We start from the raw sequence: 55974 nt of genomic DNA on the forward strand, positions 1-55974 counted from the left end.
GGCGGAGCCGACGGATCCGCTTGATGGTGGACGACGAGCGCGGGCCGGGCGACCGGCCCGCGCTTTCGCGCTGCGTGGCCATCTCCCACGCCGAGTTCGCCGTCGCCAACTGGGCACGGGCACCGCTGTTCACGCGCGCCGCCGATCTCGGCGGCGACTTCTCCGACTTGTTCGGCCCCGACGCCGTGGACGAGCTCGTGGCCGATCGGGCGCTGCGCACCCCGTTCGCGCGGATGGCGAAGGAGGGCGACGTGCTGCCGCCGTCGCGCTACACCTCCGGCGGCGGCTTCGGCGCCGAGATCGGAGACCAGGTCTCCGGCGACCGCGTCCTGGCCGAGCTGGCGGCGGGTGCCACGCTCGTGCTCCAGGGTCTCCATCGGACGTGGGAGCCGATCGCCCGGTTCGCGCGGGCGCTCTCCGCCGAACTGGGTCATCCCTGCCAGGTGAACGCCTACATCACCCCCGCCTCCTCCCGCGGATTCGATCCGCACTACGACGTGCACGACGTGTTCGTCCTGCAGATCGCCGGGGAGAAGCACTGGCGCATCCACGCACCGGTGCACCCCGACCCGTTGCGGGGGCAGCCGTGGACGGACCATCGCACCGCCGTCGCGGCCCGGGCGCAGGAGCCGCCCGCGATCGACGAGACGTTCCGGCCCGGGGACGCCCTCTACCTGCCGCGGGGCTGGATCCATTCGGCGACCGCGCTCGGCGCCCTGTCGATCCACCTGACGGTGGGAGTCGCCGCGTACACCCGCACCGACATCGTCGAGGAGGCGGTGTCGCGCACGGCCGACATCCCCGAGCTGCGCGCCTCGCTCCCTCTCGGCTTCGATCCCGCCGACGAACCGGCGCTCACTCGCGAGGTCGAGGCGGCGCTGGACGCGCTGCGCACCGCCCTCGACGACCCCGCCCGCCGGGCCGGCGTCGCCGCCGCGGTGGGAGAGCGCCTGCGTGCCCGGCGGCGGCGGGACTCGCCGCCCGCACCCGTGCGCCCGCTGACCACGGTCGACGCCGTCGCCGCATTGGACGGACGCACGGTCATCGGTGCCCGCCCGGGTCTTCGGCCGGCGATCACGACCGAGGTCGAGACGGTCACGGTGCGCCTGCCGGATCGCACGATCGCGTTCCCGATCGCCGCGCGGGAGGCGGTGGCACGGCTCCTCGACCCGGGCAGCGAGCACGACGGTCCTCTCGCGGTGGCGCAGTTGCCCGGGCTCGATCCCGAGTCGGCCGTCGTCGTCGCCCGTCGGCTGCTGCGCGAAGGTGTCGTCGTGGTCGCCGAGCGGTGACCGTCGCACCGGACTGGCTGCCCTGCAGCGACCGCGCCCGGGAGCGCGGGGATCCGCTGACCGGAACCGCCGGGTTCGGCGAACGCTGGCTGCTGGTCGAGATCGAGAGCGGGTGGGGGCGCCACGCCTTCGTCGAGTCCGCCCTCGACCCGGCGATCGGTGCCGCCCTCGTGGCGCGCACGGAGGCGGCGGGAGTGCGCCCGCTGGCCATCCGCCGGACGGGGCTGCGCGCGGAGGAGCGCCGCGGCCAACGATCGTGGCGATGGGCCGTGGTGGACGCCCGGCCCGGCCGCGAGGAGATCCGCTGGGGCGCAGTGGACGACCCGCGCGACCTGCTCGGGATCCCCCTGGACGGGAGCGCGGGCACCGCGGACCCCCGCCCGGTCTACGCCGTCTGCAGTCACGCGCGGCACGACCAGTGCTGCGCGGTGCGCGGACGCCCGGTCGTCGCCGCTCTGGCCGCGGAGCATCCCGAGGAGACGTGGGAGTGCTCCCACCTGGGAGGCGACCGCTTCGCCGCGACGATGATCGTCTTCCCGCACGGCCTGCTCTACGGCGCGGTCCCGGCCGGCGAGGCGCTCACGGTGGTCGCCCGGCACGCGGCGGGCCGGATCGATCCGCGTTACTTGCGCGGGCGCACCTCTCTCAGCACGGTCGCCCAGGCCGCCGAGGCGTTCGCCCGCGACCGTTCGGGCGATGACGCGATCGGCGCCTACCGCGTGCGCGCCGAGCACCCGCATCCGCACGGCTGGACGGTCGAACTCGAGCACGCCGAGGGTCCCGTCCGGGTGGAGGTCGGAGAACGGCTGTCCGCACCGCTGCTGAGCACGTGCGCGGCGACGATCGCGCACCCGGTGCGGGAGTTCGTGCCGGTCTCGGTCGAGCCCGGCCGAGCCCGGGTCGAGCCCGGCTGAGCCCGGTTGAGCCTCCGGACGCGGGGCGGAGCCCGGCCCGGGTCGCGGCTACGCGGTCTGGGCCGCTGCGACGCCCCACTGCTGGATCTTGACCATATTGCCCGCCGGGTCGCGGAACGCGCAGTCGCGCGAGCCGTAGAACTGGTCGATCGGCTCCTGGAGGACCTCGGCCCCGAACGCACGGACGCGCTCGAAGAGCCCGTCCACGTCGTCGGTGCTGAAGACGACGCCGGGGAGGGTGCCCTTGGCCACGAGCGCGGCCAGCGCGTCGCCGTCGGCCTGGGGGCGGCCGGCGTACGGATCCGAGATCACGATCTGCGAGCCGGGCTCCCCGGCGACGCCCATCGTGATCCAGTGGTGGCCGTCGTAGGCGACGTCGTTGAGGACGTCGAGGCCGAGCGCGTCGCGATAGAACACGAGGGACTCGGCGGGGTCGGTGGCGATGATGTCGACGAAGTGCACGGAGATGGTCATGACCTCACTCTAGGAACGGGGAGCGGGTCCGTGCTTCTCCAAAACTGCTCGACTCAGCCGCGCTGGTGGTCCCGCACCGGGCGGACCCGCTGCTTGGCGATGCAGTCGGGCATCGCGGCGACCGAGAGGTGCTCCCGCGAGCGGTAGCTGGTGGGCGTCTCCCCCACGAGCTCGCTGAACTTCGCGCTGAACGAGCCGAGCGACGTACAGCCGACGGTCATGCAGGCGTCGGTGACGCTCATCCCGGTCCGCAGCAGCGCCATCGCCCGCTCGATCCGCCGGGTCATCAGGTAGCTGTAAGGGGTCTCGCCGTATGCGGCGCGGAACTGGCGGGAGAAGTGCGAGGCCGACATGTAGGCGTGTGCGGCCAGCGTCGGCACGTCCAGCGGCTTCGCGTAGTCGCGGTCGATAAGGTCGCGTGCCCGGCGGAGGGCCGCGAGCGTCTGCAGCTCCTCGGGACTCACACCGCCACCGTAGCCTGGTCCGCCGCCGTCGACCAGGCGGGTTCGGACTCGACCAGCCGGATGAACCCGCTGAGCTCGGTCACACCGGTCGGGGTGGTCGGCAGGAATTCGGACAGCTCCGGCGAGTGCACGAGGAAGGCGGCCCACTTGGCGCGGGAGATCGCCACGTTGAGGCGGTTCTTCATCAGCAGGAACGCCATCCCGCGCGGGGCGTCGGCCGCGCTCGACGCGGCGAGGCTCACGATCGCCACGGCCGCCTCCTGGCCCTGGAACTTGTCGACGGTGCCCACACGGACGGCGGGATGGCCCGCCGCGTCGAGCGCCGCCCGCACCTCGGCGAGCTGAGCGTTGTACGGCGTGACGACGATCACGTCGTCCGGCCCGAGCGGGTGGTCGTCGACACCGGAAGCGGGGTCGCTCCACGACCGCCCGAGCACGTCGCGCACCAGCTCGACGACGACGGCGGCCTCCTCGGGCGACGCGGTCGCGTTGCCGGCGTGCTCGACGGGAACGGGGTGGACGCCGGCGGCGACCCCGGCGAGCAGCCGCCGGGCCGCGTCGGGGTGCGCGTGCAGCCGTCCCTCGTACGAGAGCACGGAGACCGGTCCGGCCACGGCCGGGTGCATGCGGCGGCTCTCGGCGAGGAAGTAGCCGAACTCCGCCGGGAGTACGTCGTGACCGTCGCTCACCCAGCCGAGGGCCGAGCCGTCGACCGGCTCCGGATGCCGCCCCTGACTGACCTGCGGCAGCTGCTGCGGGTCTCCCAGCAGCAGCAGGTTGCGCGCGGCGACCCCGACGGCGATGGTCGAGGCGAGCGAGAACTGGCCGGCCTCGTCGACCACCAGCAGGTCGAGACTGTCCCGCGGCACCCGGCCGGGGTTGGCGAAGTCCCACGCCGTGCCGCCCAGGACGTACCCGCCGGCGGCGTTCCGCTCCGCGAACTCCAGCTGACCGTCCGTGGGGAGGACGGTGAAGGCACGGGCGGCCTCCGGGTCGGCCGTCGAGCTCGCGGTCTTGCCGACCCGGGCGGCGTCGAGACCGGCGGCCACGACGCGGTCGAGCAGGTTCTCGACGACGGCGTGCGACTGGGCGACGACGCCGATGCGCCAGCCGTGGTCGGCCACCAGACGGGCGATCACGTGCGCGCCCAGGTACGACTTCCCCGTGCCGGGAGGGCCCTGCACGGCCAGGTAGGAGCGATCGAGGTCCAGGAGGCTGGCCACGACGGCGGCGATGCGGCCGCTCCCGTCGGCCGGCCCCTCCTCCGCCAGCGCGCCGGACGACGTCCGCGGCGGGGTGCGCCGCACCAAGTCGACGGTGGCGTCGACCGGCCAGGTCCCGGCCTGGAGCGCACCGAGCAGGCCCGTCCCCCACTCCCGGATGGCCTCGCCGAGCCGGCGGGCGTCCGGCGGCGCGGCCGGGGTGAGCGCGGTGGGCCGGTCGCGGTACGGCAGCACATCGCGCGGCAGGGTCTCTCGCACGATGACGGAGCCGTCGTCCGTCGCGCCGATCACGGCGACGGTGCGGGCCGTGCGCGAGCCCGGCTGGGCACGCGGCTGCCGGAACGGACCGGGGAACTCGTACAGCAGGTACGGCCCGCCGCGCTCGCTGACCCGGACGGAGCTGCCGGCGCCCCACTGACCGCTCAGGAGGAGCTCCCGGCGCTCGACCCGCTGGCCGTCGTCCTGGTGCCAGTCCCGCACGACGCGCACCGAGTCCACCGCGAGCACGTCCCGTGTCTCGGCCCACTCCTCGATCGGCTGGATGAGCCGCGCGTAATGCGATTGCCAGAAGCTCTTCTGCTCCCGGCGGTGGAAGTCGATCGCCGCGGCCGCCAGCGCGACGGCGGCGCGATCCGGGGTGCGGTGGGGGTCGAGCGGATCGCCCGCGTAGCCGAGCAGGGCCGCGCGCAGCGGCGACTCCTCGGGCGGGACCTCCAGGTCGTCGACCGGGGAGGTGCCGACCGGGATGCCGTTCTCGGCCGCCCGCGCCAGCAGCCAGTCCCGCAGCCGCAGGGTGCTCACGCAGTCGTAGCGGTTGTAGTCGCCCAGCGCATCGAGAAGCGGCTGCGCCTCGGCGTCGCGGCCGAGCGCGAGCAGATCGCGCGCGTTGGCGTACTCCGAGATCGAATCGGCGCCGTTGGTGACCTCGCTCTGCCGCAGCTCGGTGCCCATGTAGAGCGGTTCGAGCTTCTTGATCGAGTACGACCGCGAGCCGACGCGGACCGCTTTGCGCACGAGCGGGTACAGGTCGACGAGCACGCCGTCGCGCAGCAGGCCGTCGACCTCCTCCTCCCCCACGCCGTGCCGCGCGGCGAGCGCCAGCAGGTGGGTCTGCTCGTAGGCGGCGTAGTGGTAGATGTGCATGCGCGGGTACTGCGCCCGCCGCTCCCGGACGAACGCCAGGAAGGACTCCAGCGCCACCCGCTCGGCGGCGAAGTCGTGGCCCCAGAACGCCGTGAACTCGGCGTGGACGTCGACCATCCCGAACAGGTAGTCCAGGCCCCAGCGCTCCCCCGAACCCTCGGTGTAGAGCGGGTCGCCCTCGAAGTCGAAGAACAGGTCGCCCGCGTCGGGGTGCGGCAGGGCGGCGAGCACGGGCGCGTTGAAGACACGCACCGGAGGGGCCTCGCCCGCCGTCGCTCGCAGTTGGAGCCGGGCCTGCTCGCGCAGCCCGTCGAGCGTGCCGTCCGGGATGCCGTCGACCGGCCCGGTGGAGGCCGCGAGCGCGTCGATGGTGCCGAGGCCCGCGGCGATCAGGTGCTCGCGCTGCGTCACCCGCATGCCGGCGACGAGCAGGACATCGCGCGCGGCCTGCACCTCGGCGTCGCACGTGTCGCACCGGCCGCACACGGTGAAGCGCGGGTCGCCCCAGGCCACCGGGCCGGCATCGGCGACGTGGGCGTCGATGATGCCGAGGAGCCGAGCGCGCCGCTTGCGGTAGACGGGCTCGATGTCGGACAGCCGGTGCTCGCTCACGGAGCCGTCGCCCAGCAGCAGCTCCACGGTCTCGTCGGTGTCGACGCCGAGCCGGCGCAACTGGTCGGCGTAGGCGGCCAGCTGCAGCAGCGCCGTCACCCGGGCGCTGCGCGCCAGCTTGGAGTCCTGCACACGGTAGCGACCGTCGGGCCGGCGCACCACGAAGTCGGCGAAGCCGACGAAGGCTCCGTCGAAGAACGTGGCCTGGAAGACGACCTCCGCGGCGCTCTGGAAGGCCGCCGAGGTCTGGGCGACCGCCTGGGCGAGGGCGTCCGCCGTCAACGACTCCGGTCGCCCGATCTCCGCCACGGCCTCACCGAACCGCTCCCGATAGCGCTCCAGGATGTGGTGCTCGTGCTCGTCTCCGAGGCGCGACGAGCGCACGTACATCGGGTCCTCGATCTCGGGCGCCTTCTCGAGCCTCCCGAGCTTCACGTCGAGCGAGCGCAGGAAGGCGAACTCGCACTTCGACGCCTCGGTCAGGTCGCTGGCGCTGGTGACGATCACTCCGTCGAGCACGAACACGCGCAGCCCCTTCCGTCGGGTGTCCCCCCAACCTAGCCGAGACCCCCGACACGACCCGGGCCGCCGTCGGGCGCCGGCGGTCAGCCCTTCGCCGCCGCCTTCATCGCTCGCTTGTGCTCCCGCACCCGGGCGAGGGAGTCCGCGTCGACGATGTCGGCGACCGAGCGGTAGCCCTCCGCACCGTAGTCGCCCGCCGCCTCACGCCAGCCCGGCGCCTGCAGGTCCTTCTGCTTGCCGAGCAGGGCAAGGAAGATCTTGGCCTTCTGCTCGCCGAACCCGGGCAGCGCCTTCAACCGGCGCAGCACCTCGGCCCCGGAAGGATCGTCCCGCGTCCAGATCGCGGCGGTGTCGCCGCCCCAGTCGCCGACGATCGCCGCGGCGAGCGCCTGCACCCGACCGGCCATCGAGCCCGGGAAGCGGTGGACGGCCGGCGTCTGCTTCATCGCCTCGAGCAGCGTGTCGGGGTCGAGCGCGGCGAGCTGGGCGGGGTCGAGCGCGCCGAGCCGGTCGCGCAGCTTCGCCGGGCCGGCGAACGCGGTCTCCATCGGGACCTGCTGGTCGACCAGCATCCCGACGAGGAGGGCGAACGGGGAGCTGTCGAGCAGGGCGTCCGCGGACTCGTCGGCGGTGATGTGCAGGCTCATGCCCTCCAGTCTTCCACCAGGCTCGGGTTGGACGGAGCGACAATCCGGATCGTTTGCTCTCGGTGTGCATGCAAAGTGCATGTCTTGTATGCTGGTTGCATGACGACGATCCAGGTCCGCAACGTCTCCGAGGAGACCAGCCGTGCGCTCAAGGCGAAGGCGGCGCTCGAGGGCCGCTCGCTGAGCGACTACCTCCTGCGCGAACTCGACCGCCTGGCGACGCGTCCGAGCCGCACTGAACTACTGGAACGGATCGCGAGCCGCGGCGTCGCCACGCTGTCACCGGCCGCGCACGTCCTCGCCGAACAGCGCCCGGGTCGATGACGCTCGTCGTCGATGCGTCTGCGGTCGCCGAGATCCTGTTCGGTACCGAAGCAGGACACAGGGCGGCCGCGCTGATCGGCGGCCACGACCTGCTGGCGCCGCAGCACCTCACGGCGGAGGTCGCCTCCGTCATCCGCGGGTGGTCGCTCAGTCGGCAGATCACGGAGGAGCAGGCGCTGCGCGCGTTCCGTGAGTTCGACGCACTCGGTGTCGAGCAGGTGCCGATGATGCCCACGCTGCCCGCCGTTCATGCCCTGCGGCACAACGTCAGCGCGTATGACGCCATGTACGTCGTGCTCGCCCGCGCGGCCCAGAGCTCGCTGCTGACCCTCGATGCTCGTCTCGCAGCAGCCGTTCCGGACTGCGCGCTGCTGCCGTGATCTTCAGGCGGTCAGCTGGCCGGCCACTGCCGATGCGTTCATCGTCCCACGGAGGGCCGGACGCCGCACGGGCCTCAGACGAGGAGCAGGACGCCCGCGACGACGGAGGCCACGGCGAGCAGCAGCGCCACCCCGAGGAGCACCGCGTGGACCACCAGGAACGGTGTCGCGCGCCCCGCCGCGTCGCGCGCGCGGGCGTCCTTCCGGACCCGGGTGAAGAAGCGCGGCCACGCGAAGACGTTGAACAGCGCGTTGAGGAACAGGACGAGGGCGGCGAAGACGGTCATCGTCCCTCCAGCGTACGGGACGGCGAGAACCGCTCGGACACGAGGTCGAGGAGGGCCGTCGCCGCGGCGGACGGCCGTGGCCGGGCGACCATCCCGAGCCGCCACTCGATCCGTTCGCGCAGCGGGACGACGACCGCGCCATCCGCCGGGATGACGGTCAGCGCGGGCAGTGCGGCGACGCCGAGGCGCGCCGCGACGAACCGCGGGATCTCTCCGAGGTCGGAGAGCTCGGTCGGGATGTGGCGGACGATCCCCCGAGCCGCGAGCTCCCGGTCGAGCGTGACGCGGTTGCCGAACCCGGCGCGCGCGTCCACCCACTGCTCGTCCGCCAGTTCGGTCAGCGAGACCTCCGCGCGTCCGGCGAGGGGATGCGACTCCGGCAGCAGCGCGACGAACGGGGAGACGGCGAGCTCGCGCTCGAGCAGCCCCGGCAGCCGGTCGGGGAGTCCGACGAACGCGACGTCGAGCCGCCCCTGGCGCACGTCCTCCACGAGTCCCGTCGAGCCGCTCGGCGACGGGCCGAGGCGGAGGTCGACGAGGGCGTGCCGCCGGTGGAACGCACCCATGATCGACGGCAGATCGATCGGGGTGAGGTTGGTGAAGATGCCGACCCGCACGACGCCGCGCAGCTCGCCGTCCCCGCGCGCCGCGTCGCGCATCCGGTCGAACGCCTCGACCGCGCCGCGCGCCTCCCGCAGCACCGCCTCCCCAGCGGGCGTCAGCCGCACGCCGTGCGGGTCGCGGTCGAACAACGGGGTGCCCAGTTCGCGTTCGAGGGCCCGGATGCCGGCGGACACGGTCGACTGAGCGGCGAACACGCGGTCGGCGGCGCGGGTGAAGTTCAGCTCCTCGGCGACGGCCACGAAGTAGGCGAGCTGACGGGTGTCCATGCGGCAATCGTATCCTTCGATGGCCAGGATCGATGTTATCCGTTGGACTCGATCGCCGATCGGGAGCATCCTCGGAGCATGACCACGATCCGCGAACCCGAGACCTCGCCTCTCCCCGCCGTTCCCACCCGCCGCTGGCAGCTGCGCCACGGCACGGGCTTCTGGGTCGTCGCCGCGGCGTTCCTCGCGGTGATGGCCTTCTCCACCGTTCCGACACCGCTCTATGCGCTCTACCAGGCGCGGGACGGCTTCCCCACCTGGGTCGTCACCGTCGTCTTCGCCGCGTACGCGGTCGGGGTGATCGCGAGCCTCTTCCTGATCGGACACCTCAGCGACTGGGCGGGCCGGCGACGGATGGTGCTGATCGCCGTGCTCATCGAGATCGTGGCGGCCGCGCTGTTCCTGGTCTGGAACGACGTCTCCGGACTGATCGTCGCCCGCGTCCTGTCCGGGATCGGGGTCGGGGCCCTGACGGCGAGCGCGACCGCCCATCTCAGCGAGCTGCGCGCCGTCGCCCGCCCGGCCGAAGGGCCGCGCCTGGCCGGGACGGTCTCCACCGTCGTCAACACCGGCGGCCTCGCGCTCGGACCGTTGATCGGCGGCGCGTTCGCGCAGTTCCTCCCGCAGCCCCTCCTCCTCCCCTACGTCGTGTTCCTGGTCCTGCTCGCCGTGGCCGCCCTCGCCGTGGCGCTGGTCCCGGAGACCGTCGAACGTGCGGAGGAGCGTCCCGCCTACCGCCCGCAGCGTGTCTCCCTCCCCGCCTCCGCTCGCGGCGCGTTCTCCGCCGCCGCGGTCGCCGCCTTCGCGGGCTTCGCCGTCTTCGGCCTGTTCACGTCGCTCGCCCCGAGCGTCGTCTCCGGGGTCCTGCATCAGTCGTCGCACCTGCTCGCCGGTGCCGTGCCGTTCTCGGTGTTCGCCGCATCGGCGCTGTCGCAGATCGTCTTCGCGCGGCTCCGGATGCGCACCCAGCTCGCTCTCGCCCTCGTCCTCATGCTCACCGGCCTGGTCGGGCTGGCGGTCGGCGTGCTCGTCGCGTCGCTGGCGGTCTTCCTGATCAGCGGCATCCTCGCCGGCGCGGGCGTCGGACTGCTGTTCCGTGCCGCGATCGGAGCGACCGCCGCGCTGGCCGCGCCGGAGCGGCGGGGCGAGGTGCTGGCGGCGATCTTCCTGATCGCCTACGTCGGGCTCGCACTGCCGGTGCTCCTCGTCGGCGTCGCGCTGATCGTCTGGCCGCTCGTGCCGGTGCTCGTCGTCTTCGTCGGAGTCGTCGGGGTGCTCGCCCTGTTCGGCGGCCTCCGGATGCTGCGCACGGCCTGACCCCTCCGGGTGCGCGTCAGCCGCGGCGGTCGATGATCCGGATCGCCGTGGCCGACGCGTATCCGCGCGCGACCAGGTCGACCTCGAAGCCGGCCAGCCGCTCCAGGTGCCGGGAGATCCGCAGCGGACCCACATCGAACGGCTCGCACCCGATCGCCGCGACCAGCCCCGCCACGACGTCCTTGGCCGGCTCGTCGTCGGACGCGAGGAGCACCTGGACCGGTTCGACGGCGTCCTCCGCGAGCAGTTCCGCGTAGACCGTGTTGAACGCCTTCACGACACGCGCCGCGGGCGCCGCCTCCGCGATCCGCTCGGCGAGCGACGGTCCCGCTCCGTAACGGCTCTCGAAGTGAGGCGGATCGATCGGGTTGCCGATGTCGATCAGCACCCGCCCCGCCAGCTCGGCGGCGAGCGAACCGACGAGGTCGAGCGCCACGGCGTCCTGCACCGCGACGATCACTGCGTCGGCCGTCGCCGCTCCACGGTGATCGGTCCCGTCGACGGCCCCGATGGCGCGCGCGAGCTCCCGGGCGCGCAGCGGGTCGCGCGAGCCGATCATCACATCGTGACCCGCACCGGTCAGCCGCCTGCCCAGCGCCGCCGTCATCGCGCCGGTGCCCAGTATCCCGATCCTCATCGCGTCTCCCTCACCTGGTGACAGCGGCGGCACGGGACGTCCGCGGCTGCGCGCGCAACCGCGGACGTCCCTGAGCGCAGCGGTCGCTCAGCAGTACTCGTAGCGGTACGCGCTGTTCCCCTTGGCCACCACGTCGCGGTCGCGCAGGATCACCGAGATGTCCTTGCCCTGCGCGGCGCACGCCTGTGTGTACGCGGAGCGCGGGTTGTCGGTGTACTCGATCTCGATCACGTTGTTGCCGTAGACCGAGGTGTAGGCGTCGCACTCGGTGTTGTACTGGCACTCCTCCGCGATCGCGAAGTCGAAGCCGACCGTGTTCTTGCCTGCCGAGCCGAGCTCGGTGGTGTTCTTCTGTGCGATCGCGAGACCCTTCTGGTGCGCGTGGGCCGCCAGCAGCGTCGCGAGGTCGACGTTGTTCTGCTTCGTCAGCAGCTGCTTCCCGCCGCTCTTCGACCGGGTCCACGAGTCCAGGTTGTCGGGCTCCACCGCCTGGAACCCCTTGGACGCGCACTCGTCGATCCAGCCGTTCACGATGGCGGCGATCCGCGTGCGCTTCGCGGCGGTGGAGGTGTCGAGCAGGTACTCGTTCCACTCCGGGTCGCCGACCTTGACCCCCTTCGCGTTGCGCAGGATCAGGTCGCTGTTCGCGCCCGCCCACGTGGTGGAGTCGTCGGGCTGGGTCTGGTACGCGTTCACATAGCAGATGTTGTACTTCCCGGTCACCGGCGAGGCCGTATGGTCTCGATCGACGATTCCGACGGAGGCGGCGGGGGTGTACGGCCCGCCGATCTGGTAGTCGAACTGGGCGTTCACCGGCGGCGGCGCCGGTGTCGCCGCCTGGGCGACGGTCGTCCCCGCCACGATCGCCACGGCGATCGCCCCCACGGAGAGCACGGTGGTCAGGACAGTGCGAGATGAGGCACGCATCGGTGCTCCGATCTGTGGAGGCCCCGCCTCGAGCTTCATCTCTGGCGTCACGCCCGGCGGTCGGTCCCCGATCGCCGGTAGGGCGCTCCACGGCCCGTTCAGACTACGAGAGCGTTCCGCGACGACGCAAGCGTCACGCCTGGGTCAGTCAGCCGCACTGGTCATTCGGCCGCGCTGGTCATTCGGCCGCGCTGAGCTGCACGCGCAACGAGTCGACGCGGGTCGCGATCACGTCGTCCGCCGCCCAGCGCTGCGCGAGCCGGGAGAGGATGGCGTCGAGCTCCTCCCGCGTGAGTCCGCCCGCGAGTGCCAGGCGCACCACGAGCTCCTCGCCGGCGAAGCGGTGGCTCGGGTCGCCGGCGGCCAGTGTCACCGCGTGCACGCCGAGTTCGGTGGCGATGGAGGCGTCGAAGGCGGCCGACACCGCCGGGTCGCGGTCGCTGGGCAGCCATTGCTCGCCGCGGGCGACGGCCCAGACGGCCGGCCGGCGCAGCACGAACTCCGTCTCGCTGGTCGGATCGAGCACCACGATCTCGGTCTCCTCCGCCGCCGCGGCCAGCGCGACACGACGTCCGTCCGCGGGGACGGGTCGCGCCGCGGGATTCCAGATCTGCATGGCGGTCACCGACGAGAACACCGGCAGGACGCTGCGGCCGTCCGGGCCCGAGACCGTCACGATGGACAGCTCCTGCGACTTGTCGACGGTGAGCCCCGTCTCGGTCGTCCCTTCGTCGCCGAGCTCAGCCACGAGCGGGATGAGGAGCCGGGAGGAGCGGAGCGCATCCACCACCGCCTCCGCGCCCACCTCGCCCGCCCGGAAGGCCGCGAGGGCGCCGAGCAGTTCGGGCGGAGCCGTGCCGTCGTCGTCGCCGAACGGGTTGTCGTCGAACTGACGCCCCTCCCACGGCTGGCCGGCGGAGTCGCCGAGCGAGGCCGCGAAGCTCCGCAGCCGATCGGCGCCCTTCTCCGTCGGCTGTGCGGCGGGACCGCCGGCTGCGTCCGCGCGGGCGCCGCCGTGTGCGCCCGGGTCCAGCGGGTCAGTATCCCGCGACATCCAGGGCCTCGGGCAGCGTGAAAGCCCCGGAGTAGAGCGCCTTGCCGACGATCGCACCCTCGAGCCCCAGCGGAACGAGTTCCCGCAGGGCAGCGATGTCGTCGAGGCTGGCGACGCCGCCGGAGGCGACGACGGGACGCTCGGTGCGGTCCATCACCTCTCGGAGCAGGTCGAGGTTCGGTCCGCGCAGGGTGCCGTCCTTGGTGACATCGGTGACGACGTAGCGGGCGCAGCCGGCCTCCTCGAGGCGGTCGAGCACCTGCCAGAGGTCGCCGCCCTCCTGGGTCCACCCGCGAGCGGCGAGCGTGGTGCCCCGCACGTCGAGTCCGACGGCGATCGCCTCGCCGTACTGACCGATCACGTGGGCCGCCCACTCCGGGTTCTCCAGCGCGGCCGTGCCGAGGTTGACGCGGGTCGCGCCGATCTCGAGGGCCTGCTCCAGCGACTCGTCGTCGCGGATGCCGCCGGAGAGCTCGATGTTGACGCCGCGCACCTGGCGGATCACCTTCTTGAGCAGGGAGCGGTTCGAGCCGCGCCCGAACGCCGCGTCGAGGTCGACGAGGTGGATCCAGTCCGCCCCCGCGTCCGCCCACTCGGCGGCCGCATCGACCGGGTCGCCGTAGCTGGTCTCGCTGCCCGCCTCGCCCTGGGTCAGACGCACGGCCTTGCCGTCGGCGACATCGACCGCCGGGAGCAGGACGAGCTTGGGCGTGTTGTTGAATTCGCTCACTGTGTTTCCTCGTTCGGGTCCGCGCGGGCGGACGGGTGATGCGCTGAGGCGGTCGGCTAGAGGGTGCCGATCCAGTTGCGCAGCAGCTGGATGCCGGCACGGCCGGACTTCTCGGGGTGGAACTGGGTCGCGCTGAGCGGGCCGTTCTCCACGGCGGCGACGAAGCGCGGGCCGTGCTCGGCCCAGGTGACGTGCGGCTTCGGGAACGGTCCCGTCACCTCCAGCGTCCAGTCCTGGGCGGCGTACGAGTGGACGAAGTAGAAGCGCTCGTCGCGCAGGCCGGCGAACAGCGTGGAGGCCTCCGGCGCGTCCACCGTGTTCCAGCCCATGTGCGGCACGACATCCGCCTTCAGCAGATCGACGGTGCCCGGCCACTCGCCGAGTCCCTCCGTCTCCACGCCGTGCTCGACGCCGCGCTCGAACAGCACCTGCATGCCCACGCAGATGCCGAGCACCGGCCGCCCGCCGGCGAGCCGCCGGTCGATGACCTCGTCACCGTGGGAGGCACGGAGGGCGTCGATGACCGCGGTGAAGGCCCCGACGCCGGGCACCAGCAGGCCGTCGGCCTCCAGGGCGCGTCGCCGGTTGCCGGTCAGCTCGACGTTCGCCCCTGCGGCCTCCAGCGCCTTGACGGCGGAGTGCACGTTGCCCGAGCCGTAGTCGAACACGACGACATCGGGAGTGCCCGAAGCGGTCACAGGGCGCCCTTGGTCGAGGGGATGCCGGACACCAGCGGGTCGAGCGCCTTCGCCTGGCGGAACGCGCGCGCGAAGGCCTTGAACTCCGCTTCGGCGATGTGGTGCGGGTCGCGTCCGCCGATCACGGTCACGTGGGTGGTCATGGCCGCGTTGAACGAGATCGCCTCGAAGACGTGGCGCACCATCGAGCCGGTGAAGTGGCCGCCGATCAGGTGGAACTCGAAGCCGGCGGGCTCCCCGGAGTGCACGAGGTAGGGCCGGCCGGAGAGATCGACGACGGCCTGGACCAGCGCCTCGTCCAGCGGCACCAGGGCGTCGCCGTACCGCGAGATACCGCTCTTGTCGCCGAGCGCCTGACGGATCGCCTGGCCGAGGACGATGCCGACGTCCTCCACCGTGTGGTGCACGTCGATCTCGGTGTCGCCGTTCGCGCGCACGCGCAGGTCGGTCAGCGAGTGCTTGGCGAACGCCGTGAGCAGGTGGTCGTAGAACGGCACGCTCGTGGCGATCTCGGCCACGCCCGTCCCGTCGAGGTCGAGGCTCAGCTCGATGCTCGACTCGCTGGTCTCCCGCTGCAGGCTGGCGGTGCGATTCGTCATGACTGCGAGTTTACTGGGACGGCGGAGCCCGCCGCGGCCGGACGCCCGAGTGCGGCGAGGGCCTCCAGGAAGGCGGTCGTCTCCGCTTCCGTGCCGGCCGTGACGCGCAGGTGGTTCGGGATGCCGACGTCGCGGATCAGGATCCCCCGCTCGAGCAGCGCCTCGAAGACCGCGTGCGGGTCGGCGACGCCGCCGAAGAGCACGAAGTTGCTGCCACTGCGGTGCGGTGCGTAGCCCAGCCGGGCGAGTTCGCCGACGAGGCGATCGCGCTGCACGCGGATCTCCCCGACCATGGCGAGCATCTCGTCCGCGTGGGCGAGCGCACCGAGGGCGGCCGCCTGCGTGAGCGCCGAGAGGTGGTAGGGCAGCCGGACGAGGCGCAGCGCGTCGACGACCGCCGGGTCCGCCGCGAGGTAGCCGACGCGGGCGCCGGCGAAGGCGAACGCCTTGCTCATCGTGCGCGAGACGAGCAGGCGCGGTCGTCCCTCGAGCAGGGTGAGCGCCGACGGCTCGCCGTCGGGCATGAACTCGGCGTACGCCTCGTCCACCACGACGATCCCGCGGGACGCGTCGTAGGCGGCCTCGATCGTGGCGAGGTCGAGGGGCGTTCCCGTCGGGTTGTTCGGGGAGCAGAGGATGACGATGTCCGGGTCGGCGCGACGGATCTCGGCCGCCGCGGTCTCGGGGGTGAGCTCGTAGTCGGCGTCGCGCGCGCCGGCGATCCACTCGGTGCCGGTGCCGGAGGCGAGCAGCGGGTACATCGAGTAGGTGGGTGCGAAGCCGAGCAGGCTGCGCCCGGGGCCGCCGAAGGCCTGCAGGATGTGCTGCAGGACCTCGTTGGATCCGTTCGCGGCCCAGATCCGGCTCGCATCCAGCCCGTGGCCGAGGTAGCGCGCGAACGCCTCGCGCAGCTCCGTGAACTCGCGATCGGGGTAGCGGTTGACGCCCGTGATGGCCACCGCCACCCGGGCCACGATGTCGGCCGCGACGCCCTCCGGCACCGGATGCGTGTTCTCGTTCACGTTCAGAGCGACGGGAACCGACTTCTGCGGGGCGCCGTACGGCGTCCGTCCACGCAGGTCGTCACGGATCGGGAGATCGGAGAGGGAGGTCACCCGTCCATGCTAGCGATGCGGGCGGGCGGGAACCCGTCGATGACGAACCGCTGCCCGACGCGCTGCGACGCCCGTGTGGGAACGCCCGCGCGAGGAACGATCAGTGCCTGTACTTCGTCGGGATGGCGAGCTGCTGGCCCGGGGAGACGACGCCCGAGGCGTCGAGGCCGTTCAGCTGGACCAGATCGGCGATCACGTCGCGCGGGTCGGCGCTCGGGGCGATGCGCTCGGCCACCGACCAGAGCGAGTCGCCGGACTCGACCGTGACGTGCTGGAACGCCACGCGCGTCTGCTCGCTCGTCGCGACGGCTCCGCCGCCTTTGAGGGTGAACGCGAGCGCTCCGATCACCAGAGGCAGGGCCACGAGGGCGGTCAGGACCGCCCGTCCGCGCCGCGTCAGACGCAGCCGCATGCGTGCACCCGCGGGAAGAGCGGGAATCGTGCTGCTCACCATCGCCGTCGTGCTCATGGCCGTGACCTCCTTATGCATCGCGGATGCGAAGCTGTGTTCCGAATGTATCTTCGAATGTTCGAAATCGCAAGACCCGATGCGCGCAAGAAATCCGTGAACGGATTTCGAGACACACTCGAACACATGTTTGTTTACGGGCGCATCGTGGATACAGTTTCGATTGTCTGGAGTTCACCTTTCCAGGCACCACCGACATTCGAGACGAGCGGATGCGGTCGAGGTCACGAAGGGACGAGCGTGTCGAACGAGAACCAGGCCCCGCGCGGGGGCACGCGCCGCCGCAAGAACCTCAGCGAGAAGCAGATCGCCATCCTGGATGCCATCCAGCGCTCCGTCAGCCAGCGGGGCTATCCGCCGAGCATGCGCGAGATCGGCGACGCGGTCGGCCTCTCCTCCCTCTCCTCCGTGACGCACCAGCTCAACCAGCTCGAGCTGAGCGGCTACCTGCGGCGCGACCCGAACCGTCCGCGGGCGCTCGAGATCCTCATCGACCTGCCGTCGACGTCATCGGAGTCCGTCGACTTCGAGAACCAGACCCCCGTCGGCGACGCCGCGATGGTCCCCCTCGTCGGCCGGATCGCCGCGGGCGTGCCCATCACGGCCGAGCAGCAGGTGGAGGAGGTCTTCCCGCTCCCCCGGCAGCTGGTCGGCAACGGCGAGCTCTTCATGCTGAAGGTGGTCGGCGAGTCGATGATCGACGCCGCCATCACGGACGGCGACTGGGTCGTCGTGCGGCAGCAGAACACCGCCGAGAACAGCGACATCGTCGCTGCGATGCTCGACGAGGAGGCGACCGTCAAGGTCTTCCGTCAGCGCGACGGCCACACCTGGCTGCTGCCGCGCAACTCGAACTTCGAGCCGATCCTCGGCGACTACGCGCAGATCCTCGGCAAGGTCGTGGCGGTCCTCCGCGCGGTCTGACCGCTCCCCTCACCGGGGCCGCCGCGCATTCGTGCCGAATGTCGCGAATCCGCGCGTCAAACCCCACATTCGTGACGAAAGTGCCGCGCGGCGCTCAGGCCCAGCCAAGCTCCTGGAGCTTCGCGTCGTCGAGGCCGTAGTAGTGGCCGATCTCGTGCACGAGCGTCACCCGCACCCGGGCGCGCAGCTCCTCGATGCTGGAGCAGCTCGCCTCGAGGTTGTTGCGGAACAGGGTGATGCGGTCCGGCAGCTCGCCGAAGCCGTAGACACCGCGCGTGGTCAGCGGCCGCCCGCTGTACAGTCCGAACAACCGGGGCCGGTCGCCCGACGGCTGGTCCTGGATGAGGAACGCCACGTTGTCCAGCCGGCCGACGAACGCATCGGGCAGCGCGTCGAACACCGTGCCCACCAGCTCCTCGAACTCGGCGTCCGTCATCTGCACCATGCGCCCATCCTGACGCACGGAGTCGGGGTCGCGCCCCGCCGTCCGCCCAGGGCGGAACCGGCGGGATGCGACCCCGGTGTCCGTGCTACGCGTCGACCGAGGCGCGCTCGCGCACCGCGCGCGTCGCCTCCAGGATGTTGCGCAGCGAGGCGACCGTCTCGTCGTAGCCGCGGGTCTTGAGACCGCAGTCCGGGTTCACCCAGAGCTGACGGCCCGGGATGGCCGAGAGGGCCGTCTCCAGCAGTTCGGTGACCTCCGCGACGGAGGGAACCCGCGGCGAGTGGATGTCGTAGACGCCCGGCCCGATGCCGTGCTCGAAGCCGGAGCTCTGGATGTCGTGCACGACCTCCATCCGGCTGCGCGCGGCCTCGATGCTGGTCACGTCGGCGTCGAGGTTGCGGATGGCGTCGATCACCACGCCGAACTCCGAGTAGCAGAGGTGGGTGTGGATCTGCGTCTCGTCGCGGACCCCCGCCGTCGCCAGCCGGAACGACCCCACCGACCAGTCGAGGTACTCCTCCTGCGCCGCGCGCTTCAGCGGCAGCAGCTCGCGGAGGGCCGGCTCGTCCACCTGCACGATGCGGATGCCCGCCTCCTCGAGGTCCGCGATCTCGTCGCGCAGGGCGAGCGCCACCTGACGGGCCGTCTCGCCGAGCGGCTGGTCGTCGCGCACGAACGACCAGGCGAGGATCGTCACCGGACCGGTGAGCATGCCCTTGACCGGCTTCGCGGTCAGGCTCTGCGTGTAGGTCGACCAGTCGACCGTGATCGGCTGCGGACGCGAGACGTCGCCCCACAGGATGGAGGGACGCGTGCAGCGGGAGCCGTACGACTGCACCCAGCCGTTCTGCGTCACGGCGAACCCGTCGAGGTTCTCGGCGAAGTACTGGACCATGTCGTTGCGCTCGGGCTCGCCGTGCACGATGACGTCGATGCCGATCTCCTCCTGCAGCTCCACGACGCGCGCGATCTCGGCCTGCATACGGGCGAGGTACTCCGCCTCGGTGATCAGACCCTTCACGAGCTGGGCGCGGGAGCGGCGGATGTCCCCGGTCTGCGGGAACGAGCCGATGGTGGTGGTGGGCAGGAACGGCAGGCCGAGCGCGGCCTCCTGCGCCGTCAGCCGCTCCTCGTAGTCGCCACGGCGGAAGTCCGCTGCGGTCAGCGCGGCCTCCCGGGCACGGACGGCGTCGACGCGCACGCCGGGCGCGGAGGCACGGTCGGCCAGCGCGGCCGTCGCCGCCGTGAGCTCGTCCTGGATCGCCTCGTGCCCGTCCACCAGCCCACGCGCCAGCACGGCGACCTGGGCGACCTTCTGGTCGGCGAAGGCGAGCCAGCCGGCCAGGCGCGCGTCGAGCTCGGGCTCGTCCTCGACGTCGTGCGGCACGTGCAGCAGCGAGGTGGAGGTGGAGACCGCGACGTCCGGGCTGAGCGACAGCAGTTCCGTCAGCGTGCCGAAGGCCGCCTCCAGGTCCCCGCGCCAGATGTTGTGTCCGTCGACCACGCCACCGACGAGGGTCTTGGTCGCGAGCGAGCCGGCGGTCGGCGCGTCCAGCCCGGCCGGGAGCTCGCCCCGCACCAGGTCGAGCGAGATCGCCTCCACGGGCGACGCCGCGAGCACCGGGAGCGCGTCGTCGAGACTGCCGTAGGGCGCTGCGACGAAGAGCGCCGGGCGATCGGCGGCGGACCCCAGCTCGGCGTAGGCGAGCCGCGCGGCCTCCAGGACTTCCGGGCGCGCGTCCTCGATGCTCTCGCTGACGAGGGCGGGCTCGTCCAGCTGCACCCAGGGGGCGCCCGCGGCGTCGAGCCGGGCGAGCAGCTCGCGGTAGACGGGGAGCAGATCCGCCAGACGGGAGAGCGGGCGGAAGCCCTCGGGGGCTTCGTCCGAGGCCTTGCTGAGCAGGAGGAAGGTCACCGGACCCACGATCACCGGTCGGGTGACGAAGCCCGCCGCGCGCGCCTCCTCGAACGCGGCGACGATCCGGTCGGAGGCCAGGCGGAAGTCGGTCTCCGGGCCGATCTCGGGCACCAGGTAGTGGTAGTTGGAGTCGAACCACTTGGTCATCTCCAGCGGGGCGTTGTCGCCCTCGCCGCGGGCGATCGTGAAGTAGCCGGCCAGGTCGACCGTGCCGTCCGCGGCCACGAGCCCGGCGAAGCGGGTGGGGACGGCGCCGACCGTGACCGCGGCGTCGAGCACCTGGTCGTAGAAACTGAAGCTCTCCGGGATCGCGGCGTCGGCACGGCCGAGCCCGAGCGCGGCGAGACGCTCGCGGGTGGCGGCGCGCAGCCCGGCCGCGGTCGATTCGAGCTCGTCGGCGGTGATCGCACCGGCCCAGAACGATTCGACGGCCTTCTTGAGCTCGCGGCGCCGGCCGATGCGCGGGTAGCCGAGGATGGTGCCGGCCGGGAAGGCGGCGCGGGGGGTGGAGGTCATGCGGGTTCCCTTTCGCTGAGGTCAGACGTGGAGTGGTCGGCGGGCAGCGCGCCGATCCGGTCGAGGACGGACAGCACCGCCTCGCTCTGATTGAAGGTGTAGAGGTGGAGGCCGGGGGCGCCTCCGTCGAGGAGGCGCCGGCCGAGGCCCGCCGCCCACTCGATGCCGATCTCGCGCCGGCCCTCGTCGGTCGGCTCGACCTCGAGCTGGATGGCCAGGTCGCTGGGGAGGTCCTCGCCGCTCAGTTCGAGCATCCGGCGCAGGCGTGCCGGCGAGGTGACCGGCATGATGCCCGGCAGGATCGGGAACGCGACCCCGGCCTCCCGCGCCTTCTGCGCGAACGACAGATAGTCCTCCGCGTGGAAGAACAGCTGCGTGATGCCGAGGTTGGCCCCCGCCGCCTGCTTGGCCAGCAGCGCGTCGATGTCCTGCGAGACCGAGTGCGACGCGGGGTGCCCGTTCGGGAACGCCGCGACGGCGATCTGCACGTGCTCGCGGCGGGCGAGCACGGTCCGGGCCTGCAGCCCGGGCACCGGCAGCTCGCCGTAGGGCACCCGCTCGGCCTGCACGCGGTGGATGAGCTGCACCAGCTCGGCCGAGCTGCGGATGTCGCCGAGGCCGTCGTCGCCGGCGGCCGCGTTCTCGGGCGGATCCCCGCGCACGGCGAGGAAGCGGCGCACGCCGGCGTCCAGGAACTCCCGGATCAGCCGGTTGGCCTCCTCGTGGGACGAGCCGACGCAGGTCAGGTGGGCCATCGGGCTCACGTCGGTGTGCTCCAAGATGTGCCGCAGCACGTCGAGCGACGAGGCGCGCGACGAACCGTTGGCGCCGTAGGTGACGGAGATGAAGTCCGGCCGCGCGGCGGCGAGCCGGTCGATGGTGGCGGGCAGCGCGAGGGCGGCCCGCTCGGAGCGCGGCGGGTAGAGCTCGAAGGAGTACCGCGCGGTGGTACAGCTCATGGCATCCTCAGGTGGTCGATCAGCGGCACGGGACACCCGGCCCCACCGAAGACGGCGGAGCAGGGTTTCGCGGGCGGGTGCCGGGCTCGGCTGTCGCACCACCGAGCGGTCGCCCGCTGCGGTTGAGTGCCGAATCTACAGGCGAGAAAGGCCGGACGGAATCGCCTGTGTCATCATTCGACACACGCGCTCCGTCCGGCCTCCCGTTCGCCGGTGCGGTCTCAGACCGCGAAGGGTTCGAACACCGCCGTGTACTCCGGCATGATCTTCGCGCGCACGCGCGTGCCCTCCTCCACGTAGTCCGTGGACAGCACACGCCCGCGCTCGTGCAGAGCCGAGATCAGGTCGCCCCGGTCGTACGGCACCACGAGCTCCACCTCGACCGAGAGGTCGGGCAGCAGCCGTGCGATCGCGGCGAGCACCTCGTCGATGCCCTCGCCGGTGCGGGCGGAGGCGAAGATCGCCCCCGGCTCCAGCCCGCGCAGCACGAGACGCTCGTCCGGTCCGATCAGGTCGGACTTGTTGAACACCACGATCTCCGGGATGTCCCGCGCACCGACCTCGCCGATCACGTCGCGCACCGTCGCCAGCTGGGACGCCGGATCGGGGTGCGAGCCGTCCACGACGTGGAGGATCACGTCGGAGTCGGCCACCTCCTCCAGCGTCGACCGGAACGCCTCCACCAGCTGGTGCGGCAGGTTGCGCACGAAGCCGACGGTGTCGGCCAGCGTGTAGAGCCGGCCGTCGGCGGTCACGGAGCGGCGCACGGTCGCGTCCAACGTCGCGAACAGGGCGTTCTCGACGAGCACGCCCGCCTTGGTCACCCGGTTCAGGAGGCTGGACTTGCCGGCGTTCGTGTAGCCGGCGATGGCGACCGACGGCACCGAGTTGCGGTTGCGGTTGGCGCGCTTGGCCTCACGGGCGGGCTTGAACCCGGCGATCTGCTTGCGCAGCTTCGCCATCCGCGTGTGGATGCGCCGGCGGTCCAGCTCGATCTTCGTCTCACCGGGTCCGCGCGAGCCCATGCCCGCACCGGCACCGCCGACCTGACCACCGGCCTGTCGCGACATCGACTCGCCCCAGCCACGCAGACGCGGCAGCAGGTACTCGAGCTGCGCGAGCTCGACCTGCGCCTTGCCCTCACGGCTCTTGGCGTGCTGGCTGAAGATGTCGAGGATCACCGCGGTGCGGTCGATCACCTTCACCTTCACCACGTCTTCCAGCGCACGGCGCTGGCTGGACGCGAGCTCGGTGTCGGCCACGACCGTGTCCGCTCCGAGCGCCGCCACGATGCCCGCCAGCTCCTCCGCCTTGCCCCGGCCGAGATAGGTGCTCGGGTCCGGGTGCGGACGGCGCTGCAGCAGGCCGTCGAGCACCACCGCGCCGGCGGTCTCGGCCAACGCAGCGAGCTCGCGCAGCGAGTTCTCCGCGTCCTGCTGGCTGCCCTGGGAGTAGATGCCGATCAGCACCACGTTCTCCAGCCGCAGCTGCCGGTACTCGACCTCGGTCACGTCCTCGAGCTCGGTCGAGAGGCCGCTCACGCGACGCAGCGCCGCGCGCTCCTCCCGGTCGAACTGCTCACCGTCGTGCGCGCCGTCGGCGAGCCCCGTCGACTGCAGCGCCTGGGCGCCGCTGCCGAAGAGGGTCACGCTCGCGCGGTTGTTCTCGGTCGCCAGCACGCGCGCGACGACATCGTCGGCGTCGTGTTCTTCGATATTCGTTCGTTCAGTCATCGTTCGTCCCCGTTCCGGGTCCATCCCAGTTTGTCAGTTCGGCTGCGTCCTGTACGGTCCTCTTATGGCGAGCGGAGACCACTACTTTTCCACGGCTCCCGAGAGCGAGATGAACCTGCGGCCGATCACCGTACGACTGGCCGGCCAGACGTACGAGCTGACGACCGCGAACGGCATCTTCAGCCCCGAGCGCATCGATACGGGAACGAGAGTCCTGCTCGACCATGTCCCCGCTGCGCCGCCCGGAGGTCAGTTCCTCGACCTGGGCTGCGGCTGGGGGCCCGTGGCTCTCACACTTGCTCTCGAATCCCCTCATGCGACGGTCTGGGCCGTCGACGTCAACACCCGAGCCCTGGATGTGGTGCGCATGAACGCGCAGAAGCTCGGTCTCAGCAATGTTAACCCCGTGACGCCCGATGATGTTCCCGATGACATCAGGTTCACCACGATCTGGTCGAATCCGCCCATCCGGATCGGCAAGGACGAGCTGCACAACATCCTCACCCGCTGGCTTCCGCGCTTGGAGCCGGGCTCGGACGCGTGGCTCGTCGTGCAGCGCAATCTCGGCAGCGACTCCCTGCACCGCTGGATCGAGGCGACCATGCCCGAGTTGAAGACGACGCGCGCCGCGATCTCCAAGGGGTACCGCGTCCTGCGCTCGCACCGCCCGGCCCGCACCGCGGACTGAGCGGCCGCCCGCTCCCACGCGACATTCGTGCCGAATGTCGTGAAAGAGCGCGCCTCACGCGACATTCGTGCCGAATGCGACGCTCAGGCGAGCTCGAGAGTGCCGGTGTAGACGAGCTCGGCAGGCCCGGAGAGCGCGACGTGCTCGCCGTCCTCGGTGGCGAACATGCGCACACCCACCGTCCCGCCCGGCACATCGACCCGCCACTGGTTCGGCGCGCCGTCGCCGGCCCAGTAGCGCACCGCGAGGGCTGCGGCCGCGGCACCCGTGCCGCAGGAGAGCGTCTCGCCGCTGCCGCGCTCGTGGACGCGCATCCGGATGCGGCCGACGCCGTCCTTGACGAGCGGCTCGCGCGGCACGACGAACTCGACGTTCGCGCCGTGCTCCGGCGCCGGCTCGAGGTGCGGGATGTAGGTGAGGTCGGCGGCCTCCAGCTCGCTCTCGTCGGCGACCGCGACGACCACGTGCGGGTTGCCCATGTCGATCCCGAGTCCGGGGCGGGCGACCGGCAGCTCCTTGGCGCGCACCAGCGGTTCGCCGCCGTCGAGCGCCCAGCGGCCGAGATCCACCTGGAACCCGGTCAGGTTGCGCTGCACGTCGCGCACGCCGGAGCGGGTGCCGATCGCGAGCGTGTCGCCGTCGGCGAGCTCCACCAGCCCGGACTCGATCAGGAAGCGGGTGTAGACGCGGATGCCGTTGCCGCACATCTCGGCGGCCGAGCCGTCGGCGTTGTAGTAGTCCATGAACCACTCGGCGGCCTCGTCCTCGGCCAGCGCCTCGGCGCCCTCCGGCAGGTGCTTCGACTTCACCGCACGGATGACGCCGTCCGCGCCCACGCCGAAGTGACGGTCGCAGATCTCGGCGATCTGCGCGGCCGTCAGCGGCAGGCGGCCATCGGGGTCGGAGTAGAGCACGAAGTCGTTGCCGGTGCCCTGACCTTTGGTGAAGTGGAGTGTCGCCATGCTCACAGCCTAGCGAGCGCGGAGTCCACCAGCTCCGGGTCGTCGAACGCGAGCCAGTCCAGACCGGGGTACCGCTTGAACCAGCTCACCTGACGGCGGGCGTACCGCCGGGTCAGCTGCTGCGTCTGCGCGATCGCCTCTGCGCGGGTCAGCTCCCCGCGCAGCTCGGCCAGGGCCTGCGCGTAGCCGATCGCGCGACCGGCCGTCACCCCGTGCTCGATACCGAGCGGGATCAGCCGGCGCACCTCGTCGAGCAGCCCGGCCTGCCACATCCGCTCGACCCGTGCATCGAGACGCAGGACGAGCTCGTCGCGCGGCGCGGCCAGGCCGAGGATCGTCACGGGCCGCCACGGCTCCGGGGCGTCGGGCAGGGTTCCGCTGACGGGCGCACCCGTCAGCTCCGCGACTTCGAGCGCCCGGACGATCCGGCGCCCGTTGCTGGAGCCGATCCGCGCCGCCGCCTCCGGGTCCGCCTCGGCCAGACGGCGGAACAGCATCCCCGGGCCGCGCTCGGCGAGCTCGGCCTCCAAACGGGCGCGCAGCACCGGGTCGGTTCCCGGGAACCGGAAGTCGAAGATCACGCTGGAGACGTACAGGCCGGAGCCGCCGACCAGGATCGGGACGGCGCCGCGCGATTGGATGTCCGCCACGGCCCCACGCGCCTCGGGCTGGTAGCGCGCGACGGTCGCCTCCTCCGTGACGTCCAGCACGTCGAACAAATGGTGCGGCACGCCGCGCCACTCGTTCGGCGCGATCTTCGCCGTGCCGATGTCCATGCCGCGATAGAGCTGCATCGCGTCGGCGTTGACCACCTCGGCGGCCTGGCCGCGGGCACGCAGCCGGTCGGCGAGGGCCAGCGACAGGTCCGTCTTGCCCGTGCCGGTCGGCCCGACGATCGCGACGATGCCGGGGAGCGCGGTGCTCAGCGCTGACCGTCCGTCGGGTCGTAGATCGGCATCGTCCCGACGCCCGGCGAGGTGAGGGGCTCGCGCGTGCGCAGGGTGGGCAGGCCCAGCGAGACCCGGCCGGGTCCCCCGGCCGCAGCCGCGCCGTGCGCCGGAACCGCGCACGATTCCGCCTCGGCACGGTCCCACGCGTCGCCCGCGCGGGTGGGACGGACGCGCAGGCCCTCCCCCGCGACCGCGTCCGCGATCAGGTAGTGCGGGGCGGCCTGGGTCACGCGCACCGTGACGATGTCGCCGGGTCGCGGGGCCGCGGCCCCCTGCGGGAGTTCGAAGTGCACGAGACGGCTGTCCCGCGCGCGGCCGCTCAGCCGCTGCGTGTCGGCGTCCTTGCGGCCCTCGCCGTTGGCGACGAGCAGCTCGACCTCGCGGCCGACCAGCTTCTCGTTCTCCTCCAGCGAGATCCGCTCCTGCAGCGCGATCAGGCGGTCGTAGCGCTCCTGCACGACCTCCTTCGGAACCTGGTCCTCCATCGTCGCCGCGGGGGTGCCGGGACGGATCGAGTACTGGAACGTGAAGGCCGACGCGAAGCGGGCGGCTTCGACCACGCGCATCGTCTCGAGGAAGTCCTCCTCGGTCTCGCCCGGGAAGCCCACGATGATGTCGGTGCTGATCGCCGCATCCGGGAGCTTGGCGCGCACCCGGTCGAGGATGCCCAGGAACTTGGACGAGCGGTACGACCGGCGCATGCTGCGCAGGATGCGGTCCGAGCCGGACTGGAGCGGCATGTGCAGCTGCGGCATGACGTTCGGCGTCTCGGCCATCGCGTCGATCACGTCGTCGGTGAACGCGGCCGGGTGCGGGCTGGTGAAGCGGATCCGTTCCAGACCCTCGATCTGCCCCGCCGCGCGCAGCAGCTTGCTGAACGCCTGCCGGTCGCCGAACTCGACACCGTAGGAGTTGACGTTCTGGCCGAGCAGGGTGACCTCGATCGCGCCGTCGTCGACCAGCGCTTGGATCTCGGCGAGGATGTCGCCCGGTCGGCGGTCCATCTCCTTGCCGCGCAGGGAGGGCACGATGCAGAACGTGCAGGTGTTGTTGCACCCGACGGAGATCGACACCCACCCCGAGTAGGACGAGTCGCGCTTGGTGGGGAGCGTCGAGGGGAAGGTCTCGAGCGACTCGAGGATCTCGATCTCGGCCGCGTCGTTGTGGCGCGCGCGTTCGAGGAGGCTCGGCAACGCGCCCATGTTGTGGGTGCCGAAGACGACATCCACCCAGGGCGCCTTCTCGAGGATGACGTTCTTGTCCTTCTGGGCGAGGCAGCCGCCGACGGCGATCTGCATGCCCTCGTGCCGCCGCTTGACGCCGGCCAGGTGTCCGAGGTTGCCGTAGAGCTTGTTGTCCGCGTTCTCGCGCACCGCACAGGTGTTGATGACGACGATGTCGGCTTCCTCGCCGTCGGCGGGGACGTAGCCGGCCGCCTCCAGCGAGCCGCTGAGCCGCTCCGAGTCGTGGACGTTCATCTGGCAGCCGAACGTCCGGACCTCGTACGTGCGCGCCCGGCCGTCGGCGCGGACGGCGGCGACGGACGGATCGATGACGCTGCGCTGCTCGACGGCATCGCGGTGTTCGACGGTGTCGCGGTGTTCGGCGGTGCTCCGCGCCGAGGCGGCGCTGCGCTGTTCGGTGATGCTCATGATGCGCCCAATTCTACGTTCGCCCGGCTGGGAAGCGAACCGCGCGGTACGTGCGCCCCCGGTGGAATCCGCGCCGGGCGGGACCCGCGGACCGCTACTGGAAGCGCACGCCCCCGCGCCGCCGGGAGGCGAACGCGGCATCCATCGCCTGCCGGACCACGCCCGAGCTGTACCCCTTGCGCGAGAGGAAGCCGTGGAGGCGGCGTCGAACCGTCTCGTCGTCATACGACGACAGCTGACCGATGCGCTTGACGGCGAGCTCCGTCGCCCGCTCCACCTCGTCCTCGTCCGCGATGTCGGCCAGAGCGATCTCGATCAGCTCGGGGTCGATGTGGCGTCGGGCGAGCTCCTGCGCGATGGCGGTGCGCCCGAGGCCCTTGCGGCTGTGCTGCGTGAACGCCAGGCTGACGGCGAGCGCCGCGTCGTCGATCACGCCGAGCGTCTCGAGCCGATCGAGCTCCGGGCCGAAGACCTCCGGTTCGATCTCGCGCTTGAGCAGCACCCGCTCCAGCTCCCAGCGCGACATCCCGCGTCGGGCGAGCTGCCGGATGGTGACCGCCGATACCTTCTTGCTCTGCCGGCCCGCCTCGTCGTCGTCCGGCTCGGGCACGGCGGGCCGCCCCTCGGCGCGAGCCGAGAGCGGCCGGCCATCGTCGGCCCACGTGTTGTTCCATCGCGTCGCCCCCGGAAGCTCGACGACCTCACCCGCCGGTGGGGTCGCAGACGCATCGGCATCCCCGGAACGTCGGCCGCTGCCGGCGGGATGCGTCGTGGACGCGGGCCGCTTCGCAGAGTCCCTGCCCGCTCCGGGGCGCCGGAGCGGGGTCACCGGGGCAAGACGCTCCTCCCCGGCTTCCCGCTCGCTTCCGGCGTCACGCTCGCCGCCACGCCCGACAGGCCCGCCCGCGCCGGCGTCATGACGCTCGCCACCGAACGGATCGGATGGGAATCTCACGATCATGAAGACCTCCTCGCGCGACGGACGACGGAACTGCTGGCGGGTTTCGGCCGCGTGGTCAGGCGCCCTTGCGTGCGCGCAGCTTCTCTTCGATCGAGCCCACCTCGGCATCGGCCGCACCGGCCTCGACCGGGTTCGGGTCCGCGATGATGCCGAGCTTGATCTTGATCTTGTTCTCGATCTCCGCCGCGATGTCCGCGTTGGTGATGAGGAAGTTGCGCGAGTTCTCCTTGCCCTGACCGAGCTGGTCGCCCTCGTACGTGTACCAGGCGCCGGACTTCTTCACGATGCCGTGCTCGACGCCGAAGTCGATGAGGCTGCCCTCGCGGGAGATCCCGACGCCGTAGAGGATGTCGAACTCGGCCTGCTTGAAGGGCGGCGCCATCTTGTTCTTGACGACCTTGACACGCGTGCGGTTGCCGACCGCCTCCGTGCCGTCCTTCAGCGTCTCGATCCGACGGATGTCGAGGCGGACGGACGCGTAGAACTTGAGCGCCTTGCCGCCGGCGGTGGTCTCGGGGCTGCCGAAGAAGACACCGATCTTCTCGCGCAGCTGGTTGATGAAGATCATCGTGGTGTTGGTCTGGTTGAGCCCACCGGTGAGCTTGCGGAGCGCCTGCGACATGAGTCGGGCCTGCAGGCCGACGTGGGAGTCGCCCATCTCGCCCTCGATCTCGGCGCGGGGCACGAGCGCCGCCACGGAGTCGATCACGATGAGGTCGATGGAGCCCGACCGCACGAGCATGTCGGCGATCTCGAGCGCCTGCTCACCGGTGTCGGGCTGGGAGACGAGCAGGGCGTCGATGTCGACGCCGAGCTTGCGGGCGTACTCCGGGTCGAGCGCGTGCTCGGCGTCGATGAAGGCGGCGATACCACCGGCGCGCTGCGCGTTGGCGATCGCATGCAGGGTCAGCGTCGTCTTACCCGACGACTCCGGCCCGTAGATCTCGACGATGCGGCCACGCGGGAGCCCGCCGATGCCGAGCGCGACGTCCAGAGCGATCGAGCCGGTGGGGACGACCTCGACGGGAGCACGCTCGTCACTGCCCAGTCGCATGACCGAGCCTTTTCCGAACTGACGGTCGATCTGCGCGAGTGCGGTCTCGAGCGCCTTCTCGCGGTCTGCGGGTGATGGCATGTGCGGTTCTCCTTCTTACGCTTCGCTGACGAGTTCGACTGTACGAGGAACGTCCGACACGGGGCCGTCGTCCGGGAGATCGGTGGACAACTCGTTTTCGATTGCGGTTGTGAGGAGAGTCTAGCCACATCCGAACATATCTTCGAGGCGTTCGGATCGGCGTGTCGGCGTCAGCGGCGCGGCGTCAGCGGCGCGGGGCCGGACGTCCGGCGCCGTGCCAGTGCGACGGCGGAACCCCGGCCTCGCGGCAGAGCGCGAGCCAGACCTCGCGGGGCGGCGCGCCGGCGTCGAGCGCCTGCTGCGCGGTCCGGCCGCCGAGCTCGCCGAGCACGAGGTCGGTGAGCACGGCCTGGCCGTAGCCGCTTCCGAACTCGTCGACGACGGCGCGCTGGAACTCGCTGAGCTTCATGGATCCATTCTCACGGGTGGGACATGACGAAGGACGCCCCGCTCGCGCGGGGCGTCCTGGAGTCGTGGTGGGGATGTCGACGGCGTCAGCGAGAGACCAGCGGAGCTTCCATCGCCGTGACGAACTCGTCGGGGACGGTGTCCGGGATCACCGGCTCGAGACCCTCGAGGACCGCGATGCGGTCTCCGACCTCGCGCATGATGACCGACACCGGAGTGTCCAGAGCGTCGGCGACCGAGGCGAGGATCTCGCTCGACGCCTCCTTCTGACCGCGCTCGACCTCGCTGAGGTAGCCGAGGGCGACGCTCGCCTTGCTGGCGACCTGCCGCAACGTGCGGCCCTTCTGCAGGCGGAAGTCCCTGAGCACGTCGCCGATTTCCTGACGTACAAGAATCATTCGGAGCCTCCTTCTCAACCCTGCCGACGTATCGATGGGGATGCAACTGTACCGCATCCCTGATGTTCACGATATCGGCGACGACTGGGCTTTTCTTGTGAATGCAGCAGTTGTAACGAGACCGAAACAGTGGGTATTCCCGGCGGTTCCCGGCGCCGGCGGACGCCACTCGGAGAGCCCCTCACGCGCCGGTCTCGACCACCAGTTCAGCGATGGCCCGCTCGACGGTCGTGCGACGGATCCGAGCCCGGTCCCCCGTGAGCGCGAGCTCGACCACGCGGGTGCCGGACTCCGTGGCGATCCCCACGAACACGGTCCCCACCGGACGGCCGCCTTGCGGATCGGGGCCAGCGACCCCCGTCGTCGCGACCCCCACGTCGACCATGCGGCCGTCGACGGCGAGCCGCTCGCGCACCCCCTCGGCGAGCTCCGCGGCCACCCGCGGGTGCACGGGGCCCTCCGCGGCCAGCAGCTCGGCATCCACACCGAGCAGGGAGTGCTTGAGCGCGGTGGCGTACACCACGGCACCGCCCACGACGACCGCCGACGCCCCCGGCACACGGGTCAGCTCGGCGGTCAGTTCGCCGCCGGTCAGCGACTCGGCCGCGGCGATGGTCCGGCCGGTCTCGCGCAGGCGCGCGATCAACCGTGCGGTCGCGTCGTCGGCGGTCACGGCCGGCTCACGCGGCGGCACGCTTCGCCTGGTGCCCCTTCCAGGCCTGCCACAGGTAGTCGAGGCCGGTCACGACGGTGAGGATCACCGCGAGGGTCATGGCGATCCCGTTGACCCAGAAGACCCAGTCGCCCAGCACCGTCCAGAGCGGGAAGAGCGCGAGGGAGATCGCGACCGACTGGACGATCGTCTTGATCTTGCCGCCGCGGGAGGCGGCGATGACGCCCTGCCGGATCACCACGAAGCGGTACAGGGTGATGCCGATCTCCCGGACCAGGATGACGATGGTCACCCACCACGGCAGCTCGCCGAGGATCGACAGGGCGATCAGAGCCCCGCCGGTGAGCACCTTGTCGGCGATCGGGTCGAGCAGCTTGCCCAGGTCGGTGACCAGGTTGTTGCGACGTGCGATGGCGCCGTCGACCCCGTCCGTCGCGATCGCGAGCACGAACAGCACCGCCGCCGCCCAGCGCAGCCAGCCGTCCGCTCCCGCATCGGCGAGGAGCATCCAGATGAAGAGCGGAGCGAGCAGGATGCGCACGACGGTGATCGCGTTGGGCACGTTCCAGTTGCTGGGTCGCGGGACCGGGGCACCCGCGACCGGGTGTGTCTCGGACGACATCGCGGTCATCTACTCTCTGCCGGTGAGCTGCCAGGCGTCCTCGCCGGAGTCGCCCTCCACCTCAGGATAGCCCTCGGTCATCGCGGCGACGGGGTCGGACCCGTAGCGGTCGTCCTCACCGGAGTGCGCGGGCGCGGCGCCACCGCCGGACGGCGCTCCGGCGGAGGGTGCGCCGGACCCCGCGCCGGACCCTGCGCCGGGCGCCGCCGCGGCACGGGCCGACGGCTCCTCGCCGCGCAGACGGCCCATCACGTCGGCCAGCTGCTCCACGGTCACCAGCACGTCGCGGGCCTTGGATCCCTCGGAGGGCCCGACGATCTCGCGCGACTCGAGCAGGTCCATCAGGCGTCCGGCCTTCGCGAATCCGACCCGCAGCTTGCGCTGCAGCATCGACGTCGAACCGAACTGCGAGGAGACCACCAGCTCCGCGGCGGCGAGCAGCAGCTCCAGGTCGTCGCCGATGTCGGAGTCGATCTGCTTCTTCTCGGCGGCCTCGGTGACGTCCTGCCGGTACTCGGGGCGCGCCTGCCGGGTGACGTGCTCGACGACCTTCTGGATCTCGTCCTCGTTGACCCAGGCGCCCTGCACGCGCACCGCCTTGGAGGCGCCCATGGGCAGGAACAGGCCGTCGCCCTGGCCGATCAGCTTGTCGGCGCCCGGCTGGTCGAGGATGACGCGGGAGTCGGTCACGCTCGTGACGGCGAAGGCGAGCCGTGACGGCACATTCGCCTTGATCAGGCCGGTCACGACGTCGACCGACGGCCGCTGGGTCGCCAGCACCAGGTGGATGCCGGAGGCGCGGGCGAGCTGGGTGATGCGCACGATCGAGTCCTCGACGTCGCGCGGGGCGACCATCATCAGGTCGGCGAGCTCGTCCACCACGACCAGGAGGTACGGGTACGGCTTGAGCTTCCGCTCGCTCCCCGCCGGGAGCACGATCTCGTCGTTGATCACGGCCTTGTTGAAGTCGTCGATGTGGCGGAAGCCGAAGCTGGCCAGATCGTCGTAGCGCATGTCCATCTCCTTCACGACCCACTGCAGCGCCTCGGCCGCCTTCTTCGGGTTCGTGATGATGGGGGTGATCAGGTGCGGGACACCGCCGTAGATCGTCAGCTCGACGCGCTTCGGGTCGATGAGGACCATGCGCACCTCGGACGGCTTGGCGCGCATCAGCAGGCTGGTGATCATCGAGTTGACGAAGCTCGACTTGCCCGAGCCGGTCGAGCCGGCGACGAGCAGGTGGGGCATCTTGGCCAGGTTGGCGACGACGTAGCCGCCGCCGACGTCCTTGCCGACGCCGATGGTCATCGGGTGGACGCTCTTGGTGGCAGCCGGAGAGCGGAGCACGTCGCCCAGCGAGACGATCTCGCGGTCGGAGTTGGGGATCTCGACACCGATCGCGCTCTTGCCGGGGATGGGCGAGAGGATGCGCACCTCATTGCTGGCGACCGCGTACGAGAGATTCTTGCTCAGCGCGGTGACGCGCTCCACTTTGACCCCCGGTCCGAGTTCGATCTCGTACTGCGTGACCGTCGGGCCGCGCGAGTAGCCGGTCACCTTGGCGTCGACGCCGAACTGGGTGAGCACCTCGGTGATCGCGGCGACGATCTCCTCGTTCGCGTTCGACCGCACCTTCGCCGGAGTGCCCGCCGAGAGCATCGTCGCCGACGGGAGGTGGTACGGCGCGGCGGGGCGGCCGTCGGACGGCTCGTCGGTGGCGGCGGCGGCCTCGTCGAAGTCGTCTGCTCCCGCCTGGAAGCCGGGAAGCACCGCGGGGGCCGTGCCGACAGCGGCGACGGCCTTGGCGGTGGCGGGCACCTCGCCCGTGAAGCGCTCGAGCGCGCTCTCGGCGGAGGCCAGTTCGCTGAGCACCTCGGTGTTGTAGTGGTCGCTGGAGGGGTCGGGTTCGAGCGCCGTGGCGAACTCGCCTTTGCCCCGCACCGGCTCGCCGAACACCTCGGTGAGGCTGTCGGGCGACGCGGCCTCGTCGTACTCCGGGTCTTCTTCGCGCTGCGAGTGGTTGCGCCGCCACCAGGGGAGGTTGCCGCCGGACTCCTGCTCGTCGTCCACGCCGTCGAGCGGGACCTGCTTGGTCTTCGCCTCTTTGGCGGCCTCGCGCGCCTCCTGCCGCTCCTCGTCGCTCGGCAGCTGGGCGCCGAACAGGTACGAGTAGAGCTCGCGGATGCGGGAGGGGAGCTTGTTCGGCGGTGTCTTGGTGATGATGAAGAGGCTGAGCAGGAGGAGCAGGATGATCACCGCACCCGCACCGTACGGCGTGATGAGCATCGACAGCGGCGCCGCGATCAGCCAGCCGAGCACACCACCCGCCTGGGCCAGGGCGGCGATGCCGTCCGTGGGGGTCGGGTGGTGGCTGAACAGGTGGCAGAGGCCGGACACCATGAGCAGCAGGATGCCGACCCCGATGCCGATGCGGGTGTTGTCGTGCACCGAACTCGGGTGGCGGAACAACCAGGCGGCGAACATCACCATCACGACCGGGAGGGCGAAGGCGACGCGGCCGAAGAGCATGCCGAACGTCCACGAGTCGAGCGTGCGGGCCACCTGGTCGTTGATCAGGAACCACTCGATCACCGCACCGGCGACGGCGAGCAGGACGAGGAAGAAGGGGAAGCCGTCGCGGCGCTCCTCCTTGCTCAGCTTCTCCGGTCCGAGCGCGCGAAAGGCTCCACCGGTGAGGTGCGCGAGGCCCATCCAGGCGCGCACGAGAGGGCTCGGCGCCGCGTCGGCGGCCGGGTAGGCCACCGTCTTCTGGGCGGCCGTCTTCGACGCCGGCTTGCGCGCGCTCGAGCCGCCGCGACCGGATCCGCCGGAGCGCGCGTTCGATTTGGTGCTCGTAGCCATGGTCTCCACGCTACTTCGCACCCGCGACAGGCCGCGGATCCCGCGCCTGGAACACGCAAATCGGGGCTCAGCGCAGCGCCCGCACCATCACGTCCGCACGGTCGTCGGAGGCGACGGTGACGTATCCCTCGCTCACGTAGAGCCGCTGCGCGAAATTCGTCCGCTCCACGCTGAGGCTGAGCCGCGCGATTCCGGCGGCGGCCCCGCGTCGGGCGATCTCCTGCAGGAGCGCTCGGCCGACGCCCTGTGCGCGCCACTGCGGGTTCACCCCGAGGGTGAGCTCCGGGACGCCGACGGCGACGAATCCCGAACCGGGCGCGTTGGCGGGGAACAGCCGGGCCCAGACCGCCCCGACCGGCGACCCGAGGTGGTCCTCGGCGATGCAGCCGAAGTCCCCCGGCCGCTTCCAGCCTGCGATGTACCGCGAGACGAAGGGGTCTTCGAGCACGCTGACCCGCGGTCGCGCGCGCAGCGCGTTCCAGTTCACCGCCTCGACGAGCATGTCGCCGAGGGTCCGCGCGTCCTCGCCCACCGCCGGGCGGATGCGGTATCCGCTCATGGGGGAACGCTACTCGCCCCCGTGTTTCGGGGAGGTTACGGTTGCGGCGGCCGGCCTCCGCGGCACCCGGGCGAGGCGGTCAGTAGCGGATCGCGTCGATGACCTTCACCCGGACGGCGACGAGCGCGGGGAGCAGACCCGCGATGGCGCCGACGGCGGTGGCGGCGACCAGCCCCAGCACGGCGGCCTCCGCCGGGAACGGCGGCGGATCGGCCACCATCCCGCGTCCGACCAGCTCCTCGACCCACGGGCTCTTGACGATGAGGATCGAGAGGGCGACGCCCGCCGCGCCGGCCACGCTCGTCGCGACGACGCTCTCCATCATGACGGCGAAGAACACGCGTGCGCCGGTCGCCCCCACGCTGCGCCGGATCCCGATCTCGCGGATGCGGCCGCGCACGGTGACCATCGCGATGTTGACGAGGCCGAGCGCACCCAGCAGCAGGATGAGCCCGGCGATGCCGCCGACCAGGAGCTTCAGCACCAGCAGCGGGTCCTCCGTCTGGTACGCCTGGTAGTCCGAGCGGTTCACGCTCACCGAGCCGGCGCCGAGCGCCTGGTCGAACTCCGCCGAGATCGCCTTCGCCATCGGATCGCCCAGCTCCGGAGGAACCCAGGCCTCCAGCGTGGGCGCGCCGTACATCTGCGGGTCGGCGTCCTGCAGCACAGCGGCACCCGCCCGCAGCGCGATCGCCGTGGGCTGGTCCGGGGCCTCCGGCGTGCGGACGATGCCGACGACGACGGCCGTCACCTTCTGCTCGCCGCGGAGCACGGTGGCGGTGGGATGGGCGTCCAGCGCCGGCCGCCCGAGCCGGTTCCAGAAGTCCTCGTTGATCACCAGCGACGGGGCCAGGTTCTCGGCGTCCCCGGTGCTGAACCACCGGCCGTCCTTGACGATCGTGCGATGCATCGTCGCGTACGGTTGGTCCACCGCCTGCGTCGGCACGTCCATCGCGCCGGTGCGGAACTGCACGCGCATGTTCCCGCTCTCCACCTGCGAGGTGTAGCGGAGGTCGTGGCGTTCGACGATGCGCGCCCACGCGGCGTCGCGCCGCTCCGCGCCCACGGTGGTGTCGTTCGGGTAGACCGAGATCAGGGCGGGGCGGCCGCCGTAGCGCTCGTTGCTCTCGCGGATCGACTGCTCGGCGATGTTCGCGAGCCCCACCACGGAGCTGAGGGCGCAGACGGCGACCCCCACGCCGATGAGCGAGAGCAGCACCCGCGTGCGGTGGATGCGCAGCTCCTGCCAGGCTTCGAGGATCGCACCCCAGAGCCCCTCGACCGCCCTCACGCCGCCACCTCCTGCGCGCTGTGCAGGCGACCGGACTCCAGCCGGTAGCGGGTCGCCGAGCGGGCGGCGACGGCGGGATCGTGCGTGATGACGACGAGCGCCGCATCGTTCTCGGAGGCGACCTCCTCGAGCAGGTTGATCACGTCGGCGCCGGTCTCGACGTCGAGGGCGCCGGTCGGTTCGTCGGCGAGGATCAACCGGGGCGTGCGCACGAGTGCCCGGGCGATCGCGACGCGCTGCTGCTCGCCTCCGGAGAGCACCTCCGGCCGGGCGTCCAGCCGGTGGCCGAGGCCGACCCGGTCGAGCATCCCGGCCGCGATCTCCCGACGGCGCCAGAACTGCCGCCCCGTCGCGTAGAGCAGCGGGGTCATGACGTTCTCCAGCGCCGTCCGCCCGGAGAGCAGGTTGAACTGCTGGAAGACGAAGCCGACCGCGGCCCCCCGTCTGCGGTCGCGCGCACCGCCGCCGAGCCGGTGGACGGGGACGCCGTCGAAATCGAACGCGCCGCCGGACGGGGAATCGAGCAGCCCGAGGATGTTCAGCAGCGTGGATTTGCCCGAACCGGAGCGGCCCACCACCGACACCCTCTCCCCCGCGCCGACCTCGAGGTCGACCCCGTGGAGGATGGTGAGCGGCTCGGCATCAGGGATGCGGACGGTCTTGGTGACGCCCTCGAGTCGCAGGAGGCTCACGACGCCGCGGTCCCGGAGCACATCATGCCGCCGTCGGGGGTCGGCACGCAGCCGTCCCCGCCGGAGGCCGGAGCCCCGGGGACGAACTCCAGGATGGAGTCGCCCTCCGCGAGCCCGCCGGTGATCTGGACCGAGGTGCCGTCCGTGAGCCCGAGGGTGACCTCGACCTGCTTCGGGTCGCCGCCCGCCTCGTCGGGGACGAAGACGATGCCCTTCTCGGCCGAGCCCTTGACGGCGGTGGTCGGCACGGTGAGCACGCCCTCCGCCTTGCCCGCGGAGATCGTGATGTCGGCCGAGAGACCGGCGAAGACCCGGACATCGCCGGGCACCGCGCAGCGCACCGTGGCGGTCGCCGTGGATCCCCCGCCCGATCCGCCGTTCGCACCCGGTGCGGCACCGCCGGCCGGGGCGTCCGACGCGGTCGCCGGCGGCGTGCTGATGGAGAGGCCCGTGCAGGTGAACGGGGCGGGTCCGCCCTTCACCGCGACCGAGGCCGAGTCGGGACGGTCGACGAGTCGGTACTGCTGCTCCGGCGGCAGCGAGCCGGTGACGGAGAACGTCGGAGGTGCGACCGCTCCGGCCTTGTCCCCGATCGCCACCGTCTGGCCGCTGAGCACCGGCAGTTCGCTGAGGGTCCCCGCGATCGGCGCGGTCACCGCCGTGTAGGTCACGAGCGGCTTGCGCTCGGTGACGGTCTGCGAGCCGTCGGGGCCTGTGGAGACCAGCGGATCCCTGGGCGTCTCGACCTTCACGTCGAACAGCACGTCCCCGGGCTCCACGTGCTCCCCGACGGATTTCTGCACTTCGTTCACGGTGCCCGCCACGGTCACCCGGGCGGGAACGGCGTCGTCGGCGACGACCGACCCCGTCACCCGCACGTCGTTCACGATCGTGCCCGTCGCCACGGCGGTGACGGGATCGCTCAGCTCCCCCGTCGGGACGGCCGGATCGGCCGCCGTCGCCTCACCGCTCGGGAAGAACGCGAGTTTGACGAGCGCGACGGCGATCGCCGCCATCACCACGATCCGCAGGACCGGGAACACCCAGCGCCGCACTACCCCCATCTGCTGCTGCCTTTCTTCTGCCGGGCCCCTCGCCCGGGATGGACGGTCCGCGGTCCGCGGACCGCTCTCACGCCTCGATGACCAGCGGGACGATCATCGGACGCCGGCGGTAGCTGGTGTTGACCCAGCGCCCGACCGTGCGGCGCACGACCTGCGAGAGGGCGTGCGCGTCGCGAACGCCGTTGCCGGCGGCCTCGGCCAGCGCTGCGGCGACCTTGGGCTTCACGGCGTCGAACACCGCGTCGTCCTCCGCGAAACCGCGGGCGTGGATCTCCGGACCGGTGACGATGCGGCCGGTGGCCGCCTCGACCACGACGATGATGGAGATGAAGCCCTCCTCGCCGAGGATCCGGCGGTCCTTCAGGTCGGCGTCGGTGATCTCGCCGACGCTGGATCCGTCGACGTAGACGAAGCCGAGGTCGAGCTGGCCCACGACGCGGGCGACGCCGTCGCGCAGGTCGACGACCGTGCCGTCCTCCGCCAGGATGGCGTTCTTCTCGGGCACACCCGTGTCGATCGCCAGCTTCGCATTGGCGACCAGGTGCCGGTACTCGCCGTGCACGGGCATGACGTTGCGGGGCTTCAGGATGTTGTAGCAGTAGAGCAGCTCGCCCGCCGCCGCGTGACCCGACACGTGCACCTTGGCGTTGCCCTTGTGCACGACGTTGGCACCGAGCTTGGTGAGGCCGTCGATGACGCGGTAGACCGCGTTCTCGTTGCCCGGGATCAGGCTGGAGGCGAGGATGACGGTGTCGCCGGGGCCGACCTCGATCTGGTGGTCGAGGTTCGCCATCCGGGCGAGGACGGCCATCGGCTCGCCCTGCGAACCCGTCGACATGTAGACGATCTTGTCGTCCGGGAGGTCGGACGCCTTCTTGTAGTCGATCAGCACGCCCTCCGGCACCTTCAGGTACCCGAGCTCGGCGGCGATGGTCATGTTGCGCACCATCGAGCGGCCGAGGAGTGCGACGCGGCGGCCGTTCGCGTGGGCGGCGTCGAGCACCTGCTGCACGCGGTGCACGTGGCTGGAGAAGCTGGCCACGATCACGCGCCGCGGAGCGCGGGCGATGACGTTGTCGAGCACCGGGCCGATCGAGCGCTCGAGCGGCGTGAATCCGGGCACGTCGGCGTTGGTGGAGTCGGCCAGGAAGAGGTCGACGCCCGCCTCGCCGAGACGGGCGAAAGCGCGCAGGTCCGTGATCCGGTCGTCGAGCGGGAGCTGGTCCATCTTGAAGTCGCCGGTGTGCAGCACGACCCCGGCCGGGGTCTTGATGGCGACGGCGAGCGCGTCCGGGATGGAGTGGTTGACCGCGACGAACTCCAGGTCGAACGGACCGAGCTGCTCGTGCTGCCCCTCCTTCACCGACAGCGTGTACGGCTGGATCCGGTGCTCCTTGAGCTTCGCCTCGACCAGCGCCAGGGTCAGCCCCGAGCCGATCAGCGGGATGTCGGCGCGCAGCTTGAGCAGGTAGGGGACGGCGCCGATGTGGTCCTCGTGGCCGTGCGTGAGCACGACGCCGAGCACGTCGTCGAGGCGGTCGCGCACCGGCGCGAAGTCGGGGAGGATCAGGTCGACGCCGGGCTGGTTCTCCTCGGGGAAGAGCACGCCGCAGTCGACGATGAGCAGCTTGCCCTCGTACTCGAAGACGGTCATGTTGCGGCCGATCTCGCCGAGACCGCCCGTCGGGATGATGCGGAGCGTGCCGGGTTCGAGTGCGGGCGGATCGGTGACGAGGTTGGGCATATGCCCTCCTAAAGGTGTTTCGAATGAGTCGGGGGCGCGTCGCGCCCGGGCCGTTGGGTGACGGCGGCCCCTACCGCGTGGTCCCGGCGATCTTGGGGAGCGCTCCACCGGCGGCCGCATTGCGGTCGGGCCGGAAGTTGGAGAAGTCCACACCGGGGATGTCCTTGACCAGATCGAGCTCGTCCTCGATCTGGGCGGCCTCCCACTCCTCCGGGCCGACGAGCGGCAGCCGGACGCGGGGGCTGGAGATACGGCCGAGGCCGTGGAGGATGTACTTGGCCGCGACCGTGCCGGGCACGTGGGTCATGACCGCGCGCACCAGCGGTTCGAGCTTCTGGTGGGCGGCGGTGGCCGTGGCGAGGTCGCCGGCGTTCACCGCGTCCACGATCTGACGGTACGGCGTGGGGGCGATGTTCGCCGTCACGCCGATCAGACCGCTGGCGCCGATCGCGAGGTGCGGGAGCACGTTCGCGTCGTCGCCCGAGAAGTAGAGCAGGTCGGTCTGGTTGAGCACCCGGCTGACCTCGCTGAAGTCGCCCTTGGCGTCCTTGATGGCGAGGACGTTCGGGTGCTTGGCGATGCGCAGGATCGTCTCGTATTTGATCGGCACCCCGGTGCGGCCCGGGATGTCGTACAGGATGACCGGCAGGTCGGTGGAGTCCGCGATCATCCGGAAGTGGGTCAGGATGCCGGCCTGCGTGGGCTTGTTGTAGTACGGCGTGACGACCATGACGCCGTCCGCCCCCGCCTTCTCGCTCTGCTGGTAGAGCTGGATGGCGTGCGCCGTCTCGTTCGAGCCGCCGCCGGTGATGATCTTGGCCCGGCCGGCCGAGACCGACTTGCCGACCTCGACGAGCCGCAGCTTCTCGGGGTCGGTCAAGGTGGAGGTCTCGCCGGTGGTCCCGGTGACGACGATGCCGTCCGCTCCCGCGGTGATGACGTCGTCGATGTGCTTCTCCACGCCGGCCCAGTCGACTTCGCCATCGGCGGTGAACGGGGTGACCAGGGCGACGAGCACCTGGCCGAACGGGTTCGCAGAGGGAGACATGGCACCAGGCTATCGGGTCGTGCCGGGGCGGCGCCTCCCGCGTCCGCCGTCATCTTCCGACACATGGGCTGCGCGGTCGGCCGGGCTGCGCGTAAGGTCGGCGCACCATGAACGGCATCGCGGCGCTCGGCGTCCTGCTCGCACTGGTGGCCGTCGCCACCGTCGCAGGGCTGCTCTGGCGCGCGACCACCGGGCGCGCCCGGACCGCGCGGCGCGCGGAGACGGTGCGGGCCGCGGAGGTGGGCGCCACCGGGTTCGGCGAGCGCGCCACCCTGCTGCAGTTCTCGACGGAGTTCTGCGCCCTGTGCCCGGCCACCGCGCGCGTCCTCGACGCCTCCGCCCGCTCCGAGCCCGGCGTCGCCCACGTCGAGGTCGACCTCACTGCGCGCCCGGACCTCGCGCACCGCTTCTCGGTGCTGCAGACACCGACCACCCTCGTGCTCGACGGAGCGGGCACCGTCCGCGCCCGCATCGGCGGCGCCGCCCGGCCCGCCGACGTCCGTGCCACCCTCGACCGCGTCCTCGGGAGCGACCATGTCACAGCCTGACCGTCCAGCCGGCATCGATCCGCGGTCGCCGCGGTTCGGCGCGGGCATCACCGCCGTCCTGCTCCTGGTCGACGTCTTCCTCGCCCTGGTCGGCGCGACGACGGCCGCCGCCCTGCTGCTGCTCGCGATCGCCCTGCTGTTCGCGTGGGGCGCCGCCGCGGGCATCCGGCGCCACCCGTACGGCGTGCTCTACCGCCGGCTGGTGCAGCCACGTCTCGCGCCGCCCGCCGAGCGGGAGGATCCCGCGCCGCCGACGTTCGCCCAGGGGGTCGGACTCGTCGTCACCGGGCTCGGCCTGCTCCTGCACGTGCTCGGCGTGCCCGCCGCGCTGCCGATCGCGGCCGGCCTCGCGTTCGTCGCCGCCTTCCTCAACTCCGTGTTCGGCTACTGCCTGGGCTGCCAGATCTACCTCCTGCTGGTCCGCGCGGGCGTGGTCCGTCGCCGCGCCGCCGCCAGCGGCCCGGCGGCCTGACGGGCAAAACCGGGAATCCCCCGCACACCGGCGACCGTGTCGCGGGCCGCCAGTAGTCTGGACGCACCGCCGAACCCGCGGCGGAGCGAACAGGAGCACACATGCCCGTCACCAGCGCATCCACCACCGTCTGGACCGGAGACCTCACCTCCGGCTCCGGGAACGTCACCCTCGACTCGTCGGGCGCCGCGAGCCTCCCCGTGTCGTGGAAGGCACGCTCGCAGGGCAGCGACTCCGTGACGACGCCGGAGGAGCTGCTGGGCGCCTCCCACGCGGCGTGCTTCTCGATGGCCTTCTCGAACCTGCTGGCGGGCTTCGGCTCCACGGCCGAGAGCATCCGCACCACCGCCACCGTCGGCTTCGACCCCGCGGAGGGCATCACCGGCAGCCACCTCGTCGTCGAGGCGAGCGTTCCGGGGCTGTCGGCGGAGGACTTCCAGCGCCTGGCGGATGAGGCCAAGCGCACCTGCCCGGTCTCGCGAGCGCTGGTCGGCATCCCGATCACCCTCGACGCCACCCTGGTCTGACCCGTGCGGGTGCTCGTCGCCGGGGCGTCCGGCATGATCGGCACCGAGCTCGCCCGTCAGCTCGCCGAGGCGGGGCACGAGGTGCGGCGCCTGGTGCGTCGTGAGCCGCAGTCCGCGGACGAGTTCCACTGGTCGCCCGCGACGCGGATGATCGACGTGAACCTGATGGAGACGGCCGACGCGGTCGTCAACCTCTCCGGGGCGTCGCTCAACCACTTCCCGTGGACCGCCTCGACGAAGCGCCGCATCCTCTCCTCGCGACTGGAGGCGACCGGGACGCTCACGGACGCCATGCGCCAGGCATCCCGCCCGCCCGCGGTCTTCCTGAGCGGCTCGGCGGTCGGCTTCTACGGCGATCGGCCCGGCCAGAAGCTGACCGAGGACTCGGCGAAGGGCACCGGCTTCCTCTCCGACGTCGTCGAGGCGTGGGAGACCGCGGCACGGCTCGCGCCCGAGAAGACCCGCGTCGCTCTGCTGCGCACCGGGCTGGTCATCGGCCGCGGCGGCGCGATGAAGCCGCTGCTGCCGGTGGCCCGCCTCGGCCTCGCGGGCCCGATCGCGGGAGGCGGGATGCACTGGCCGTGGGTGAGCCTGCACGACGAGGCGGCGGCGATCGTCCACCTGCTCTCGTCGGACCTCGACGGCCCGGTCAACGTCGTCGGTCCCACCCCGGCGACCGCCGGCGGCGTGATCCGCGCGCTCGCCACCGCCGTCCGCCGCCCCTACGCGCTCCCGGTGCCGGAGAAGGCGATCACGCTGACCCTCCGCGAGGCCGGTCGCGAGCTGCTGCTCGCCAGCCAGAAGGTCGTCCCGGCCCGTCTGCTCGCCGACGGCTTCGTCTTCCGGGACCGCACGGTGCGCGAGGCGATGGAACGGCTGGTCCACCCGACGGCGGCGTGATCGCCGGTCACGGCGGTCCTCAGGAGCGCGCGGCGCGCGCCTCCGCGCGGAAGAGCCGGATGGACTGGCGCAGCGCCTCGCGGGCGCGGCGGCGGTCGCCCGAGGCGTCGTAGGCGAGTCCGAGCCGGAACCAGGCGCGCCAGCTCTCGGGCGCCGCCTCCACCTCCGCCTTGTAGACCGGGAACTCGGCGTCCGCGGCATCGCGGAGCGGTCGCCCGCTCGCGCGGTGCGGAAGGTCCTCCACCGGCAAGCCGCCCTCGGCGTCGAGGATGCGCACGAGCTTCTCCGTCTGGGCGCCGAAGAGCAGCTCGCGACCGATCGCCCACGCGGCGATGATCGGCAGCAGCAGCAGCGCGATGCCCATGATCACCCCGACGGGCTCGCCGGTGGCGATGAGCATGAGCGAGCGCTGGAAGACCAGCACCAGGTAGACGAGCAGGATGATCGCCATGACGATCGCGGCGATGCGGTTCTTCATCTCGCGCTCAACGTTCGCGCACGGTCGGCCGCGGCGGCTCGCCGTCCGGGCCGGCGATGCCGAGGTCGATCAGCGCGTCGAGGCCGACGACGACACCGGTGGCGGTCGCGGCGGCGCGGAGCGCGAGCAGGATGCCCGCCTCGTACGCCTGCGGGCCGACGGTGTCGTGGCGGATGGTGAGGGTCTCCCCCGCCCCGCCGAAGATCACCTGCTGCTCGGCGACGACGCCGCGCATCCGGAGGCTGTGGATGGGCACGCTCGCCACCTGCTGGCCGCGGGCGCGCTGGTCGGTGTGCGGCGCATCCACCGGGCCGCGGCCGGCGCGGGCGGCACCGATCAGCTCGGCGGTGCGCACCGCGGTCCCCGACGGGGAGTCGACCTTGGTGGCTCCGTGCGTCTCGATGATCTCGATCGAGTCGAAGAACCGGGCGGCGACGGTGGCGAAGGCGGTGCCGAGCGCCGAGCCCAGCGAGAAGTTCGGGATGACGACCGCACCCTGACCCTCGTGCTCGGCGACGCGGCGCTCCAGCTCGAGGATGCGATCGGCCGACCAGCCCGAGGTGCCGATGAGCACGTTCAGCCCGTGGTCGACGGCGAAGGCGACGATGCCGGGGCTCACCTGCGGCAGGGTCATGTCGACGAGCACGTCGGCGCCGAGCATCTCGTCCGGCGACGACGCCGATCCGAGGGCCGCGACGAGCTCGAGGTCGTCCGCCTGCTCGATGAGCCGGACGGCCACGCTTCCCAGTTTTCCGCTCGCCCCCGCGACGGCCACGCGAATAGTCACCCGCCCAGCCTACCCGGGCGCGCACGTCCTCCCTCGCGTCGCGGGCCGCTCCACCGCGCACGCGGCGCTACCCTGGTCCGATGGTGTCTTTCGCAGACGTCGCCGTCACTGACGCGACCGCCCACCGCATGCTCGCCGACTACTTCGCCGAGCGGGCGCAGACGTTCCCCGCGTCGCAGGGCGCCTATCGCACCACCTTCCCCGACCCCGGGCAGTTCGTCGCGCCCGCCGGGGTCTTCCTGCTCGCCTACGACGAGGACGGCGAGGCCGGCTGCGGCGGGATCCGCGAACTGCGCGTCTCCACGGCCGACCTCGACGACGTCCCCGTCGTCCGCTACGAGATCAAGCACCTCTGGGTCGCGCCCACCCACCGCGGCCGTGGTCTCGGCCGCACCATCCTCTCCGAGCTGGAGCACCGCGCCCGCGGGTTCGGTGCGACGGAGGTCGTGCTCGACACGAACGCCAGCCTGGAGGCGGCGGGCGGCCTCTACCGCTCGCACGGCTACGAGGAGACCCAGCCGTACAACGACAATCCCAACGCGACGAACTGGTTCCGCAAGACGCTCTGAGGGCGACCTGCGGAGCGGCCGCGTCCGCGGCGTCGACGGTGGCGCGGTCAGACCGGCTGCAGCTCCGGCAGACCCGTCCGCAGCTCCACCGGAAGGTGCCCCAGGTCGTTGTGCACGACCAGCACCGGCGGCTTCGCCGAGCGCACCCGGATGATCGTGAGCCCGCAGTTCGCCTGGTTGAGGCCCAGCCAGCGCCACGCCGGGGCGTCGAACACGTGGCGCACGAACCAGCCGATGACGAAGTTGTGGGTCACCAGGAGGTCGTGCCGGTCGCCCAGCGCCGGCGTGAGGAACTCGCCCACGGCGTCGTCCATCTGGGCCCGACCGGCCTCGATCTCCGCTTCCGTCACCGACCCGAAGAACGACTCGAACGCCTTCGGCATGTCGGGGGTGGGCCCCGACGGGATGCAGTCGAACAGCAGGCTCGACGGCTCCGGCTCCAGCGCGGGCATGCGCTCGGCCATGATCGACGCGGTCTCCGCGGCCCGCACCAGGGGCGAGTGGTACATGGCGGTGAACGGGATGCCACTCAGCCGCTCGGCGATCAGCTGCGCCTGCCGCTTGCCGCGCGGGGAGAGCGGGCCGTCGGGGAGGCCGTGCTCGGCGTCCTGCTGCTCGCCATGGCGCACGAGGTAGAGGTAGTGGGGCACCGGGAGACCTTTCGGTGGGAGTACGTCGGATGGTGCGGTTCAGGGGGCGAGGCCGGCGAACAGGTCGTCGGTCACGCTTCCCACCGCGGAGACCGAGACCGGGCGGTCGGCCAGGTCCCGGGCGAGGTCGCGCACGTCGTCGGCGGTGACGAGGTGCAGTCGACGGAGGCTTTCATCGAGATCGGCGAACTCGCCCATGCTGATCTCGGCGCGGCCGAGACGGGACATCCGGGTGTCGGAGTCCTCCAGGGCGAGAGCGGCGCCGCCGGAGAGCTGGCCGACCGCGCGGCGCAGCTCGTCGGGGGTGATGCCGTGGTCGGCGAGGCGGTGGAGCTCGTCGAGCATCAGCTCGGCGACCTGCCGGGCCTTCGCCGGCGCGCATCCCGCGTAGAGGCCGAAGACGCCCGCGTCGGAGTAGGACCCCGAGAACGAGTAGACGGCGTAGGCGAGCCCGCGGCGCTCCCGGATCTCCTGGAAGAGGCGGCTCGACATCCCGCCTCCCAGCACCGAGTTGAGCACGCTCATCGTGGTGCGCCGCGGGTCGGTCGCGACGATGCCCGGGACCCCGATCAGCAGATTGGCCTGCTCGGTCGGGCGCTCGACGGTGACGAGGGCGGTCCCGCGCTGGATCGGCGCGGCGGTCGCCGCCCGGCGCTCGACGGGCGCTGCGGTGACGTCCGGGTCCCAGCCCGCGGCCGCGAGCGCACGCACCACGCCGTCGACGAGCAGATCGTGGTCCACGGCGCCCGCCGCGGTGATGACCAGATCCTGCGGGCGGTAGTTGGCCCGGTAGTGCGACCACACGGCGTCGCGGGAGGCCGCGCGGATCGTCTCGGGGCGGCCTCCGATCGGACGGCCGAGGGGATGCTCCCCCAGCACGGCGGAGAAGAGGCGCTCGTTCGCGACGTCCGCAGGGTCGTCCTCGGCCATCGAGAGCTCTTCGAGGATCACGCCGCGCTCGTTCTCGAACTCGACCGGGTCGAGCAGCGACGAGGTGAGCATGTCGCCGATGACCTCGACCGCCATGGCCAGGTCGCGGTCCTGCACCTTGGCGTAGTAGCAGGTGTACTCCTTGGCCGTCATGGCGTTGTGCTCGCCGCCGACGGAGTCGAACGCGATGGCGATGTCGAGGGCGCTGCGCGAGGGCGTGCCCTTGAACAGCAGATGCTCGAGGAAGTGCGTGGAGCCGAGGCTGCCCGGCACCGCACCGGTCTCGTCGCGCGAGCCGACCGCGACCCAGTAGCCGAGGGTGGCGCTGCGCGCGCCCGGGACCTGCTCGCTGAGGACGCGGACGCCGCTCGGAAGCACGGTGCGCCGGACCAGCGCGTCGCCGGAAGCGGCGAAAGAGAGGTCGGCCAGACCGAGTGGGAGGTCGACTGCGCTGTTCATCCCCTCCACCCTACGCCAGTGGCTTCGGAATCCCTGAGACTCTGCATTGAGGACAAACAGACTGGTCTGTCTACCTATATACTGGACTCACCACTCGGACCGGTCGCATCCCCCCGGACCCCGTCCCGACCGGTCCGGTGGTTCCCATCCCCCGAGGGGGCGGCCACCGCCTCCCGTGACAGAAGGAGTCGCGCCCGATGGTCGTAACCGCTCGAGCGACGATCCGGCCGCCTGCGCCGTCGAAGGTCAAGATCCTCGCCACCGCGGACGAGCTCTTCTACCAGGAGGGCATCCACACCGTCGGAGTTGACCGCATCATCGCCGGCGCCCGGGTGACCAAGGCGACCTTCTACAAGCACTTCCGCTCCAAGGACCTCCTCATCATCGCGTACGTCGAGGGCCGCGACCGTCAGGTGCGCGAGTGGTTCGCGCAGCGCGAGCAGGCGGGCGACGACCCGAAGGCGATCGCACGCGCACTGGTCGACTCGATCAACGAGGAGGCGGTGCGCCCCGGCTTCCGCGGCGACCCCTTCATCAACGCCGCCGCGCAGTTCGCGGACGAGAACCACCCCGTACGCGTCGCCGTCACGGCACACCGCGACTGGTACGCCAAGCGGATCGAACAGCTCTTCCGCGACCTGGGCCACCCCCGGCCCGGCGACGCCGCCGACGACCTGATCCTGGCGCGCGACGGCGCCCTCGCGGGCGGCTACGTCGGCGACCCGATCGCCGCGGGTGCGGCCCTCCACCGCTCGCTCGACCGCATCCTCGGCGAGGCGTAAGCCGCCGCACTCACCGGTTCGGGCGGGACGGTCGCACCGGCGCCGGCGCTGCGCGGCTCCGTGACTCCGGAGTTCTCGCGCAGCGCGCGGCTACTCGGAGACGCGGTCCAGGTCGAGCATCTGGGCGCGGGTCAGGCGGATGCCGGCCGCGGCCATGAGGGCGTCCACCTGCTCGGGGCGGCTGGCACTCGCGACGGGCGCGGCGATGCTGCGCTTGGCCAGCAGCCACGCGATCGCGATGCTGGCCGGCTCGACGCCGTGCTCGGCGGCGATGCGGTCGACCACCGCGAGCACCCGCTGGCCGCGACGGTTGACGTACGCGGAGGCGCGCACGCTGCGCGCGTCGGCCGTCAGGTCGCCCTTCGAGCGGTACTTGCCGGTCAGGAACCCGTTGGCGAGCGCGTAATAGGGCATCACCGACAGGCCCTGCGCCGCCGCGACGATCCGCAGAGCGCTCTCGAACTCGGCTCGGTGCATCAGGTTGTACTGGGTCTGGATGGCGACGAACTTCGGCAGCCCGGACGACGCGAGGATGCGCGCCTCGATCAGGCGGTCTGCACTGAAATTGGACGCGGCCAGGTGACGCACCTTGCCCGACTCGATCAGCCACTCGGCGGTCGCGAGGCTGTCCTCCAGCGGCACCTCGGGATCGTCGTCGTGGAAGTACAGCAGGTCGATGTGGTCGGTCTGCAGTCGCTCGAGCGACGCCTCCACGGCGCGCACGATGCTGACCGAGCCGAGACCCGGGTTCTCGTGGTGCCGTCCGACCTTCGTCGCGACGACCAGCTGGTCGCGGTTGCGCCGCTCCCGCATCCACTTGCCGATCAGGACCTCGCTGCGTCCGCCGACGTAACTGTCGGCGGTGTCGATGAAGTCGCCGCCGAGCGCGGCGAAGCGGTCCAGGATGGACAGCGACGTGTCGCCGTCGGCCGTCCAGCCGAAGACGCTCGCGCCGAGCGACAGCGGATAGACGGTCAGATCGCTCTCGCCGATGCGGCGCGGGGCGATGATCGAGAGCGGTCCGGTGCGCTCCAGCGCCGGGTCGATGTCGAGCGGTCCGCCGGTGTCGGTCGACGGCTCGACGATCGGGGCGGCCACCGGAGCGGTGCGCAGACCGACCGTCTCGAGCAAGCGCAGGGGAAGCAGCTGCGGCATCTCATCCCCCTGCACCCGATCCGGCCGCTGACCAGCCCGATCGTTCTCTCGAATCGATTCGAGAATCTTCTACTCCCGAACACTACTTGCAGGGTACGTCAAACCCCCGACGCGGCGACGGGGAAACGGGTGAACTGCGACAGAAACCTAGATCACGGTTTCATCACGGTTGACCAGGCGCCCCCGACGCGGACGCGCGACGGACGACGGCGCGGGCGTGGGCGAGCACCGGCCCGTCGACCATGGCCCCCTCGAAGCGGAACACCCCGCCGCCGGCGGCCTCGGCCGCGGCCAGCAGACTCTCCGCCCGGGCGAGCTCCTCCGACGTCGGCCGATAGGCCGCCCGGACCGTCTCGACCTGCCCGGGATGGATGCACGCCGTCGCGGCGAAGCCCACGGCTACCGCGTCCTCCGCCTCTGTCCGCAGCCCGTCCAGATCGGCGATGTCCAGGTGCACCGTGTCGACGGCATGCACGCCGGCGGCGCCCGCCGCCAGCAGGACGGCCGACCGCGCGTGGCGGGCGACATCGCGGTACGAGCCGTCCGCGTTCCGGCTCGATGTGCCGCCGAGCGACGCCACGAGGTCCTCCGCGCCCCACATCAGCGCCAGCACCGCCTCCGCCCGCGCCAGCTCCGGCGCGGCGAGCACTCCCGCGGCGGTCTCGCAGAGCGCGATCACCCGCATCCCGTCGAGGGACGCCAGATCCGCGGTGTGCTCCGTCTTGGGCAGCATCACCGACCGGTACGGCGTCAGCTCCAGTGCGGCGAGGTCGGCGTCGTGGTCGGCACCGCCCGCCGGGTTCACCCGCACGATCACCCGGGCCGGGTCGAGGTCGGAGGCGGCGAGCGCCTCCCGGGCGGCCGCGCGACGGGAGGGGTCCACGGCGTCCTCCAGATCGAGGATGACCGCGTCGGCCCGCTCCAAGGCCTTGGCATAGCGGTCCGGCCGGTCGGCGGGACAGAACAGCAGGGCCGGACCCCACGGGAACACACGGTCGGTCACGACGCCGACTCCCCCGATCGCGCCTGCTCCGCCACGGACCGCTCGTGCGCATCGCGGCACCACACCATCACCTGGCGCGTGGCGGTGGCGACGACCACGCCGTCCTGGTTGCGCCCGGTGTGCGCCAGCGTGACGATCCCCTGGCCCGGCCGGGAGGCCGACAGCCGCTTGCCGGTCACCACGGTCTCGGCGTACAGCGTGTCGCCGTGGTGCATCGGGTGCGGGAACGTCACATCCGAGAAACCGAGGTTCGCCACGATGGTGCCCTGCGTCAGCTGGGCGACGGAGGAGCCGACGAGGGTCGAGAGGGTCAGCATCGAGTTGACGAGCCGCTCGCCGAACGGCTGACGGGCCGACCACGCGGCGTCGAGGTGGAGCGCCTGGGTGTTCATGGTGAGCGTCGTGAAAAGCACGTTGTCGGCCTCGGTCAGCGTGCGCCCGGGACGGTGCAGGTAGCGCGTGTCCTCGTCCAGCTCCTCGTAGTAGAGCCCGCGCTGCTCGACCTCCCTCACGACGCGGCCTCCAGCTCCACCGTGAGCGGTGCCCCGGTCGCGGCGACGACCTCCTCGACGGAGACTCCGGGGGCGACTTCGCGCAGCACCAGCCCGTCGGGCGTCACGTCGATGACGGCCAGGTCGGTCACGATGCGGTCGACGCAGCCCGCGCCGGTGAGCGGCAGCGTGCACGCCGGCAGGATCTTGGGCCGTCCCTCGCGATCCACGTGCTCCATCATCACGATGAGCCGCTTCGCGCCGAAGACGAGGTCCATCGCCCCGCCCATCCCCTTCACCATCTTGCCGGGGATCATCCAGTTGGCCAGGTCGCCGGTCGCGGAGACCTCCATCGCGCCGAGCACCGCGACGTCCACGTGCCCGCCGCGGACCATGCCGAACGACAGCGACGAGTCGAAGTAGGCGGCCCCGCGCTCGACGGTGACGGTCTCCTTGCCCGCGTTGATCAGGTCGGGGTCGACGGCGCCCTCCTCCGGATACGGCCCGACGCCCAGCACCCCGTTCTCGGAGTGCAGGATGACCTCCACGCCCTCCGGGATGTAGTTCGGGATGAGCGTGGGCATCCCGATCCCGAGGTTGACGTACTGGCCGTTGCGCAGCTCGCGCGCCACGCGGGCGGCGAGCTCGGTGCGGGTGAGGCTCATGGCCGGCTCCCTTCGCGGACGGTGCGGCGTTCGATGCGCTTCTCGACGCCCGGCGCGTGGACGACGCGCTGGACGAAGATGCCCGGGCAGTGGACGGCTCCGGGATCGATCTCACCCGGCTCCACCAGCTCTTCCACCTCGGCGATCGTGATGCGCCCGGCCATCGCCGCGAGCGGGTTGAAGTTCATCGCCGCGGCGTGGAAGACGAGGTTGCCGTGCCGGTCGCCCTTCGCCGCGTGGACCAGGGCGAACGCCGGGCGCAGGGACTCCTCGAGCACGTAGTCGGCGCCGTCGAAGCGGCGCACCTCCTTCGGCTCGGACGCGACGGCGACCGACCCGTCCGGAGCGTAGCGCCGCGGCAGTCCGCCCTGGGCGATCTGGGTGCCGACCCCGGCCGGGGTGTAGAACGCGGGGATGCCCGCCCCGCCCGCGCGCAGCTTCTCGGCCAGGGTGCCCTGCGGCGTCAGTTCGACCTCCAGCTCACCGGAGAGGAACTGCCGGGCGAACTCCTTGTTCTCGCCGACGTAGGAGCTGATCATCTTGCGGATGCGACGCTTGTCGAGCAGCAGGCCCAGCCCCCAATCGTCGACGCCGCAGTTGTTGCTGACCACTTCGAGGTCCGTCGTCCCGGCCTCCAGCAGCGCGCCGATCAGCGCGCTCGGGATGCCGCACAGGCCGAAGCCGCCGACCGCCAGGCTGGCGCCGTCTCCCACGTCCGCGACGGCCTCCGCCGCCGTGGCCACCGTCTTGTCGATCACCGGGTTCCTCCCTCTCTCGCCATCGAGTCGTGCGCCCCGCCGGGCATGGGCAGACTAGCCCGCTCAGGCCGTGAAGCCGAGGGCCCGCGAGATGACCATCAGCTGGACCTCCGAGGTGCCCTCGCCGATCTCCAGGATCTTCGAGTCGCGGTAGTGGCGGGCGACCGGGTTCTCGTTGAGGAAGCCGTAGCCGCCGAAGATCTGGGTGGCGTCGCGCGCGTTGTCCATCGCCGCCTCGCTGGCGGTGAGCTTGGCGATGGAGGCCTCCATCTTGAACGGCCGGCCGGCCATCAGCTTGAAGCAGGCGTCGTAGTACGCCAGCCGTGCCGCGTGCACGCGGGCCTGCATCCGGGCGAGCTTGAAGGCGATGTGCTGGTTGGAGCCGATCGGGCGGCCGAACACGTTGCGCGTCTTCGCGTAGCGGAGCGCCTCCTCCAGGCAGCCCTGCGCCGCACCGGTGCAGAGGGCGGCGAAGGCGACGCGGCCCTCGTCGAGGGTGGCGACGAAGTTGGCGTAGCCGCGGCCGCGCTCCCCCAGCAGGTTCTCCTCCGGCACGTGCACGTCGGTGAGCGTCAGCGGGTGGGTGTCCGACGTGTGCCAGCCGACCTTGTCGTAGACCGGCTCGGCGACGAAGCCCGGCGTACCGCTCGGCACGATGATCGCCGAGAGCTCCTTCTTGATCGAGCCGTCCGCGCGGCGCTCCTCACCGGTGACGGCCGTGATGGTGACGAGGGCCGTGATGTCGGAGCCGGAGTTGGTGATGAACTGCTTCGTGCCGTCGATGACCCATTCGCCGTCGCGGAGCACGGCCGTCGTCTTCGTGCCGGACGCGTCGGAGCCGGCATCGGCCTCGGTCAGCCCGAACCCGGCGAGGGCCTCGCCCTTCGCGAGCATCGGCAGCCAGCGCTGCTTCTGCTCCTCGGTGCCGCTGCGGAAGATCGGCATGGCGCCGAGGCCGACGCCGGCCTCCAGGGTCACGCCGATCGACTGGTCGACCCGTCCCAGCTGCTCGACCGCGAGGCAGAGCGAGAGGTAGTCCTTGCCCTGACCGCCGTACTCGACCGGGAAGGGCAGCCCGAACAGGCCCATCCGGCCCATCTCGGCGATGATGCCGTACGGGAGGCTGCGCTTGGTGTCGTACTCGTAGGCGGCGGGGGCGACGACGGTGTCGGCGAAGTCGCGCACCTCGTCGCGCAGGGCGCGCTGCTCGTCGGTGAGCTCGAAGCCGGTGACGTCGGAGTCGGCGGCGGCGCTGCGCCCGGTCATCTGCATGGTCATGGGGTTCCTGTCTCTTGTGGTGACTGTCCATGGGGTTCCGCGTCGTCCGGCGATGGTGTCGCGTCGACGCGGGCGACGAGCTGATCGAGCCGCACGAGGTCGCCGGGGGCGACCTGCACGCGCACGACGCCCGAGATCGGGGCGAGGAGACGGTGCTCCATCTTCATGGCCTCCACGACGGCCACGGTGTCGCCGGCCGCGACGGTGTCTCCGTCGGCGACCGACACGGCCACGACGGTCCCCGGCATCGGGGATCGCAGTTCGGGATGCGCGGCGACGTCGCCGCGTTCGACTGCGGCGAGGGCGTCGGCCACGCGCTCCTCGCGGGTGCGCAGGCGCAGCCCGCGCGTACGACCGTCGCCGGCGACCCAGACGGTCGCGCCGTCCACCGTGATGTCGTAGCCGGCGGTGACGCCGTCGACGGTGAGGATCGCCCGGTCGGGCTCACCCGGCCGGCCGCTCCGGACGGTGAGCTCGGTCGTGTGCTCGCGGTCTCCGACCCGGACGCGCGCACCGCCGTCGATCACGGCGACGGCGTGGCCGTCGACGTCGTAGCCGACCGGCCGGGAGCCCGCCATCCGCCAGCCGGTGGGGGCGCCCCACAGCGCACCGGCCCCACCTGGTGCCTCCGCCGTCCGTGCACGGTGCGCCGACAGGGCGGCGAGCACGAGCTCGGCCACGGAGGCCGCGGCGGGTTCGCGGTCCGAGTGACGGCGGTCGATGAGCGTGGTGTCCATCGTGCCGTCGACGACATCCCGATCCGCGAGCAGATCCCGCAGCCAGCCGACATTGTTCGTCGCACCGAGGATGCTCGTCCCGGCGAGCGCGGCATCGAGCCGGGCCAGTGCGAGGGGGCGGTCCTCCCCCCAGGCGATGACCTTCGACAGCATCGGGTCGTACTCGGTGACGACGTCGAGGCCGGCGGCGAGGCCGCTGTCGACGCGCACGCCCTCCCCCGTCGGCTCGCGCAGGGCGAGCACCCGCCCACCGCCCGGCAGGAAGCCACGGTCCGGATCCTCGGCGTAGACGCGCGCCTCGATGGCGTGGCCGTTCAGGCGCACATCGCTCTGCGCGAAGCCGAGCGGCTCGCCCGCGGCGATGCGCAGCTGCCATTCCACCAGATCGAGTCCGGTCACCAGCTCGGTCACGGGATGCTCGACCTGGAGCCGCGTGTTCATCTCCATGAAGAAGAACTCGTCCGGCGCCTCCGCGGAGACGAGGAACTCGACCGTCCCCGCCCCGACGTAGTCGACGCTCGCGGCCACCTGGCAGGCGGCCGCGCCGATCCGCTCACGGGTCGCGGCGTCCAGCAGCGGCGACGGCGCCTCCTCGATGACCTTCTGGTGGCGACGCTGGAGGGAGCACTCGCGCTCGCCGAGGTGGACCACCGTGCCGTGCGTGTCGGCCAGCACCTGCACCTCGATGTGGCGGGGTGCGTCGACGAGGCGCTCCAGGAAGAGGGTGTCGTCGCCGAAGGCGGAGGCGGCGACCCGCCGGGCGGTGCGCAGCGCCTCGGGGAGGTCGCCCGCGACGCGCACCGCCTGCATCCCCTTGCCTCCCCCGCCGGCGGAGGGCTTGACCAGGACCGGGTAGCCGACCCGTTCGGCGGCCGCGATCAGGGCGTCGTCGTCCAGCCCGGGCTCGGCGATGCCGGGGATCGTCGGGACGCCGTGGGCCCCGACCTCGCGCTTGGCCGCGATCTTGTCGCCCATGACCTCCAGCGCACGGACACCGGGCCCGACGAAGACGAGGCCGGCGTCGGCGCACGCCTGTGCGAGCTCGGCGTTCTCGGACAGGAACCCGTAGCCGGGGTGCACGGCGTGGGCGCCGGTCGCGGTCGCGGCGGCGACGATCGCGTCCACGTCGAGATAGCTCTCGCGGGCCGGGGCCGGCCCGAGCCGTACGGCGACATCGGCGAGGGCGACGTGCGGGGCGTCCCGGTCGGCATCGCTGTAGACCGCGACCGAGCGGATCCCGAGGCGGCGCAGCGTCCGGATGACGCGGCAGGCGATCTCGCCGCGGTTGGCGACGAGCACGGAGGGGAACGGAATGGACACGGCGATCACATCCGGAAGAGCCCGAAGGCGGTCTCGGGCAGCGGGCTGCGGGAGCAGATGTCGAGGGCGAGGCCCAGGACGGTGCGGGTCTCCGCCGGGTCGATCACCCCGTCGTCCCAGAGGCGGGCGGTCGAGTAGTACGGATCTCCCTGTTCCTCGTACTGCGCGGCGATCGGGGCGCGGAAGTCGGCCTCGTCGGCGGCGCTCCACTGGGTGCCGGCGGCGTCGAGCTGGTCGCGCTTGACCGTCGCGAGCACGCTCGCCGCCTGCGCCCCTCCCATCACGGAGATCCGGGCGGCCGGCCACATCCAGAGGAAGCGGGGCGAGTACGCCCGCCCGCACATCGAGTAGTTGCCGGCCCCGAACGAGCCGCCGATGACCACGGTCAGCTTGGGGACGCGGGCGGTCGCGACGGCGGTGACCATCTTGGCGCCGTTCTTCGCGATGCCGCCCGCTTCGTAGTCGCGCCCCACCATGAAGCCGGAGATGTTCTGCAGGAACAGCAGCGGGATGCCGCGCTGATCGCAGAGCTCGATGAAGTGC

General features: G+C 71.8%; 58 protein-coding genes and 1 pseudogene (1 of these 59 only partly in view). 13 read left to right on the forward strand and 46 right to left on the reverse strand.

Features of this window, described 5'->3' with window-relative positions; all coding sequences use genetic code 11:
- A partial coding sequence (locus tag U870_RS0115575) for a cupin domain-containing protein (protein ID WP_240183723.1) occupies positions 1–1292 on the forward strand: 1292 nt, incomplete at its 5' end.
- The gene (locus U870_RS0115580; RefSeq protein WP_025158309.1) at positions 1289–2206 is read left to right on the forward strand and encodes a sucrase ferredoxin; all 918 of its coding nucleotides are present in this window, start codon (positions 1289–1291) and stop codon (positions 2204–2206) included. The genes U870_RS0115575 and U870_RS0115580, both read left to right, overlap by 4 nt.
- Before the next feature lie 48 nt (positions 2207–2254).
- Here U870_RS0115580 and U870_RS0115585 read toward each other — a convergent pair whose 3' ends face one another.
- The 4 genes from U870_RS0115585 to U870_RS0115600 all read right to left on the reverse strand — a co-directional run bounded on the left by U870_RS0115585 (position 2255) and on the right by U870_RS0115600 (position 7291).
- A complete protein-coding gene (locus U870_RS0115585) occupies positions 2255–2680 on the reverse strand; it encodes a VOC family protein (protein WP_025158310.1) in 426 nt (141 codons plus the stop codon).
- 53 nt (positions 2681–2733) lie between these two features.
- Positions 2734–3144 carry a helix-turn-helix transcriptional regulator gene (locus tag U870_RS0115590; protein ID WP_025158311.1) on the reverse strand — a complete coding sequence of 137 codons (411 nt, stop codon included), beginning with the start codon at positions 3142–3144 and terminating at the stop codon, positions 2734–2736.
- Complete coding sequence (locus U870_RS0115595) at positions 3141–6647, reverse strand: TM0106 family RecB-like putative nuclease (RefSeq protein ID WP_025158312.1); 3507 nt, start codon at positions 6645–6647, stop codon at positions 3141–3143. The genes U870_RS0115590 and U870_RS0115595 overlap by 4 nt, the downstream gene beginning before the upstream one ends.
- An 80-nt stretch (positions 6648–6727) precedes the next feature.
- Complete coding sequence (locus U870_RS0115600) at positions 6728–7291, reverse strand: HhH-GPD-type base excision DNA repair protein (RefSeq protein WP_025158313.1); 564 nt, start codon at positions 7289–7291, stop codon at positions 6728–6730.
- Between the two features lie 99 nt (positions 7292–7390).
- On the opposite strand from U870_RS0115600, the gene U870_RS0115605 reads away from it, so the two are divergent.
- Positions 7391–7615, forward strand: coding sequence for a FitA-like ribbon-helix-helix domain-containing protein (locus tag U870_RS0115605; protein ID WP_025158314.1), 225 nt, complete (start codon positions 7391–7393; stop codon positions 7613–7615).
- Positions 7612–7995: a type II toxin-antitoxin system VapC family toxin gene (locus U870_RS0115610; protein WP_025158315.1), complete on the forward strand. Its 384-nt coding sequence runs from the start codon at positions 7612–7614 to the stop codon at positions 7993–7995. Before U870_RS0115605 ends, U870_RS0115610 begins: the two co-directional genes overlap by 4 nt.
- A gap of 74 nt (positions 7996–8069) precedes the next feature.
- Here U870_RS0115610 and U870_RS0115615 read toward each other — a convergent pair whose 3' ends face one another.
- Together U870_RS0115615 and U870_RS0115620 are read right to left on the reverse strand one after the other, a co-directional pair.
- Positions 8070–8282: an SCO4848 family membrane protein gene (locus U870_RS0115615; protein ID WP_025158316.1), complete on the reverse strand. Its 213-nt coding sequence runs from the start codon at positions 8280–8282 to the stop codon at positions 8070–8072.
- Positions 8279–9172: a LysR family transcriptional regulator gene (locus U870_RS0115620; RefSeq protein ID WP_025158317.1), complete on the reverse strand. Its 894-nt coding sequence runs from the start codon at positions 9170–9172 to the stop codon at positions 8279–8281. The genes U870_RS0115615 and U870_RS0115620 overlap by 4 nt, the downstream gene beginning before the upstream one ends.
- Before the next feature lie 78 nt (positions 9173–9250).
- Here U870_RS0115620 and U870_RS0115625 point away from each other — a divergent pair, with 78 nt between their 5' ends.
- Complete coding sequence (locus U870_RS0115625) at positions 9251–10489, forward strand: MFS transporter (protein ID WP_025158318.1); 1239 nt, start codon at positions 9251–9253, stop codon at positions 10487–10489.
- A 16-nt stretch (positions 10490–10505) separates the two neighbouring features.
- On the opposite strand, the gene U870_RS0115630 is transcribed toward U870_RS0115625, so the two are convergent.
- The 8 genes from U870_RS0115630 to U870_RS0115665 all read right to left on the reverse strand — a co-directional run bounded on the left by U870_RS0115630 (position 10506) and on the right by U870_RS0115665 (position 16718).
- Positions 10506–11126 (reverse strand): NADPH-dependent F420 reductase, encoded by a 621-nt coding sequence (locus U870_RS0115630; RefSeq protein WP_025158319.1) that lies wholly within the window; start codon positions 11124–11126, stop codon positions 10506–10508.
- 87 nt (positions 11127–11213) lie between these two features.
- Positions 11214–12053: an endo alpha-1,4 polygalactosaminidase gene (locus tag U870_RS0115635; RefSeq protein WP_029947694.1), complete on the reverse strand. Its 840-nt coding sequence runs from the start codon at positions 12051–12053 to the stop codon at positions 11214–11216.
- A gap of 178 nt (positions 12054–12231) precedes the next feature.
- On the reverse strand, positions 12232–13107 hold the full coding sequence (locus tag U870_RS0115640) for an SseB family protein (RefSeq protein ID WP_025158321.1): 876 nt from the start codon (positions 13105–13107) through the stop codon (positions 12232–12234).
- Positions 13091–13837, reverse strand: a complete 747-nt coding sequence (gene priA, locus U870_RS0115645) for a bifunctional 1-(5-phosphoribosyl)-5-((5-phosphoribosylamino)methylideneamino)imidazole-4-carboxamide isomerase/phosphoribosylanthranilate isomerase PriA (RefSeq protein ID WP_025158322.1) — start codon at positions 13835–13837, stop codon at positions 13091–13093. Before priA ends, U870_RS0115640 begins: the two co-directional genes overlap by 17 nt.
- Positions 13838–13893: 56 nt before the next feature.
- Entirely contained in the window at positions 13894–14535 is a 642-nt protein-coding gene (gene hisH / locus U870_RS0115650; protein WP_025158323.1) for an imidazole glycerol phosphate synthase subunit HisH, read from the reverse strand.
- Positions 14532–15134, reverse strand: coding sequence for an imidazoleglycerol-phosphate dehydratase HisB (gene hisB, locus U870_RS0115655; protein WP_025158324.1), 603 nt, complete (start codon positions 15132–15134; stop codon positions 14532–14534). The genes hisH and hisB overlap by 4 nt, the downstream gene beginning before the upstream one ends.
- Positions 15131–16249: a histidinol-phosphate transaminase gene (locus U870_RS0115660; RefSeq protein ID WP_025158325.1), complete on the reverse strand. Its 1119-nt coding sequence runs from the start codon at positions 16247–16249 to the stop codon at positions 15131–15133. The genes hisB and U870_RS0115660 overlap by 4 nt, the downstream gene beginning before the upstream one ends.
- Positions 16250–16349: 100 nt before the next feature.
- Complete coding sequence (locus tag U870_RS0115665) at positions 16350–16718, reverse strand: LysM peptidoglycan-binding domain-containing protein (RefSeq protein WP_025158326.1); 369 nt, start codon at positions 16716–16718, stop codon at positions 16350–16352.
- 240 nt (positions 16719–16958) lie between these two features.
- Between U870_RS0115665 and lexA the strand changes: the two genes are divergently transcribed.
- Positions 16959–17642 carry a transcriptional repressor LexA gene (gene lexA / locus U870_RS0115670; protein ID WP_025158327.1) on the forward strand — a complete coding sequence of 228 codons (684 nt, stop codon included), beginning with the start codon at positions 16959–16961 and terminating at the stop codon, positions 17640–17642.
- 94 nt (positions 17643–17736) lie between these two features.
- Here lexA and U870_RS0115675 read toward each other — a convergent pair whose 3' ends face one another.
- The 4 genes from U870_RS0115675 to hflX form a co-directional block, all read right to left on the reverse strand.
- Entirely contained in the window at positions 17737–18087 is a 351-nt protein-coding gene (locus tag U870_RS0115675; RefSeq protein WP_025158328.1) for a metallopeptidase family protein, read from the reverse strand.
- A gap of 85 nt (positions 18088–18172) precedes the next feature.
- The gene (gene metE, locus U870_RS0115680) at positions 18173–20521 is read right to left on the reverse strand and encodes a 5-methyltetrahydropteroyltriglutamate--homocysteine S-methyltransferase (RefSeq protein WP_025158329.1); all 2349 of its coding nucleotides are present in this window, start codon (positions 20519–20521) and stop codon (positions 18173–18175) included.
- Positions 20518–21480, reverse strand: coding sequence for a methylenetetrahydrofolate reductase (locus U870_RS0115685; protein WP_025158330.1), 963 nt, complete (start codon positions 21478–21480; stop codon positions 20518–20520). The genes metE and U870_RS0115685 overlap by 4 nt, the downstream gene beginning before the upstream one ends.
- A gap of 221 nt (positions 21481–21701) precedes the next feature.
- The gene (gene hflX / locus U870_RS0115690; RefSeq protein ID WP_025158331.1) at positions 21702–23213 is read right to left on the reverse strand and encodes a GTPase HflX; all 1512 of its coding nucleotides are present in this window, start codon (positions 23211–23213) and stop codon (positions 21702–21704) included.
- Between the two features lie 64 nt (positions 23214–23277).
- On the opposite strand from hflX, the gene U870_RS0115695 reads away from it, so the two are divergent.
- Positions 23278–23901, forward strand: a complete 624-nt coding sequence (locus U870_RS0115695; protein WP_025158332.1) for a class I SAM-dependent methyltransferase — start codon at positions 23278–23280, stop codon at positions 23899–23901.
- Between the two features lie 83 nt (positions 23902–23984).
- Here U870_RS0115695 and dapF read toward each other — a convergent pair whose 3' ends face one another.
- The 16 genes from dapF to dapA form a co-directional block, all read right to left on the reverse strand.
- Positions 23985–24863 carry a diaminopimelate epimerase gene (gene dapF, locus U870_RS0115700; protein ID WP_025158333.1) on the reverse strand — a complete coding sequence of 293 codons (879 nt, stop codon included), beginning with the start codon at positions 24861–24863 and terminating at the stop codon, positions 23985–23987.
- Between the two features lie 2 nt (positions 24864–24865).
- A complete protein-coding gene (gene miaA, locus U870_RS0115705; protein ID WP_115644456.1) occupies positions 24866–25789 on the reverse strand; it encodes a tRNA (adenosine(37)-N6)-dimethylallyltransferase MiaA in 924 nt (307 codons plus the stop codon).
- A complete protein-coding gene (miaB, locus tag U870_RS0115710) occupies positions 25786–27291 on the reverse strand; it encodes a tRNA (N6-isopentenyl adenosine(37)-C2)-methylthiotransferase MiaB (RefSeq protein ID WP_240183725.1) in 1506 nt (501 codons plus the stop codon). Before miaB ends, miaA begins: the two co-directional genes overlap by 4 nt.
- A 268-nt stretch (positions 27292–27559) precedes the next feature.
- Positions 27560–28075 (reverse strand): regulatory protein RecX, encoded by a 516-nt coding sequence (locus U870_RS0115715; RefSeq protein WP_025158336.1) that lies wholly within the window; start codon positions 28073–28075, stop codon positions 27560–27562.
- A 406-nt stretch (positions 28076–28481) separates the two neighbouring features.
- Positions 28482–29561, reverse strand: coding sequence for a recombinase RecA (gene recA / locus U870_RS0115720; RefSeq protein ID WP_025158337.1), 1080 nt, complete (start codon positions 29559–29561; stop codon positions 28482–28484).
- Between the two features lie 184 nt (positions 29562–29745).
- Positions 29746–29970, reverse strand: a complete 225-nt coding sequence (locus U870_RS0115725; protein WP_025158338.1) for a DUF3046 domain-containing protein — start codon at positions 29968–29970, stop codon at positions 29746–29748.
- An 85-nt stretch (positions 29971–30055) separates the two neighbouring features.
- Positions 30056–30367: a helix-turn-helix domain-containing protein gene (locus tag U870_RS0115730; RefSeq protein WP_021754800.1), complete on the reverse strand. Its 312-nt coding sequence runs from the start codon at positions 30365–30367 to the stop codon at positions 30056–30058.
- Between the two features lie 181 nt (positions 30368–30548).
- Positions 30549–31040: a CinA family protein gene (locus U870_RS0115735; protein ID WP_240183724.1), complete on the reverse strand. Its 492-nt coding sequence runs from the start codon at positions 31038–31040 to the stop codon at positions 30549–30551.
- A 7-nt stretch (positions 31041–31047) separates the two neighbouring features.
- Entirely contained in the window at positions 31048–31662 is a 615-nt protein-coding gene (pgsA, locus tag U870_RS0115740) for a CDP-diacylglycerol--glycerol-3-phosphate 3-phosphatidyltransferase (protein ID WP_025158340.1), read from the reverse strand.
- A 9-nt stretch (positions 31663–31671) separates the two neighbouring features.
- Positions 31672–34524 (reverse strand): FtsK/SpoIIIE family DNA translocase, encoded by a 2853-nt coding sequence (locus tag U870_RS0115745; protein WP_025158341.1) that lies wholly within the window; start codon positions 34522–34524, stop codon positions 31672–31674.
- 67 nt (positions 34525–34591) lie between these two features.
- Complete coding sequence (locus U870_RS0115750) at positions 34592–35083, reverse strand: GNAT family N-acetyltransferase (RefSeq protein ID WP_025158342.1); 492 nt, start codon at positions 35081–35083, stop codon at positions 34592–34594.
- Between the two features lie 79 nt (positions 35084–35162).
- Complete coding sequence (locus U870_RS0115755; RefSeq protein ID WP_025158343.1) at positions 35163–36374, reverse strand: ABC transporter permease; 1212 nt, start codon at positions 36372–36374, stop codon at positions 35163–35165.
- Positions 36371–37066, reverse strand: a complete 696-nt coding sequence (locus tag U870_RS0115760; protein WP_025158344.1) for an ABC transporter ATP-binding protein — start codon at positions 37064–37066, stop codon at positions 36371–36373. The genes U870_RS0115755 and U870_RS0115760 overlap by 4 nt, the downstream gene beginning before the upstream one ends.
- A complete protein-coding gene (locus U870_RS0115765; RefSeq protein WP_025158345.1) occupies positions 37063–38130 on the reverse strand; it encodes an efflux RND transporter periplasmic adaptor subunit in 1068 nt (355 codons plus the stop codon). The genes U870_RS0115760 and U870_RS0115765 overlap by 4 nt, the downstream gene beginning before the upstream one ends.
- A 67-nt stretch (positions 38131–38197) precedes the next feature.
- The gene (locus tag U870_RS0115770) at positions 38198–39874 is read right to left on the reverse strand and encodes a ribonuclease J (protein WP_025158346.1); all 1677 of its coding nucleotides are present in this window, start codon (positions 39872–39874) and stop codon (positions 38198–38200) included.
- A 70-nt stretch (positions 39875–39944) separates the two neighbouring features.
- Positions 39945–40922: a 4-hydroxy-tetrahydrodipicolinate synthase gene (gene dapA / locus U870_RS0115775; RefSeq protein ID WP_025158347.1), complete on the reverse strand. Its 978-nt coding sequence runs from the start codon at positions 40920–40922 to the stop codon at positions 39945–39947.
- Between the two features lie 107 nt (positions 40923–41029).
- Here dapA and U870_RS0115780 point away from each other — a divergent pair, with 107 nt between their 5' ends.
- The 4 genes from U870_RS0115780 to U870_RS0115795 all read left to right on the forward strand — a co-directional run bounded on the left by U870_RS0115780 (position 41030) and on the right by U870_RS0115795 (position 43369).
- Positions 41030–41470, forward strand: a complete 441-nt coding sequence (locus U870_RS0115780; RefSeq protein WP_025158348.1) for a TlpA family protein disulfide reductase — start codon at positions 41030–41032, stop codon at positions 41468–41470.
- Positions 41457–41942 carry a DUF4395 domain-containing protein gene (locus U870_RS0115785; RefSeq protein WP_025158349.1) on the forward strand — a complete coding sequence of 162 codons (486 nt, stop codon included), beginning with the start codon at positions 41457–41459 and terminating at the stop codon, positions 41940–41942. The genes U870_RS0115780 and U870_RS0115785 overlap by 14 nt, the downstream gene beginning before the upstream one ends.
- 101 nt (positions 41943–42043) lie before the next feature.
- Positions 42044–42469: an OsmC family peroxiredoxin gene (locus U870_RS0115790; protein ID WP_025158350.1), complete on the forward strand. Its 426-nt coding sequence runs from the start codon at positions 42044–42046 to the stop codon at positions 42467–42469.
- A gap of 3 nt (positions 42470–42472) precedes the next feature.
- On the forward strand, positions 42473–43369 hold the full coding sequence (locus U870_RS0115795) for a TIGR01777 family oxidoreductase (RefSeq protein ID WP_025158351.1): 897 nt from the start codon (positions 42473–42475) through the stop codon (positions 43367–43369).
- A 19-nt stretch (positions 43370–43388) separates the two neighbouring features.
- Here the strand turns inward: U870_RS0115795 and U870_RS0115800 are convergent, their stop codons facing one another.
- Positions 43389–43847 (reverse strand): tetratricopeptide repeat protein, encoded by a 459-nt coding sequence (locus U870_RS0115800; protein WP_025158352.1) that lies wholly within the window; start codon positions 43845–43847, stop codon positions 43389–43391.
- 7 nt (positions 43848–43854) lie between these two features.
- Complete coding sequence (gene dapB, locus U870_RS0115805; protein WP_025158353.1) at positions 43855–44634, reverse strand: 4-hydroxy-tetrahydrodipicolinate reductase; 780 nt, start codon at positions 44632–44634, stop codon at positions 43855–43857.
- A gap of 80 nt (positions 44635–44714) precedes the next feature.
- Here dapB and U870_RS0115810 point away from each other — a divergent pair, with 80 nt between their 5' ends.
- Positions 44715–45203, forward strand: a complete 489-nt coding sequence (locus tag U870_RS0115810; RefSeq protein ID WP_025158354.1) for a GNAT family N-acetyltransferase — start codon at positions 44715–44717, stop codon at positions 45201–45203.
- A gap of 47 nt (positions 45204–45250) precedes the next feature.
- On the opposite strand, the gene U870_RS0115815 is transcribed toward U870_RS0115810, so the two are convergent.
- Positions 45251–45853, reverse strand: coding sequence for a histidine phosphatase family protein (locus U870_RS0115815; protein WP_025158355.1), 603 nt, complete (start codon positions 45851–45853; stop codon positions 45251–45253).
- Positions 45854–45892: 39 nt separating this feature from the next.
- Positions 45893–47242, reverse strand: coding sequence for a M16 family metallopeptidase (locus U870_RS0115820; protein ID WP_025158356.1), 1350 nt, complete (start codon positions 47240–47242; stop codon positions 45893–45895).
- Positions 47243–47439: 197 nt separating this feature from the next.
- On the opposite strand from U870_RS0115820, the gene U870_RS0115825 reads away from it, so the two are divergent.
- Positions 47440–48024 (forward strand): TetR/AcrR family transcriptional regulator, encoded by a 585-nt coding sequence (locus tag U870_RS0115825; RefSeq protein ID WP_025158357.1) that lies wholly within the window; start codon positions 47440–47442, stop codon positions 48022–48024.
- A 90-nt stretch (positions 48025–48114) separates the two neighbouring features.
- Here U870_RS0115825 and U870_RS0115830 read toward each other — a convergent pair whose 3' ends face one another.
- From U870_RS0115830 to U870_RS0115865, 8 genes and pseudogenes are all read right to left on the reverse strand, one after another.
- Positions 48115–49179: an aldo/keto reductase gene (locus tag U870_RS0115830; RefSeq protein ID WP_043710256.1), complete on the reverse strand. Its 1065-nt coding sequence runs from the start codon at positions 49177–49179 to the stop codon at positions 48115–48117.
- 163 nt (positions 49180–49342) lie between these two features.
- Entirely contained in the window at positions 49343–50182 is an 840-nt protein-coding gene (locus U870_RS0115835) for an HpcH/HpaI aldolase/citrate lyase family protein (RefSeq protein WP_025158359.1), read from the reverse strand.
- Positions 50179–50694, reverse strand: a complete 516-nt coding sequence (locus tag U870_RS0115840) for a MaoC family dehydratase (RefSeq protein WP_025158360.1) — start codon at positions 50692–50694, stop codon at positions 50179–50181. Before U870_RS0115840 ends, U870_RS0115835 begins: the two co-directional genes overlap by 4 nt.
- A complete protein-coding gene (locus U870_RS0115845) occupies positions 50691–51338 on the reverse strand; it encodes a CoA transferase subunit B (protein WP_025158361.1) in 648 nt (215 codons plus the stop codon). Before U870_RS0115845 ends, U870_RS0115840 begins: the two co-directional genes overlap by 4 nt.
- A complete protein-coding gene (locus tag U870_RS0115850) occupies positions 51335–52096 on the reverse strand; it encodes a CoA transferase subunit A (RefSeq protein ID WP_025158362.1) in 762 nt (253 codons plus the stop codon). The genes U870_RS0115845 and U870_RS0115850 overlap by 4 nt, the downstream gene beginning before the upstream one ends.
- A gap of 63 nt (positions 52097–52159) precedes the next feature.
- The gene (locus U870_RS0115855; protein ID WP_025158363.1) at positions 52160–53374 is read right to left on the reverse strand and encodes an acyl-CoA dehydrogenase family protein; all 1215 of its coding nucleotides are present in this window, start codon (positions 53372–53374) and stop codon (positions 52160–52162) included.
- Positions 53371–55431 (reverse strand): acetyl/propionyl/methylcrotonyl-CoA carboxylase subunit alpha, encoded by a 2061-nt coding sequence (locus U870_RS0115860; RefSeq protein WP_052357769.1) that lies wholly within the window; start codon positions 55429–55431, stop codon positions 53371–53373. Before U870_RS0115860 ends, U870_RS0115855 begins: the two co-directional genes overlap by 4 nt.
- Before the next feature lie 113 nt (positions 55432–55544).
- A pseudogene (locus U870_RS0115865) lies at positions 55545–55974 on the reverse strand (carboxyl transferase domain-containing protein) (its annotated part continues 1049 nt past the right edge of the window); the annotation flags it as partial.

It is taken from the genome of Leifsonia aquatica H1aii (assembly GCF_000633535.1).
Classification (GTDB): Bacteria; Actinomycetota; Actinomycetes; order Actinomycetales; family Microbacteriaceae; genus Leifsonia; species Leifsonia aquatica_A.

Excerpts from the sequence above, each read along its gene's own strand:
- U870_RS0115585 (WP_025158310.1), bottom strand. The coding sequence starts at position 2,680 with ATGACCATCTCCGTGCACTTCGTCGACATCATCGCCACCGACCCCGCC.
- U870_RS0115600 (WP_025158313.1), bottom strand. The coding sequence starts at position 7,291 with ATGAGCCTGCACATCACCGCCGACGAGTCCGCGGACGCCCTGCTCGAC.
- U870_RS0115605 (WP_025158314.1), top strand. The coding sequence starts at position 7,391 with ATGACGACGATCCAGGTCCGCAACGTCTCCGAGGAGACCAGCCGTGCG.
- U870_RS0115610 (WP_025158315.1), top strand. The coding sequence starts at position 7,612 with ATGACGCTCGTCGTCGATGCGTCTGCGGTCGCCGAGATCCTGTTCGGT.
- U870_RS0115615 (WP_025158316.1), bottom strand. The coding sequence starts at position 8,282 with ATGACCGTCTTCGCCGCCCTCGTCCTGTTCCTCAACGCGCTGTTCAAC.
- U870_RS0115620 (WP_025158317.1), bottom strand. The coding sequence starts at position 9,172 with ATGGACACCCGTCAGCTCGCCTACTTCGTGGCCGTCGCCGAGGAGCTG.
- U870_RS0115625 (WP_025158318.1), top strand. The coding sequence starts at position 9,251 with ATGACCACGATCCGCGAACCCGAGACCTCGCCTCTCCCCGCCGTTCCC.
- U870_RS0115630 (WP_025158319.1), bottom strand. The coding sequence starts at position 11,126 with ATGAGGATCGGGATACTGGGCACCGGCGCGATGACGGCGGCGCTGGGC.
- U870_RS0115635 (WP_029947694.1), bottom strand. The coding sequence starts at position 12,053 with ATGCGTGCCTCATCTCGCACTGTCCTGACCACCGTGCTCTCCGTGGGG.
- U870_RS0115640 (WP_025158321.1), bottom strand. The coding sequence starts at position 13,107 with ATGTCGCGGGATACTGACCCGCTGGACCCGGGCGCACACGGCGGCGCC.
- hisB (WP_025158324.1), bottom strand. The coding sequence starts at position 15,134 with ATGACGAATCGCACCGCCAGCCTGCAGCGGGAGACCAGCGAGTCGAGC.
- U870_RS0115665 (WP_025158326.1), bottom strand. The coding sequence starts at position 16,718 with ATGAGCACGACGGCGATGGTGAGCAGCACGATTCCCGCTCTTCCCGCG.
- U870_RS0115675 (WP_025158328.1), bottom strand. The coding sequence starts at position 18,087 with ATGGTGCAGATGACGGACGCCGAGTTCGAGGAGCTGGTGGGCACGGTG.
- metE (WP_025158329.1), bottom strand. The coding sequence starts at position 20,521 with ATGACCTCCACCCCCCGCGCCGCCTTCCCGGCCGGCACCATCCTCGGC.
- U870_RS0115685 (WP_025158330.1), bottom strand. The coding sequence starts at position 21,480 with ATGAGCTGTACCACCGCGCGGTACTCCTTCGAGCTCTACCCGCCGCGC.
- hflX (WP_025158331.1), bottom strand. The coding sequence starts at position 23,213 with ATGACTGAACGAACGAATATCGAAGAACACGACGCCGACGATGTCGTC.
- U870_RS0115695 (WP_025158332.1), top strand. The coding sequence starts at position 23,278 with ATGGCGAGCGGAGACCACTACTTTTCCACGGCTCCCGAGAGCGAGATG.
- dapF (WP_025158333.1), bottom strand. The coding sequence starts at position 24,863 with ATGGCGACACTCCACTTCACCAAAGGTCAGGGCACCGGCAACGACTTC.
- miaB (WP_240183725.1), bottom strand. The coding sequence starts at position 27,291 with ATGAACGTCCACGACTCGGAGCGGCTCAGCGGCTCGCTGGAGGCGGCC.
- recA (WP_025158337.1), bottom strand. The coding sequence starts at position 29,561 with ATGCCATCACCCGCAGACCGCGAGAAGGCGCTCGAGACCGCACTCGCG.
- U870_RS0115725 (WP_025158338.1), bottom strand. The coding sequence starts at position 29,970 with ATGAAGCTCAGCGAGTTCCAGCGCGCCGTCGTCGACGAGTTCGGAAGC.
- U870_RS0115730 (WP_021754800.1), bottom strand. The coding sequence starts at position 30,367 with ATGATTCTTGTACGTCAGGAAATCGGCGACGTGCTCAGGGACTTCCGC.
- pgsA (WP_025158340.1), bottom strand. The coding sequence starts at position 31,662 with ATGTCGTCCGAGACACACCCGGTCGCGGGTGCCCCGGTCCCGCGACCC.
- U870_RS0115745 (WP_025158341.1), bottom strand. The coding sequence starts at position 34,524 with ATGGCTACGAGCACCAAATCGAACGCGCGCTCCGGCGGATCCGGTCGC.
- U870_RS0115750 (WP_025158342.1), bottom strand. The coding sequence starts at position 35,083 with ATGAGCGGATACCGCATCCGCCCGGCGGTGGGCGAGGACGCGCGGACC.
- U870_RS0115765 (WP_025158345.1), bottom strand. The coding sequence starts at position 38,130 with ATGGGGGTAGTGCGGCGCTGGGTGTTCCCGGTCCTGCGGATCGTGGTG.
- U870_RS0115770 (WP_025158346.1), bottom strand. The coding sequence starts at position 39,874 with ATGCCCAACCTCGTCACCGATCCGCCCGCACTCGAACCCGGCACGCTC.
- dapA (WP_025158347.1), bottom strand. The coding sequence starts at position 40,922 with ATGTCTCCCTCTGCGAACCCGTTCGGCCAGGTGCTCGTCGCCCTGGTC.
- U870_RS0115780 (WP_025158348.1), top strand. The coding sequence starts at position 41,030 with ATGAACGGCATCGCGGCGCTCGGCGTCCTGCTCGCACTGGTGGCCGTC.
- U870_RS0115785 (WP_025158349.1), top strand. The coding sequence starts at position 41,457 with ATGTCACAGCCTGACCGTCCAGCCGGCATCGATCCGCGGTCGCCGCGG.
- U870_RS0115790 (WP_025158350.1), top strand. The coding sequence starts at position 42,044 with ATGCCCGTCACCAGCGCATCCACCACCGTCTGGACCGGAGACCTCACC.
- U870_RS0115800 (WP_025158352.1), bottom strand. The coding sequence starts at position 43,847 with ATGAAGAACCGCATCGCCGCGATCGTCATGGCGATCATCCTGCTCGTC.
- U870_RS0115810 (WP_025158354.1), top strand. The coding sequence starts at position 44,715 with ATGGTGTCTTTCGCAGACGTCGCCGTCACTGACGCGACCGCCCACCGC.
- U870_RS0115820 (WP_025158356.1), bottom strand. The coding sequence starts at position 47,242 with ATGAACAGCGCAGTCGACCTCCCACTCGGTCTGGCCGACCTCTCTTTC.
- U870_RS0115825 (WP_025158357.1), top strand. The coding sequence starts at position 47,440 with ATGGTCGTAACCGCTCGAGCGACGATCCGGCCGCCTGCGCCGTCGAAG.
- U870_RS0115830 (WP_043710256.1), bottom strand. The coding sequence starts at position 49,179 with ATGCCGCAGCTGCTTCCCCTGCGCTTGCTCGAGACGGTCGGTCTGCGC.
- U870_RS0115845 (WP_025158361.1), bottom strand. The coding sequence starts at position 51,338 with ATGAGCCTCACCCGCACCGAGCTCGCCGCCCGCGTGGCGCGCGAGCTG.
- U870_RS0115855 (WP_025158363.1), bottom strand. The coding sequence starts at position 53,374 with ATGACCATGCAGATGACCGGGCGCAGCGCCGCCGCCGACTCCGACGTC.